51 protein-coding genes, 2 tRNA genes and 2 pseudogenes (1 of these 55 only partly in view) are annotated in these 57,671 nt (G+C 35.8%); 26 read left to right on the top strand and 29 right to left on the bottom strand.

Annotated elements, in window-relative coordinates:
- Positions 1-89: pseudogene (locus ACFIM6_RS05230) on the top strand (XRE family transcriptional regulator) (it extends 279 nt beyond the left edge of the window).
- 100 nt (positions 90-189) lie between these two features.
- On the opposite strand, the gene ACFIM6_RS05225 reads toward ACFIM6_RS05230, so the two are convergent.
- From ACFIM6_RS05225 to ACFIM6_RS05210, 4 genes are all read right to left on the bottom strand, one after another.
- A tRNA-Thr gene (locus ACFIM6_RS05225) sits at positions 190-265 on the bottom strand.
- Between the two features lie 195 nt (positions 266-460).
- Positions 461-1,819 (bottom strand): acetyl-CoA carboxylase biotin carboxylase subunit, encoded by a 1,359-nt coding sequence (accC, locus tag ACFIM6_RS05220; RefSeq protein ID WP_375611949.1) that lies wholly within the window; start codon positions 1,817-1,819, stop codon positions 461-463.
- Between the two features lie 14 nt (positions 1,820-1,833).
- Positions 1,834-2,331 (bottom strand): acetyl-CoA carboxylase biotin carboxyl carrier protein, encoded by a 498-nt coding sequence (accB, locus tag ACFIM6_RS05215; protein WP_375611948.1) that lies wholly within the window; start codon positions 2,329-2,331, stop codon positions 1,834-1,836.
- Positions 2,332-2,591: 260 nt separating this feature from the next.
- Positions 2,592-3,464, bottom strand: a complete 873-nt coding sequence (locus tag ACFIM6_RS05210) for a DsbA family protein (RefSeq protein WP_375611947.1) — start codon at positions 3,462-3,464, stop codon at positions 2,592-2,594.
- 345 nt (positions 3,465-3,809) lie between these two features.
- Between ACFIM6_RS05210 and glpD the strand changes: the two genes are divergently transcribed.
- From glpD to cobT, 3 genes are all read left to right on the top strand, one after another.
- Complete coding sequence (gene glpD / locus ACFIM6_RS05205) at positions 3,810-5,339, top strand: glycerol-3-phosphate dehydrogenase (RefSeq protein WP_375611946.1); 1,530 nt, start codon at positions 3,810-3,812, stop codon at positions 5,337-5,339.
- Positions 5,340-6,038: 699 nt separating this feature from the next.
- On the top strand, positions 6,039-7,019 hold the full coding sequence (gene dusA, locus ACFIM6_RS05200; protein WP_375611945.1) for a tRNA dihydrouridine(20/20a) synthase DusA: 981 nt from the start codon (positions 6,039-6,041) through the stop codon (positions 7,017-7,019).
- 392 nt (positions 7,020-7,411) lie between these two features.
- A complete protein-coding gene (cobT, locus tag ACFIM6_RS05195) occupies positions 7,412-8,410 on the top strand; it encodes a nicotinate-nucleotide--dimethylbenzimidazole phosphoribosyltransferase (protein ID WP_375611944.1) in 999 nt (332 codons plus the stop codon).
- 35 nt (positions 8,411-8,445) lie between these two features.
- On the opposite strand, the gene ACFIM6_RS05190 is transcribed toward cobT, so the two are convergent.
- The 7 genes from ACFIM6_RS05190 to topA all read right to left on the bottom strand — a co-directional run bounded on the left by ACFIM6_RS05190 (position 8,446) and on the right by topA (position 17,083).
- The gene (locus ACFIM6_RS05190) at positions 8,446-8,937 is read right to left on the bottom strand and encodes an Lrp/AsnC family transcriptional regulator (RefSeq protein ID WP_375608344.1); all 492 of its coding nucleotides are present in this window, start codon (positions 8,935-8,937) and stop codon (positions 8,446-8,448) included.
- Between the two features lie 21 nt (positions 8,938-8,958).
- Positions 8,959-9,588 (bottom strand): uracil-DNA glycosylase family protein, encoded by a 630-nt coding sequence (locus ACFIM6_RS05185; protein ID WP_375611943.1) that lies wholly within the window; start codon positions 9,586-9,588, stop codon positions 8,959-8,961.
- A 27-nt stretch (positions 9,589-9,615) separates the two neighbouring features.
- Positions 9,616-10,179 carry a thermonuclease family protein gene (locus ACFIM6_RS05180; protein ID WP_375611942.1) on the bottom strand — a complete coding sequence of 188 codons (564 nt, stop codon included), beginning with the start codon at positions 10,177-10,179 and terminating at the stop codon, positions 9,616-9,618.
- 331 nt (positions 10,180-10,510) lie between these two features.
- Positions 10,511-10,678 (bottom strand): 50S ribosomal protein L33, encoded by a 168-nt coding sequence (gene rpmG, locus ACFIM6_RS05175; RefSeq protein WP_004864083.1) that lies wholly within the window; start codon positions 10,676-10,678, stop codon positions 10,511-10,513.
- A 102-nt stretch (positions 10,679-10,780) separates the two neighbouring features.
- Entirely contained in the window at positions 10,781-11,953 is a 1,173-nt protein-coding gene (locus tag ACFIM6_RS05170) for an MFS transporter (RefSeq protein WP_375611941.1), read from the bottom strand.
- A gap of 276 nt (positions 11,954-12,229) precedes the next feature.
- Positions 12,230-14,506 carry a ribonuclease R gene (gene rnr / locus ACFIM6_RS05165; protein ID WP_375611940.1) on the bottom strand — a complete coding sequence of 759 codons (2,277 nt, stop codon included), beginning with the start codon at positions 14,504-14,506 and terminating at the stop codon, positions 12,230-12,232.
- A gap of 3 nt (positions 14,507-14,509) precedes the next feature.
- The gene (gene topA, locus ACFIM6_RS05160; RefSeq protein ID WP_375611939.1) at positions 14,510-17,083 is read right to left on the bottom strand and encodes a type I DNA topoisomerase; all 2,574 of its coding nucleotides are present in this window, start codon (positions 17,081-17,083) and stop codon (positions 14,510-14,512) included.
- A 263-nt stretch (positions 17,084-17,346) separates the two neighbouring features.
- Between topA and ACFIM6_RS05155 the strand changes: the two genes are divergently transcribed.
- Positions 17,347-17,553 carry a hypothetical protein gene (locus ACFIM6_RS05155; RefSeq protein ID WP_005773510.1) on the top strand — a complete coding sequence of 69 codons (207 nt, stop codon included), beginning with the start codon at positions 17,347-17,349 and terminating at the stop codon, positions 17,551-17,553.
- On the opposite strand, the gene dprA is transcribed toward ACFIM6_RS05155, so the two are convergent.
- Genes dprA through ACFIM6_RS05135 form a run of 4 tightly spaced genes read right to left on the bottom strand, consistent with a single transcriptional unit; the run spans position 17,483 to position 21,579 of the window.
- Complete coding sequence (dprA, locus tag ACFIM6_RS05150) at positions 17,483-18,715, bottom strand: DNA-processing protein DprA (RefSeq protein ID WP_375611938.1); 1,233 nt, start codon at positions 18,713-18,715, stop codon at positions 17,483-17,485. The genes ACFIM6_RS05155 and dprA overlap by 71 nt on opposite strands.
- The gene (plsY, locus tag ACFIM6_RS05145; protein WP_375611937.1) at positions 18,672-19,304 is read right to left on the bottom strand and encodes a glycerol-3-phosphate 1-O-acyltransferase PlsY; all 633 of its coding nucleotides are present in this window, start codon (positions 19,302-19,304) and stop codon (positions 18,672-18,674) included. The genes dprA and plsY overlap by 44 nt, the downstream gene beginning before the upstream one ends.
- Positions 19,305-19,315: 11 nt before the next feature.
- Entirely contained in the window at positions 19,316-20,617 is a 1,302-nt protein-coding gene (locus tag ACFIM6_RS05140; protein ID WP_375611936.1) for a dihydroorotase, read from the bottom strand.
- Positions 20,614-21,579, bottom strand: a complete 966-nt coding sequence (locus ACFIM6_RS05135) for an aspartate carbamoyltransferase catalytic subunit (protein ID WP_375611935.1) — start codon at positions 21,577-21,579, stop codon at positions 20,614-20,616. The genes ACFIM6_RS05140 and ACFIM6_RS05135 overlap by 4 nt, the downstream gene beginning before the upstream one ends.
- Before the next feature lie 125 nt (positions 21,580-21,704).
- On the opposite strand from ACFIM6_RS05135, the gene ACFIM6_RS05130 reads away from it, so the two are divergent.
- Positions 21,705-23,324 (top strand): acyl-CoA dehydrogenase family protein, encoded by a 1,620-nt coding sequence (locus tag ACFIM6_RS05130; RefSeq protein WP_375611933.1) that lies wholly within the window; start codon positions 21,705-21,707, stop codon positions 23,322-23,324.
- On the opposite strand, the gene ruvX is transcribed toward ACFIM6_RS05130, so the two are convergent.
- Positions 23,309-23,788: a Holliday junction resolvase RuvX gene (gene ruvX / locus ACFIM6_RS05125; RefSeq protein ID WP_375611932.1), complete on the bottom strand. Its 480-nt coding sequence runs from the start codon at positions 23,786-23,788 to the stop codon at positions 23,309-23,311. The genes ACFIM6_RS05130 and ruvX overlap by 16 nt on opposite strands.
- Positions 23,789-23,935: 147 nt before the next feature.
- On the opposite strand from ruvX, the gene gatC reads away from it, so the two are divergent.
- The gene (gene gatC, locus ACFIM6_RS05120; RefSeq protein WP_273791024.1) at positions 23,936-24,223 is read left to right on the top strand and encodes an Asp-tRNA(Asn)/Glu-tRNA(Gln) amidotransferase subunit GatC; all 288 of its coding nucleotides are present in this window, start codon (positions 23,936-23,938) and stop codon (positions 24,221-24,223) included.
- 31 nt (positions 24,224-24,254) lie between these two features.
- Positions 24,255-25,739, top strand: coding sequence for an Asp-tRNA(Asn)/Glu-tRNA(Gln) amidotransferase subunit GatA (gatA, locus tag ACFIM6_RS05115; protein ID WP_375611931.1), 1,485 nt, complete (start codon positions 24,255-24,257; stop codon positions 25,737-25,739).
- Positions 25,740-25,834: 95 nt separating this feature from the next.
- Here gatA and ACFIM6_RS05110 read toward each other — a convergent pair whose 3' ends face one another.
- The 5 genes from ACFIM6_RS05110 to ACFIM6_RS05090 form a co-directional block, all read right to left on the bottom strand.
- Positions 25,835-26,545, bottom strand: a complete 711-nt coding sequence (locus ACFIM6_RS05110) for an ABC transporter ATP-binding protein (protein WP_273791026.1) — start codon at positions 26,543-26,545, stop codon at positions 25,835-25,837.
- Positions 26,532-27,314, bottom strand: a complete 783-nt coding sequence (locus ACFIM6_RS05105) for an ABC transporter ATP-binding protein (RefSeq protein WP_375611930.1) — start codon at positions 27,312-27,314, stop codon at positions 26,532-26,534. Before ACFIM6_RS05105 ends, ACFIM6_RS05110 begins: the two co-directional genes overlap by 14 nt.
- A complete protein-coding gene (locus ACFIM6_RS05100) occupies positions 27,311-28,369 on the bottom strand; it encodes a branched-chain amino acid ABC transporter permease (RefSeq protein WP_375611929.1) in 1,059 nt (352 codons plus the stop codon). The genes ACFIM6_RS05105 and ACFIM6_RS05100 overlap by 4 nt, the downstream gene beginning before the upstream one ends.
- Positions 28,369-29,445: a branched-chain amino acid ABC transporter permease gene (locus tag ACFIM6_RS05095; RefSeq protein ID WP_375611928.1), complete on the bottom strand. Its 1,077-nt coding sequence runs from the start codon at positions 29,443-29,445 to the stop codon at positions 28,369-28,371. Before ACFIM6_RS05095 ends, ACFIM6_RS05100 begins: the two co-directional genes overlap by 1 nt.
- 114 nt (positions 29,446-29,559) lie before the next feature.
- Positions 29,560-30,693, bottom strand: a complete 1,134-nt coding sequence (locus tag ACFIM6_RS05090) for an ABC transporter substrate-binding protein (RefSeq protein WP_273791030.1) — start codon at positions 30,691-30,693, stop codon at positions 29,560-29,562.
- Positions 30,694-31,016: 323 nt separating this feature from the next.
- Between ACFIM6_RS05090 and ACFIM6_RS05085 the strand changes: the two genes are divergently transcribed.
- The 4 genes from ACFIM6_RS05085 (at position 31,017) to ACFIM6_RS05070 (ending at position 33,959) form a co-directional block, all read left to right on the top strand.
- Positions 31,017-31,592, top strand: a complete 576-nt coding sequence (locus ACFIM6_RS05085; protein ID WP_273791031.1) for a cold-shock protein — start codon at positions 31,017-31,019, stop codon at positions 31,590-31,592.
- A 251-nt stretch (positions 31,593-31,843) separates the two neighbouring features.
- Positions 31,844-32,356: a DUF192 domain-containing protein gene (locus ACFIM6_RS05080; RefSeq protein ID WP_375611927.1), complete on the top strand. Its 513-nt coding sequence runs from the start codon at positions 31,844-31,846 to the stop codon at positions 32,354-32,356.
- Entirely contained in the window at positions 32,353-33,126 is a 774-nt protein-coding gene (locus ACFIM6_RS05075) for an alpha/beta fold hydrolase (protein WP_375611926.1), read from the top strand. Before ACFIM6_RS05080 ends, ACFIM6_RS05075 begins: the two co-directional genes overlap by 4 nt.
- Positions 33,127-33,746: 620 nt before the next feature.
- On the top strand, positions 33,747-33,959 hold the full coding sequence (locus ACFIM6_RS05070; protein WP_375611925.1) for a DUF3126 family protein: 213 nt from the start codon (positions 33,747-33,749) through the stop codon (positions 33,957-33,959).
- A gap of 44 nt (positions 33,960-34,003) precedes the next feature.
- Here ACFIM6_RS05070 and radC read toward each other — a convergent pair whose 3' ends face one another.
- Genes radC through sfsA form a run of 3 tightly spaced genes read right to left on the bottom strand, consistent with a single transcriptional unit; the run spans position 34,004 to position 36,355 of the window.
- On the bottom strand, positions 34,004-34,798 hold the full coding sequence (gene radC / locus ACFIM6_RS05065; protein ID WP_375611924.1) for a DNA repair protein RadC: 795 nt from the start codon (positions 34,796-34,798) through the stop codon (positions 34,004-34,006).
- Between the two features lie 17 nt (positions 34,799-34,815).
- Complete coding sequence (map, locus tag ACFIM6_RS05060; protein WP_375611923.1) at positions 34,816-35,646, bottom strand: type I methionyl aminopeptidase; 831 nt, start codon at positions 35,644-35,646, stop codon at positions 34,816-34,818.
- The gene (sfsA, locus tag ACFIM6_RS05055; RefSeq protein ID WP_375611922.1) at positions 35,639-36,355 is read right to left on the bottom strand and encodes a DNA/RNA nuclease SfsA; all 717 of its coding nucleotides are present in this window, start codon (positions 36,353-36,355) and stop codon (positions 35,639-35,641) included. Before sfsA ends, map begins: the two co-directional genes overlap by 8 nt.
- Positions 36,356-36,657: 302 nt before the next feature.
- Here sfsA and ACFIM6_RS05050 point away from each other — a divergent pair.
- The 4 genes and pseudogenes from ACFIM6_RS05050 to ttcA all read left to right on the top strand — a co-directional run bounded on the left by ACFIM6_RS05050 (position 36,658) and on the right by ttcA (position 40,245).
- Positions 36,658-37,495, top strand: a pseudogene (locus ACFIM6_RS05050) (RNA methyltransferase).
- Positions 37,488-38,315, top strand: coding sequence for a glutamate racemase (murI, locus tag ACFIM6_RS05045; protein ID WP_375611921.1), 828 nt, complete (start codon positions 37,488-37,490; stop codon positions 38,313-38,315). The pseudogene ACFIM6_RS05050 and the gene murI overlap by 8 nt, the downstream one beginning before the upstream one ends.
- Before the next feature lie 170 nt (positions 38,316-38,485).
- Positions 38,486-39,103, top strand: a complete 618-nt coding sequence (rpsD, locus tag ACFIM6_RS05040) for a 30S ribosomal protein S4 (RefSeq protein ID WP_273722651.1) — start codon at positions 38,486-38,488, stop codon at positions 39,101-39,103.
- A gap of 266 nt (positions 39,104-39,369) precedes the next feature.
- Positions 39,370-40,245 carry a tRNA 2-thiocytidine(32) synthetase TtcA gene (gene ttcA, locus ACFIM6_RS05035; RefSeq protein ID WP_375611920.1) on the top strand — a complete coding sequence of 292 codons (876 nt, stop codon included), beginning with the start codon at positions 39,370-39,372 and terminating at the stop codon, positions 40,243-40,245.
- A 525-nt stretch (positions 40,246-40,770) separates the two neighbouring features.
- On the opposite strand, the gene rimO is transcribed toward ttcA, so the two are convergent.
- On the bottom strand, positions 40,771-42,084 hold the full coding sequence (gene rimO, locus ACFIM6_RS05030) for a 30S ribosomal protein S12 methylthiotransferase RimO (protein WP_375611919.1): 1,314 nt from the start codon (positions 42,082-42,084) through the stop codon (positions 40,771-40,773).
- 461 nt (positions 42,085-42,545) lie between these two features.
- Entirely contained in the window at positions 42,546-43,250 is a 705-nt protein-coding gene (lexA, locus tag ACFIM6_RS05025; protein ID WP_375611918.1) for a transcriptional repressor LexA, read from the bottom strand.
- Between the two features lie 1,195 nt (positions 43,251-44,445).
- Here lexA and ACFIM6_RS05020 point away from each other — a divergent pair.
- From ACFIM6_RS05020 to ACFIM6_RS04980, 9 genes are all read left to right on the top strand, one after another.
- A tRNA-Lys gene (locus tag ACFIM6_RS05020) sits at positions 44,446-44,521 on the top strand.
- A gap of 551 nt (positions 44,522-45,072) precedes the next feature.
- Positions 45,073-45,972: a septal ring lytic transglycosylase RlpA family protein gene (locus tag ACFIM6_RS05015; RefSeq protein ID WP_375610370.1), complete on the top strand. Its 900-nt coding sequence runs from the start codon at positions 45,073-45,075 to the stop codon at positions 45,970-45,972.
- A gap of 1,089 nt (positions 45,973-47,061) precedes the next feature.
- Positions 47,062-48,225 (top strand): D-alanyl-D-alanine carboxypeptidase family protein, encoded by a 1,164-nt coding sequence (locus tag ACFIM6_RS05010; protein WP_375611917.1) that lies wholly within the window; start codon positions 47,062-47,064, stop codon positions 48,223-48,225.
- Between the two features lie 28 nt (positions 48,226-48,253).
- Positions 48,254-48,898: a dTMP kinase gene (gene tmk, locus ACFIM6_RS05005; RefSeq protein WP_375611916.1), complete on the top strand. Its 645-nt coding sequence runs from the start codon at positions 48,254-48,256 to the stop codon at positions 48,896-48,898.
- The gene (locus ACFIM6_RS05000; RefSeq protein ID WP_375611915.1) at positions 48,895-49,938 is read left to right on the top strand and encodes a DNA polymerase III subunit delta'; all 1,044 of its coding nucleotides are present in this window, start codon (positions 48,895-48,897) and stop codon (positions 49,936-49,938) included. The genes tmk and ACFIM6_RS05000 overlap by 4 nt, the downstream gene beginning before the upstream one ends.
- 76 nt (positions 49,939-50,014) lie before the next feature.
- Positions 50,015-51,574 (top strand): methionine--tRNA ligase, encoded by a 1,560-nt coding sequence (gene metG, locus ACFIM6_RS04995; protein ID WP_375611914.1) that lies wholly within the window; start codon positions 50,015-50,017, stop codon positions 51,572-51,574.
- A complete protein-coding gene (locus tag ACFIM6_RS04990; RefSeq protein WP_375611913.1) occupies positions 51,564-52,337 on the top strand; it encodes a TatD family hydrolase in 774 nt (257 codons plus the stop codon). Before metG ends, ACFIM6_RS04990 begins: the two co-directional genes overlap by 11 nt.
- Positions 52,338-52,347: 10 nt before the next feature.
- The gene (locus tag ACFIM6_RS04985; protein ID WP_375611912.1) at positions 52,348-53,157 is read left to right on the top strand and encodes an MBL fold metallo-hydrolase; all 810 of its coding nucleotides are present in this window, start codon (positions 52,348-52,350) and stop codon (positions 53,155-53,157) included.
- Positions 53,158-53,265: 108 nt separating this feature from the next.
- Positions 53,266-53,625, top strand: coding sequence for a hypothetical protein (locus ACFIM6_RS04980; protein WP_273791051.1), 360 nt, complete (start codon positions 53,266-53,268; stop codon positions 53,623-53,625).
- 310 nt (positions 53,626-53,935) lie between these two features.
- Here ACFIM6_RS04980 and ACFIM6_RS04975 read toward each other — a convergent pair whose 3' ends face one another.
- The 3 genes from ACFIM6_RS04975 to pcsA are packed head-to-tail and all read right to left on the bottom strand — an operon-like array spanning position 53,936 to position 56,232.
- Positions 53,936-54,349 (bottom strand): DUF6163 family protein, encoded by a 414-nt coding sequence (locus ACFIM6_RS04975; protein WP_375611911.1) that lies wholly within the window; start codon positions 54,347-54,349, stop codon positions 53,936-53,938.
- Positions 54,346-55,392, bottom strand: a complete 1,047-nt coding sequence (locus ACFIM6_RS04970) for an enoyl-CoA hydratase/isomerase family protein (RefSeq protein ID WP_375611910.1) — start codon at positions 55,390-55,392, stop codon at positions 54,346-54,348. The genes ACFIM6_RS04975 and ACFIM6_RS04970 overlap by 4 nt, the downstream gene beginning before the upstream one ends.
- 21 nt (positions 55,393-55,413) lie before the next feature.
- A complete protein-coding gene (gene pcsA, locus ACFIM6_RS04965; RefSeq protein WP_375611909.1) occupies positions 55,414-56,232 on the bottom strand; it encodes a phosphatidylcholine synthase in 819 nt (272 codons plus the stop codon).
- 185 nt (positions 56,233-56,417) lie between these two features.
- On the opposite strand from pcsA, the gene ACFIM6_RS04960 reads away from it, so the two are divergent.
- Positions 56,418-57,644: a UbiH/UbiF family hydroxylase gene (locus tag ACFIM6_RS04960; protein ID WP_375611908.1), complete on the top strand. Its 1,227-nt coding sequence runs from the start codon at positions 56,418-56,420 to the stop codon at positions 57,642-57,644.
- Positions 57,645-57,671 lie beyond the last annotated feature (27 nt).

Below are 57,671 nucleotides of genomic sequence, written 5' to 3'. Positions count from 1 at the left end.
TTAGAAATTTAGAGAATTTTTCACAACAAACCTTAGCAGAATTAAAAGACCTTCTTGAGAAAGTTTGCAAAAAAAGAGGCGTCCTATAGAGATAGGTTAAAAAATCCTATTCCCTAACTTTTATTTACGCGTCCCTCACTGTAAAAAATATATGGAAAATCAATAAATCATTTTGGATAAAAAAGAGCATGGTGCCCCCAGAGAGACTCGAACTCCCGACCCCCTGATTACAAATCAGGTGCTCTACCAACTGAGCTATAAGGGCGTAACCATGTAGGAGTTAGCACAAACTAACAAAAAGGAAAACAGAAAATTATTAAATTTTATGTATATTAAAAGAAAACTATATAAAAAATAACCAATTTATTTCCTTTTTCCACTTTTTACAGCAAGGTTGGAACTATCCTTATGTTGATATCTTATAGAATCTTTTATAAGAATGCACCGTTTTGCTATCGAATTACGAATCTGAAGACTTTGATTGATGAGCAAGGTAATTTTCTAGCCAGTGAATATTATAATTACCATCAGCAACATCTTGATTATTAATAAGATCGCGAAAAAGAGGCAGTGTAGTTTTTATCCCATCGACGACAAATTCATCTAAAGCACGCCGTAAACGCATCATACATTCTAAACGGGTACGTCCATGAACAATCAGCTTTCCAATCATGCTATCATAGTAAGGAGGAATGCGATAACCTGAATAAGCGCCTGAATCAACACGAATCCCTAAACCTCCAGGTGTATGAAAATGTGTAATGGTTCCAGGTGATGGCGTAAAGTTAATAGGATCTTCTGCATTAATACGGCATTCAATGGCATGACCAGAAAAACAGACTTCATCTTGTGTCACTGAAAGTTTACAGCCTGATGCAATATGGATTTGTTCGTGGACTAAATCTATACCTGTAATTGCTTCAGTTACAGGATGCTCGACTTGTAAACGTGTATTCATTTCAATAAAATAAAATTCGCCATTTTCATAAAGAAATTCAATAGTACCAGCTCCACGATATCCAAGTTGGGCACAAGCATTTGCAACAATATTTCCAATTTTTTTCCGTTCAGTTTCATTAAGTGCAGGTGACGTAGCTTCTTCCCATACTTTTTGATGCCGTCGTTGAAGTGAACAATCGCGTTCTCCTAAATGAATAGCATTTCCCGCACCATCACCTATGACTTGAATTTCAATATGACGGGGTTTTTCTAAATATTTTTCTATGTAAACAGCATTATCACCAAAAGCAGCTTTCGCTTCTGAACGCGTTGTTTTGAGAGCTATAGAAAATTCTTGTTCAGAATGAACGACTTTCATACCACGTCCGCCACCACCGGCAGAAGCTTTTATAATAACTGGATAACCAATTTCACGAGCAGTGCGTAAAGCATCTGATTCTTCAGTGACTGCTCCATCTGAACCTGGAACTACAGGAATACCAAGTTTTTTGGCGGTTTTCTTTGCTTCGATTTTATCGCCCATGATGCGGATATGAGTAGCTGTTGGACCGATGAATGTAATATCATGGGCTTCTAGAACATCTGCAAATTTTGCATTTTCAGAAAGAAAGCCATAACCTGGATGAACAGCATCCGCTCCTGTAATTTCACAAGCAGCAATAATTTGCTGAATACTCAAATAAGAATCACGAGCGGGAGGAGGGCCAATACAAACACTTTCGTCAGCAAGACGAACATGCATTGCATCTGCATCAGCGGTAGAGTGAACAGCCACGGTTTTTATGCCAAGTTCTTTACATGCACGTAAAACGCGAAGAGCAATTTCTCCTCGATTAGCAATGAGGATTTTTCGAATCATGTTTGCCCCTCGCTTTATTCAACAATAATAAGTGGTTCACCAAATTCAACAGGTTGACCATCTTTGACAAGAACAGTGGTTACCGTACCGGAGCGCGGTGATGAAATTTGATTCATTGTTTTCATGGCTTCAATAATAAGTAATGTCTCCCCTTCAGAAACATTTTGTCCTACTTCTACAAAAGGTTGTGCGCCTGGTGAGGGTGCAAGATAAGCTGTTCCAACCATTGGAGAGGTTATTGTGTTTTTTGATTTATCTTCTTGGATAAATTGTATAGGAGATTCAGCTGTTGGAACTGGAGAAGATGTTACAGAAAAAGTAGGAGTAGAAACAGGGGCATAGATTGCTTGCTCAGAAGAAGTTAAGGTATTTTGGCGTGAGACACAAATACGAAGCTCCCCTTGTTCAACTTCAATGTTCGTTAAATTTGTATCATTCAAAATTTCAGCAAGATCACGAATAATTTTCGTATCAATTGCGGTTTTTGCCGAATCCATTTTTTTTGTTGCCATTTTATTTCTAACTCCTTGATCAATGAAGATCGTCATTATCTCATTTTATGACCGAATCTCATTTTATGACCGAATATCTCTAGATTAGGGATGACATCTTTTGAGGCTTTAAAGATTTTTATTTCCTTTAAATCATTATACTTTGCAATTTAAAACTTGTATCTGCTTTACGTAAAATTGCACTTATAAGCCTGTTATCAAAAAAGAGAAAGCATAAAATTACCTCATTTACAGTATTCTTCCTAAAACGGATCAGGTATTCACTGTGTATTATCTATCGCTTGTTTTAGAATATCTTGTCTGGCTGCGCCGATGAATATTTTATTACCAATGATGTAAGAAGGTGTTCCCGTAATATGAAGTGCAGAGGCAATTTGAATGTTTTCTTTAAAAGCGTTTTGCAGAGTGGGATCTTTTATTGCATTATGTAGTTTTTTTTCATCTGCTCCTAATGAAACAGCTATTTTTATAGCTTTAGCTTCATTTGCACGCCCTTGATGCATTAAAAGCTTTTTATGAAACTGAGGATATTTTTCTGGAAATTGTTTTCGAAATGCATAGGCAACGGTATGAGCCGCCATAGAATCAGATCCCAAAATCGGTAAATCCTTGATAATAACCCGTAGATCTGGATATTCTTTTATCAAGCTTTCTATATCTGAATAGGCACTTTTACAAAATCTGCAATTGTAATCAAAAAAATCAACAAGTATTTTTTTACCATTTGGATTCCCCAAAACAGCGTCATGAGGAGAGTGAAAAATTTCCTTTTCTAATGAATGAATGACAGAAGTTTGTTTTTGGTTTTCGTATTCATTCTGTTTTTCCAGCTTATCTTGAAGAATAAGCTGCATTTCAATCATAATTTCTGGATGAGTAAGAAGATACTCTCTGACGATTTGTTGAATATGATGAGAATCAGTATGTGGTATCATTTTTTCTTTAAGCTTAGATAAAAAGCTAGAATCTTCCAAAAGTTGTGATTTAAGCTTTTCTAAGCTTAAATCATTTGCTGTTTTTGAGTGTGATGTTGCGTTTGATAAAGAAGGTAAAAAGATTAAAATACTCGACATAACTATGACTAAAATTTTTGAAAAAAGTATTATTTTCGAGTTTTGAGAGTGATAATTCATTTGTATACCTTCACATTTTTTAGGGTGTCATTGAGTGAACTATATGAAAAGCGCTATCTATGTGCAATGAAGCATTTAGTTATAGTGTATCTTTAAGAATGAGAAAAAACATCAATTTTTCTCTAAAAAGATTTCATATGATAAACCTTGTCTTGGTAAGGATTATGTTTTGTAAAAGATAAAAAAAATCTCTTTAATTTGTCAAATGTTGTTTTGATGTATAAGGGTATCAAAAGCTTTTTGTGCATGTTTATTTTAGGAAAAAGTACGTTGATAATACAATGAAGAACACTTGTATTATTTTTTCCTGTTGATTTATTGAGTACTGAGAAACAAAATAAAATAATGAAAAGTGAAATTATGAAAACCACAACACATTATGAGCTGTTTATCATTGGAGGAGGGATAAACGGCTGTGGATTGGCAAGAGATGCAGCAGGACGCGGATTTAAAGTGGGATTGGCTGAAATGAACGATCTTGCATCTGGGACCTCAAGTGCGTCAACAAAGCTTATTCATGGTGGGCTTCGTTATCTTGAACACTATGAGTTCAAACTTGTTCGTGAAGCATTGAAAGAACGCGAGATCATTTTACGTATGGCTCCACATATTGTGCGTCCTTTGCGTTTTCTCCTTCCTTATCATAAAGAATTGCGCCCTGCTTGGATGTTGCGTTTTGGACTTTTTATTTATGATTATTTAGGGAATTGGAATCAGAAATTGTGGCGCAGTAAAACGATTAATTTTTCAAAAAAATTTTGCTCTACACTGAAGAAAGAATATCAGAGAGGTTTTGAATATTCTGATGCAAGAGTAGATGATGCGCGTTTAGTTATTGGCAATGCTCGTGATGCAGAAAAGTGGGGAGCTGATATAAAAGTACGAACAGAAGTTCTCTCTTTAAAAAAAGAAGACAATAAATGGCGTATCTTTCTTCAAGACAAGTTAAGTAGCAAAGAATATAGTGTCACAGCTTCTTATGTCGCGAATATGACAGGTCCTTGGATTGATCATGTTTTAGCAAGCATATTAGATTGTAAAGAACATTCACCAGTACGGCTTGTTAGAGGTTCTCATATTTTGGTTCCCAAGCTTTATACTCATGATCGTGCTTATATTTTTCAAAATGGTGATGGGCGTATTATATTTGCTATTCCGTATCAAGAAGATTTTACCTTACTTGGAACAACAGATTGTAATTATCAAGGAGATCCGGCTGACGTTCATATTACTGATACAGAAATTGATTATATTTGTGCAGCAGCCAGTGAATATTTCATACAACCAGTGTTGCCTGAAACGATTGTCTGGTCTTACTCGGGAGTTCGTCCACTCTATGATGATGGAGCTTCAAAAGAACAAGAAATTACGCGCGATTATGTTTTAAAAGAAATGGGAACAGGAACGACACCAAAGATACTTAATCTTTATGGTGGAAAGATTACAACTTATCGTAAGTTGGCTGAAGATGCGATGAAATTTGTTGAAAAAGAGCTTGGTAAAAAGGGAGCATCATGGACGGCTAAGGCAGTACTTCCAGGGGGTGATTTTCCCTATAACAAATTAGATACAATCGAAAATAGGATTGCTCTTTTAATGCCAGATTTAGATGCTTTTACACATCGCAGGCTTGCACGCTCCTACGGTACGGAAGCATTGGTGATCTTTGCACATGGTAAGGCAAATAAAGGAAAAAATTTTGGACATGGGCTTTATGAAGTAGAAGTAAAATGGTTGATGGAAAAAGAATGGGCTAAAGTATGTGAAGATGTGTTATGGCGTCGTTCAAAACTGGGGCTCCTATTTAATGAACAAGAGGTTGATACTCTTTCTTCCTATATGCAAAGCCAACAAGAGATTGAACAACGTTTATGATCATTTCATTTTACAGATTGTATCTGCAATATTGTAAAATATTTTCCTTCGAGAGATACTGATATTATTATAGATATTAAAAAGGCAATGGTTGTCTATACCCTGATTTTAGTTTTTTTTTGCAAGAATCACGAAATGGCAAAATTAGATAGAATATTTAAGATGAAATTTGTCTATCTTATAAAGTGAAATCTAAGAATATTACCAAAAAGAACTCATTGATAAAAAATAATTTATAATTAGATTCCTGTGAAATAAGGGTTTTTCCTTCTTTAGGAGAAGATAAAGCTACTTTCTGTATCGTTTATTTGCACAATGAGTTAAAAAAATCTAAAGAAAATTAAATCGATCATGAAAAATTCTATAATGTGTTAGTTTAGCATTTATTATCTTAAATGCTGTACTAAATCATGTAAGGGAAGAGGCTTGAAGAGCGTAAGAAGAACTTATAAATGAGTTTTTTATATTATAGTAAAAATCTTCTTTTTTCATGTTTATATACCTGAACACTAATCTATGAGAAATGCGATATTGTGTTGTGGCATGATTGATTGTAGTAAACCTTGATATCAATTGAAAATAATGAGCTGTTATTATACTCATGATAGTATAAGAGAATAAAATTTTCCGTAAACTAAAAGTAAGTATTTTTTTTTATGTATAAAGAGAGAGCTATAGGGACATGAGAGTAATACCCTCATGATATTTTACAATCTTCCATCGCCTATAAAATTTGCAGTAGCACCAATGTTGGACTGGACAGACCGACATTGCAGATTTTTTTATCGTCTTTTAACGAAAAAAGCTCTCCTTTATACGGAAATGATGGTAGCAGATGCTGTCATTCATGGTGTTCGCGAACAATTGTTGGCTTTTAGCGACAAAGAACGTCCAGTTGCATTACAATTAGGGGGGGCAGATCCGAAAAAGTTAGCAGAAGCTGCACGAATTGCTGAGGATTTTGGCTACAACGAAATAAATCTCAATGTTGGTTGTCCATCAAATCGTGTTCAAGCAGGTGTCTTTGGAGCTTGTTTGATGCTACATCCAGACATTGTGGCAAATGCCGTAGAAGCAATGAAACGAGAGGTTACTATACCTGTAACTGTCAAATGTCGGATTGGAGTGGACGAACAAGATGAAGAATTAGCATTAGATCTTTTGGCTAATCAAGTTTGGAATGCTGGATGTGATGCGCTCTGGATACATGCACGCAAGGCATGGCTACAAGGATTGAGTCCGAAAGAAAATCGCAATATTCCGCCCCTTAATTATGAAAGGGTTTACAAATTAAAACGTCAATATCCTCATAAATTCATTGGGATAAATGGTGGAATTAAATCGATTGATGAGATCAAAGAACACTTAACTTTCTGTGATGCTGTCATGGTTGGTCGCCAAGTTTATCATGATCCAACTTTGTTAAAACATATTGATTTTGAACTCTATGGTGAGTCGCAGAATAGTCTAAGTGAGAGTGATCTTATTGAGCTTATGTGTGATTATGCAGCTCGACATATTGCATCGGGGGGGCGGCTTTCTCATGTGACACGTCACATGATTGGTTTATTTCATGGGCGGGGTGGGGCACGTCGATGGCGGCAAATACTATCAAATGATGCGACAAAACCAAACGCAGATATATGTACTTTAAAAGAAGCTTTTTATGCTCTCATTTAATAACAGTCAGACAATTAACATATATTAAAGTTGAGATCCTTTGCGTTTTGATTTCTTTGCGATAATTTTGATCCTTTTAATTTTATAAGTTTTTGAAAGTTTATAACTTTTATTATGAATAAGAATGTTAGAATTTATATATTAAACGGCATGCTGATTATACCTATTAAATAAAAAATAACTTAAGGGTATCACTGTAAAGGTAGTCATAAGATATTAATAACATTTTGAATCTTGCACGTTTGTTATTGGGGTAGAAAATAGAATGTAGAAATTATTGCTTTCATAGTATTTAACATTTTTAAAGCACTGTTAAAAAAACAATAAATTATTCATATCCTGTATATATGACGTGATTTTCATAAACATTGTAGATTTTAAAAGGTATCCTTATGATCGCTAGTCCATTTGATGATTTTCGTGCTTTACTTACAAATTTACCTGTTGCTGATGAGTTTTCTATAATTTTGGCAAAAAAACGGCAAAAAAACTTAACAAAAGAGCAAGGAACATTGGGAAAACTAGGAGATCTTGCTGTTTGGTATGCGGGGTGGAGAGGTACAGAAAAACCTATAGTAACGCGACCTTTGGTTGCTATTTTTTCTGGAAACCATGGTATTGTAGAGGAGAATATTACACCATTTCCACAATCTATGACACAAAAAATGGTACAAAATTTTGCATCTGGCGGTGCTGCTATCAACCAAATTTGTATCGCTTATGATCTGGGATTAAAAATTTTTGATTTAGCATTGGAATATCCAACAATGAATATTACCAAGGATGCTGCAATGGACGAGAGAAGTGCAGCTGCTACAATGGCATTTGGAATGGAATCCATTGCGGGTGGAACAGATCTTTTATGTATTGGTGAAATGGGAATTGGAAACACAACAATAGCTTCAGCTTTATGTTTAGCATTGTTTGGTGGAGACGTTGAAGAGTGGACAGGATATGATATGGAATCGGAGGGTGATTTTTATCAGCGTAAAATAGCAGCGGTTAAGGCAGCAGTTTCCTTGCATAAGGAGCATTTAAATGATCCTTTTGAGATAATGCGTCGCTTAGGAGGACGTGAAATTGCTGCTATGGTTGGTGCTATTTTAGCGGCAAGAATGGAAAAGATACCCGTTATTTTAGATGGTTTTGTGGCAACAGCAGCAGCAGCGATCCTTTATAAAATACATCCAAAAGCTCTTGATCATACCCTTGTTGGACATGTTTCTTCTGAGACAGCTCATCGTAAACTTTTAAAAAAAATTGGCAAAGAACCACTTCTAGATTTGGGGATGCGTCTTGGTGAAGGGACAGGAGCAGCTATGGCAGCTGGTATTGTCAAAGCTGCTGTTTTAACACATGCACAAATGGTGTTTTTTAACAAGAAAGTTTGAATGCCTAAAAGATCATAAGACGGATATAAAAAATCTTAAGAGCTTTGTTCATGCGTCTTGTCGTGTAATTTAATATAATTAAGTGGAAGTTCTGTTGTATATTTAATCTGTTCCATTGCGAAAGAAGAAGAGACATCACGGATGTCAATTTTAGAAATTAATTTTTTATAAAAAAGATCATAAGCTTCAATGTTGGGCACAACAACACGCAATAAATAGTCAATATCTCCACTCATTCGATAAAATTCAATGACTTCACGGAATTCTTGCACAATTTTTGAAAAACGCTTAAACCATTCATGACTATGTGTATTTGTGCGAATAGACACAAAAACAGTGACGTGTGCGTTTACTTTTTCTGGAGAAAGAACAGCAACACGACGCTGAATGACGCCATCTTCTTCAAGTTTTTGAATTCTACGCCAGCAAGGAGTGGTCGAAAGTCCCACTTTTTTAGCAATATCAGCAACAGAAAGTGTCGCATTTTCTTGCAAAAGATGTAAAATTTTTCGGTCAAGACGATCCATATTTTTTCTCAATATTTTAATTTATAAAAATTTACGCACTAAACAACGCAGATATACAATAAGCTCATCGTTAAACCATGGTTTTTTCTGTAACCAAGAAGTATTTCGCCATGACGGATGAGGCAAAGGCATAACATTATAGCCTCGAGGTTGAGGAATGGAAAGAATATTTCTCCAATCACCAACAGTTGCAGAAACGGTTTTATGTTTTAATTCTGTAATGTGCCACTTTTGCGCATAACGACCAATGGCAAGAACAAGCTTTATTTGAGGCATTGCCTGAAATATCTTTTCATGCCATATTTCTCGACATTCACGTCTTGGTGGTAAATCAGCTTTATTTTTATCATAACCTGGAAAACAAAATCCCATAGGAACAATAGCAAAGAGAGATTTATTATAAAATTCTTCTTTCGTGACACCTAGCCAATTACGCAATTTTTCGCCAGAGCGATCATTAAAAGGGATAGAAGTTTCATGGACACGCAACCCTGGTGCTTGGCCTGCAATTGCAATCGAAGCAGTATCGGATAAATAAACGACAGGGTTTGGTTCATGAGGAAGAGGAGGAAAATAATGGGGTTGTTGGACGCAAACACGACAGGAATAGATCTCTTTTTCAAGTTTGATAATTGGGCTACATTGTTTCATTAGTAAATAAAATTAAAAAATATTTTTTTATTCTGTGCGAGGATTTGCTTTGCGCCATTCTTTTGGTCGTTGAAAACTTGATGCCCATATTCCTTTCTTTTTCTTTCTAGCTTCTTGCTCTTCTTTGGGGTATTCATAATAATTTACAGCCCAACCATTATGTACAAGTGTTGCGTTGATATTGCTAACTTGTTTTGTTTTACATGTTGCAAGAATACGGCGATATTTATCTGTTTTTTGCCAGTGACATGTAACAGTTTGATTTTTTAATAGTTTTTCTAAATATTTCTTTGCCTCAAGCCCACAAGGGTAGCGTGCTTCTTTTTTTCCACAAAATTGGTGGAGTTCAGGAGCATCAATTCCAGCTAGTCGAATCTTAATTGAAGAAATCATAATGGTATCGCCATCAATGATTAATGCATTTCCTTCAACAGTGTTTTGAGAAGAAAATTTTTCTTTTTGAGGCAACAGCTGAGTTTTCTTAAAATAAGTTGACATAATGATAAGAATGCTAGCAGCGACAAAAATACTGAAACCGATAACTTTTAGATTAAAGCTTCTTAGATTAAAATGAGAAAAAGATTTTTTCATGAAATAAAGAAACTGCTAACATTATTATAACTCTATTTTAGTATTGTTTATAATTGACCCGAGAAACTTTATTCATATGACGAAACAGTGTTTCGTTTTAATGACAAAATTTTCATTAGATATCACAATAATCAAATACTCATACAGAATATATGTAAGCAACTTAAATAATAAATCAACTTATCCAAATCCGTACAAAACATACAAAGTTTAAAGTAAACTTTTTAAACTTAAGGAAATAAAAAAACATCCCTCAAAAAATAACTTTGAAGAGCAATACTCCCACATTTCTTTTGGAGTATAAAATCTATCAATTTAATAATAATTTTATTTATTTAATTTTTGTTTCCTTAAATTCAACGTGCTTTTTTACAACTGGATCATATTTACGCTTGCTCATTTTATCTGTCATTGTACGGCTGTTTTTCTTTGTTACATAGAAAAAACCAGTATCTGCAGTTGATAAAAGCTTGATCTTAATGGTTGCTGCTTTAGCCATAATGTAAATACCCTATTTATACTGAAAAAATATTATTGCTGTCAAAACTTATTTCCGACATCATCAGATTTTCCGGCAACACTACGGATGTTCTCAAAAAAGTCAAGAGCTGATTAATTTTCTCATAAGTTGGACAAACACCAAAATGACATATAAACCGAAAAAAACAGCCATGGCTATTGAAAAACCAAAGGATTTAAAGATATCCATGGATTTTCCGATAAAGGTCGGTCCGATGAGCATACCAATTCCATAACAAAAAATAAAAGCAGAATTAGCAGCAGCAAGTTCTTGCCCCTTGAGACGGGCTCCTAAATGTGCAAGACTAATTGTATAAAGGCTCGCTGATACACCACCCAGAAAAAACAAATCAAGCATCAGAATCCATGGATATTGAAGAATCCATGGTACTATAAAAGTTCCTATAAAACCTAGAATAGCGCAACTCATCAGCGGGTAGCGTCGATCTTTGGCGTAGTCGCTTATAATGCTGATAGGAATTAAGAGGAAAATATTCCCAAGTGCAAGGGTTGCCATAAAATGTGCTGCTTCATTCTCATTATAACCAATGGATAAACTAAAGGGTATTATAAGAGTTAATACGCCCATTTGAATGGCCCCGTAAACAAGGACCGCCATCATTGCACTTGGAACGTGAAAAAGATAACGAAAAAATGGCATATATTGATTTTTTTGAAATTCTGGACTTAATTTCCAAGCGGTAAGAATTGGTATAGTAGCAAGTATAATAAGGCTATATCCAACAGCAAAAGGAATAAATCCTTGTGTTCCCACTTTTGCTAGCAGCGTTAGACCTATTATAAACCCTAATCCTAAGACAATAGCATAAATAGAAAGGATCAAACCGCGTTTTTTTGGGGGAGCATAACTGTTGATCCAAAACTCTGACAGGATAAACATAACTGTCATGCTGAAATGTAATATAAACTTTAAAATAAACCAAATCCATATGGGATCAAAAAAATAGAATCCTAAAAAACTTAAAGATTCTATCGCCATCATAAGCAATATTGTTTGAGCGATTCCTAAGCATAAGGCAATTCGAGACGTAAAAATAGCTGCAATAATTGTGGCGATTCCACCAACTGTTCCACTATAGCCGATTGTACTGTTGGAAAGTCCTTTCTCTGCCATAAGAAGAGAGACAAGTTGTGTTCCCATTGCCAATGCTGTTCCAACAGTGCCAATGGTTGCAATAGCGGCAATAATTGCACGCAAAGAATTATTTTGAGAGTCAAAAGGTTTTTTTTTCATGAGAATGGCTTAAGGTACTCTTGTTTATTTAAACAATGAAAAGATGAGCTGAAATGAAAGGGAGCCAAAACTATCCTTTGCAGTTTCTCTCATTTCCTAAGTATAAAAAACTGCAAGATTTTTATATGGTTATTATAGACTTAACAATAAAATTTACCCTCTTGTATACTAAAGAAAGAAGATTGTACATATAAAATAATATAAATATTATATAATATAAGCCATTTCTTAAATTGAATTTATTATTCATATTATATTTAATGGAGGGCAAGAAGATTAATTTTTTCTTTTCCCATAAAAAGTATACTTTTGTTTTTTTAATTTGTTTTTATGGTAGGATGTCGGTGAAAATTTTATTGGACGAGGTTTTGTTAACAGTTCAAAGCATAAAGCGCCAGCAAAAGGTTGTACCGTTATAAGTTTTACTTCTACAACATCACTGAGCTGATAGCCTTTATGGCTACGCTGTCCTACAAGAACATGTTGTGCTTCATCAAAATGATAATAATCATTTTTAAGTGTAGAAATATGGACAAAACCATCTGTATTGAGTTTATCAAGTGAGATAAAAAGACCTGCTTTTGTAACTCCGGAAATGCGACCTGTAAAAATACGACCGATTTTATTCATTAAATAGTGAGCAACAAGCCGATCAATCGTTTCTCTTTCAGCCATCATTGCACGGCGTTCGTATAAAGAAACTTGCGTAGCAATTTCTGCAAGATTTTGTTCTTGTGTATCTGTTAATTGATCATTTCCTAATTTGAGAGCTTTAATGAGTGCTCGATGAATAATGAGATCAGCATAACGACGGATTGGTGATGTAAAATGTGTATAGTTCTGCAAATTTAAACCAAAATGGCCACTATTTTTAGGGTTGTACTCTGCTTGTGATTGTGAACGCAAAATAACTTGATTGACTAGTTCTTGTTGTTGAGTATGAGCGACCTTTTCTAAAATTCTATTAAGGCGCGCTGAGGTAAGTTCGCTTCCGCGGGAGAGTGGTATCCCCAAACTTTGAAGAAAGCTCCGAAGTATTTCTTGCTTAGCAAGAGAAGGTTTTTCATGAATACGATAAATGAGCGGCTGGTGATGTTGTTTTAATGTTTCAGAAGCTGCAATATTAGCTTGTATCATAAACTCTTCAATTAAACGATGCGCTTCTAGTTGTGGTTCACTCACAACATCTTTTATGCATCCATTTTGATCAAGAATAATCTTTTTTTCTGCAATTTCTAATTCTAGTGGTTGGCGACGATTTCGCGCAGCTTTAAGGCATGCATAGGCTTCCCATAAGGGGTGCAAAATGCTCTCAAAAAGAGGGGTTATTTTTTCATTTATATTACCTTCAATTGCCAATTGTACTTCTTGATAAGAAAGTTTGGCTCTTACACGAATCATAGTACGATGAAAACTATGTTTTCGTTTATTACCGTTTGCATCAAAAATCATACGAACGGCTAAAGCTGGTCTTTCTTTTCCTTCACGCAGAGAACATAAATCATGAGAAAGGCGTTCAGGTAACATTGGCACAACGGTATCGGGAAAATAAACAGAATTTCCACGTTTCAATGCTTCTTTATCTAAAGCACTTCCTGTTTTGATATAATAAGAAACATCTGCAATGGCTACAATAATAATCCAACCATCATTATTTGCTGGATCCTTATCCTTGGTTGCATAAACTGCATCATCATGGTCTTTTGCATCTGGTGGATCAATTGTAATAAAGGGTAATTGTCGCCAATCTTCACGATTATCCATATTGGCAGCTTTGATATGTTTGGCTTGCTCAAGAACACTTTCAGGAAAAATATAAGGAATTCCTTTCGAAAGAAGCGCTATCATTGAGAGTGTTTTCTCACTCTTAATGTGCCCTAAAACATTCTTTATTTTTGCGCTCTTTAATCCGTAACCAGTATTTTTTTTTATTTCGACTTCAACGAGATCACCAATTTGAATCTTCATTTCTGGAGACATTTCAACAATGAGTTCATTGGTTTTGCGGTCTATAGGATCAAGGCGCCATTGATTATTTTCCAATTTTCGTACAATAGCAAATGCGCTTTTGGGAGATACATCAATTTTACGAATAATTCGTCCCGTATAAGGATGGCTTGAGCTTTCAGAATTTTTATTTCGAAAAACTTTTACAAGAATATGATCTCCAACACCAATATTACTTCCTGTTATGTGATGAAAAGAGTGTATTTCAATATTGGGCTTTGGAGAATCTTCCCATTCAAGAGGTTGTGCAATAAAACTTCCATCTTTATCACGTCCGCTAATTTTTACTAAAGAAACAGGGGGTAATTTTCCTTTGTTTATTGCTCTTTTGTGGTGTTTAGATATGAGATTTTGATCCTTTAACTCACGTAACATATCTCTAAGCCAGATACGAGAATCGCCTTTTAAGTTAAAAGCTTTAGCGATTTCTCGTTTACTTGAGTGGTTAGGATTCTCAATTATAAAGGAAAGGATTGCTTCCTTATTGGGAAAAGTTTTCCCCTTGAATGAAGAGAGATATTTTATGTTTTTTTCACCTTTAGCCAAAATTTATGTCTCTTTTATTTTTGCTTTTGTTTTAGAAGAAGCTCTTTTTGAAGTTGTTTTTTTACTCGATGCTTTAGCCGATATAAGTTCTAGTGCCTCTGGAAGTGTTACACTAATGGGATCTTTATCTTTTGGCAATGTTGCATTAATTTTACCCCAATTGACATAAGGACCATAACGCCCGTTGCGCACGGTAATGGTTCCTCCTTCGGGATGCTCTCCTAATGTTGCCAATGCTTCAGGTGTTGTTCTGCTTTGCCTGGTTTTGTTTTCTTGTTGTTCTGCTAATACTGTAACAGCGCGATTGATACCAATATCAAAAACTTCATCTGCATGAAGAAGGCGCGCAGATTTTCCATTATGGCTAAGATAGGGACCATATCGTCCAATCGTAGCCGTGATTGTTTTTCCGGTTTCAGGATGAATGCCAATTTCACGGGGAAGGGATAGTAAAGCCAAGGCTTTATCAAGGGTTACATTTTCTGCCTGCCATTCTTTTGGTAATCCTGCACGCTTAACTTCTTTGCTTTCACCAAGTTGAATATAGGGACCAAACCGGCCATTACGAAGAGAGATCTCTTTTCCTGTTTCAGGGTCAATACCAAGTATAACAGGTTCATCATTGCGTACAGCTTCATTCTCTTCTCCAGTATCTGTACCAAGTTGGTGTGTGTATTTACATTCGGGATAATTGGAACAGCCAACAAAAGCACCATAACGCCCAAGTTTTAATGATAATTGACCATTTTTACAAAGAGGACAGGAACGCACATCACTTCCATCTTCGCGTTCAGGAAAAGCGAGAGGTGCTAATGTTACATTTAAAGCATCAAGAACATTGGTTATACGGAGTTCTTGGATATTGCTAATAGATGCATTAAATCCATCCCAAAAATCTCGCAATACGTCTTTCCAAGAAAGTTTGCCATCAGAGATAAGATCCAGCTTTTCTTCAAGATCTGCTGTGAAACCATATTCTACATAGCGATTAAAAAAATTTTCAAGAAAGGCTGTAACAATACGTCCCTTGGCATCGGGAATAAGCTTTCGTTTATCAATGACAATATATCCACGGTCACACAATGTCGCTAATGTGGATGCATAAGTTGAAGGACGACCAATTCCTAACTCCTCAAGCTTTTTAATTAATGAAGCTTCAGAATAACGAGAAGGGGGCTCTGTGGTATGTTGTACAGATTCAACTTTTTCTTTTGTAAGTGCTTCACCAGTGTTTATTTGTGGTAAACGTGTTGTTTCATTTTCTTCATTATTTTCTTCGTCTCGTTGATCCGTGTAGACGGAAATAAAGCCATCAAAACGAACAACAGATCCTGTTGCCCGTAGATTTGCACGCTCTTCTCCTTGCTGTGCTTCAATTTCAACGGTTGTACGTTCAATGTCAGCAGAGCGCATTTGGCTGGCAATGGCACGCTTCCATATCAGATCATAGAGCTTTGCTTGATCGCTATCGAGAAAATTACGGACTTGACTAGGATTGCGTTGAAAATCTGTTGGGCGGATCGCTTCATGTGCTTCCTGTGCATTTTTTGCCTTTGTTGAATAAAAACGTGGCTTTTCAGGAATATAGTCTTTTCCGAAAGTTTCATGAATAACTTTTCGTGCTGAATCAATAGCCTCTGGTGCTATCTGCACACCATCGGTACGCATATAAGTAATAAGCCCTGCCGTTTCACCATTAATTTCAATGCCTTCATAAAGCTTTTGGGCAATTTGCATAGTGCGAGAAGCTGAAAAACCTAGTTTTGAAGAAGCTGCTTGTTGTAGTGTAGAGGTCGTAAATGGAGGAAAAGGATTTCTCTTTGTAGGTTTTGCTTCAACACTGAGTGTATGATATTGAGCTTTCTCCAGCATAAAGCGAATTTGGTCTGCTTGTTCTTGAGATTGAATATCAAGCTTGCCTATTTTTCTTTGATTAAACATTGTCAATCTTGCTTGGAAACTATCATTTCGGATGGTTTTTAACTGTGTTGTAATGGACCAATAATCTTCTTTGATAAAATGTTCTATTTCTGATTCACGATCACAAATAATACGCAAAGCAACCGATTGAACGCGTCCTGCTGAACGCGCACCAGGGAGTTTACGCCATAAAACAGGTGAAAGTGTAAAACCAACGAGATAATCGAGAGCACGACGTGCAAGATAAGCATCGACAAGGGATGTATCAATATCACGTGGATTATTCATAGCATCAAGCACAGACTTTTTGGTGATGGCATTGAAGACAACTCTTTTAATAGGTTTATCTTTTAAAACTTTTTTTTGACGGAGAACATCCAGAATATGCCATGAAATAGCTTCCCCTTCACGATCAGGGTCTGTTGCTAATATAAGGCTATCGGCTTCTTTAACGGCTTTTGCTATTTCATTTAAACGTTTAGCGGCAGCAGAATCTATATCCCATTTCATAGAAAAATCTTGATCCGGTAAAACAGAACCATCTTTTGCAGGCAAATCACGAACATGTCCAAATGATGCGACAACTTTGTATTGAGATCCAAGATATTTATTAATTGTTTTTGCTTTTGCTGGAGATTCAACGATAACGATATTCATAATTTTACCCAAATATTGAAATAAAAATTTTTTTATAAACGCCTTTTACGCGAATAGCTAATGCCAATTGCTTAAGAGCACATAAAAAATATTAGCCATATAAAAAACATGAATATTGTACAACTTATGATTGTCATTATTAGAGTACACCCTATATAGAATTACACGATTTATTTTCCACTGTTATTACAAAAACATACGGCGAAATACTAAGATAACGTCTATTGAGAGGTAGGAGGGAAAATGCTCAAGGATAGAGGATTATGTTTATAAATCATTTAAAAGTTATCCAATATATTACAGACATGTCAAAGCAAATGAATCAGATGGCGCGTCAGGCGCACAGTCCGCTTTTAGCATTGCTTTTGGATATGGTTGCCAAAGAAGGGCAAAGCATTATTAATAGTGCTGAGGCTCTTGGGGAAGATCAAGATTCGACAATGACACACAACCACCAGAGTGTCGAATAAGCTTTCCAGCAAGGTCGAGTTCTACCAACAAGAGGTAGAGAGCTGGGAGTGAAACACCTGAGTGGATACTGAGTGTGTCTAAATCGATTGGCGTTGTTGAAAGAGCGGAGAGAACTGCTGCACGTGCTGCATCATCATCTGCTAAAGAGGGATCACTGTTTTTTTCATCTGCTAAATTAAAATTCTCCTTTTCAAGTTGTAAAGAGGATGGTTCCTCAAAAAAATTGAGTTGCGAATTTGGAAGCGGTGAAATTAATGGCGTAAGTGTTTCTATAATGTCAGAAGGATGTGTGGTGAGTAGAGCACCGTCTTTGATAAGATTGTTTGTACCAACAGATCTTGGATCAAGTGGAGAACCGGGAATGGCAAAAATTAACCGTCCCATTTCAGCTGCTTGACGTGCGGTAATTAAGGACCCTGAGCGCAGGGCTGCCTCTACAACCAAGAGACCAAGTGATAGAGCTGCAATAATACGGTTTCTTCTTGGAAAATCGATAGCACGCGGCTTCCAAGAAATGGGCATTTCGCTGATGATGGCTCCACCGTTGGCGATAATATCTTCGTGCAACTTTTTATTTTCAGGAGGATAGATATGATCAATTCCTCCAGCCATGACTGCAACAGTTCCTGTTTTTAAACTTGCTTGATGCGCAACGCTATCAATTCCACGAGCGAGCCCAGAAATTGTTACAAAGTCTGCTTCTCCGAGAAAACGCGCAAATTGAGCCGTAAGCTTTTTCCCAGCAGCTGAAGCATTTCGAGAACCTATAATTCCAATAGAAGTTTTTTGAAAAATTGAAATATTACCTTTGATAGCAATAAGCGGCGGAGGGGCTTCTGTAACCTTAAGAAAAGCTGGATAGTCTGGTTCGCCCATACCGATGAACCGAATATCTAATCTTTCAGCTTCTTGCATTTCTTTTTCTGCATCTTCTAAGCTTGCTATTTTAATAGATACAGAACCACCCCCTTTTCTACTAAGCTCTGGCAGTGCTGCCAGAGCATTTTCTGCTGTTTTATAATGATCAATGAGATTGCGAAAACTAACAGCTCCAATATTTTCACTGCGCAATAACCGTAACCAGCTTAGACGTTGATGATCAGTAAGCAGGATTCCTTTATTTATCTCCGTGTTGCGTACCAATCTTACTTTCTTCCCCAATTAATAATCTACCGATATTTGCAGAATGTTTTATAAACACAAATACGCTCATCACAATCAGCATACAATAGAAATAAGAAGCGGAAAAATAAAAAACAAATATCGGTGTGATCGTAACAGCAATAAGCGCAGATAATGAAGAATAACGCATGAGGAGAAAAATCGCACTCCATACAATAATAAAAATAATTGCTGCAGGCCAATAGATTCCTAAGCAGACTCCTAGATAGGTAGCAACACCTTTGCCACCTTTAAATTTAAGCCATACGGGGAAAAGATGTCCTAAGAAAACAAAAAAGCCTGCTAGAGAAACAAGGATACTATTGTCTAGCGGATCACTAAAAAACTTTATAACGAAAACAACGATAGTTCCTTTCAACATATCACAAAGAAGTGTTAGAGCAGCAAGCTTTTTATTTCCTGTTCGTAAAACATTTGTTGCTCCAATATTGCCGGAACCGATTGTTCTTATATCACCAATTTTGAACAATTTCGTAAAAAGAAGCCCAAATGGAATCGAGCCAATGAGATAAGATACGAGGAAAATAAACCATGGAGTGGACTGAAAAAATATTTCTGCTTCATTCATTAAGAATCTCATTAAGTTTGTTGATCAAGTTTAAAAACGTTTTTCCCTTTCACAAAAGTCTGGATCACGCGTCCTTGAAAACGTGCATTCTCAAAAGGGGTATTTTTTGAACGTGAATAGAGCTTCTCTTTCGAAACAACCCATGGTTCTTCAAGATCAACCACAATAAGGTCTGCATGAGCCCCTTTTTTGAGTGTTCCTGCATTGAGTCCAAAGAGCTTTGCAGGCGCCGTTGACAAAAGTTCCGTTATCCGTAGAAGAGATAGGCTCTCATTATGATAAAGACGTAAGGCTGCGCTCAATAAGGTCTCCATACCAATAGCGCCAATTGCCGCGTCATTAAATGGTAAATGTTTTGTGTCGATACTCTGAGGATCATGAGAAGAGACAATAACATCTATAATCCCATCCTTTATTGCTTCAATCATTGCTACACGGTCTTCTTCTGTACGCAATGGGGGCATTAAGCGAAAAGAAGTGCGATATTGTCCAATGTCATTTTCATTGAAAGATAAATGATTAATAGATACACCCGCTGAAATTTTCTCACTGCGTTTTTTACCTAAACGAAGTGCATCAGCAGAGAGTGCTGTCGATATTTGAGCGGCATGATAGCGTGTTTGCGTTAATGCTGCTAAACGTAGATCTCTTTCAAGTGGGATAACTTCTGCTTCGCGAGGGATGCCAGAAAGACCAAGCCAACTGGCAAGCAGTCCTTCATTCATCACACCTTGCCCTGTAAGATCTTTATCTTGCGTTTCATGCATCAATGGAACATCAAAATCGCGTGCATAAGTCATTGCACGCCGCATAACAGATGAATTTTGAAGTGTTTTTTTTCCTTCACTAAAGGCAACGGCTCCAGCATCTTTGAGCAAACCAAATTCGGTTATTTCTTGTCCGTTGAAACCTTGTGTGATTGAAGCAACGGGATAAATATTGACCAATGACATTTCCTGTGCTGTATGCGTAATAAATTTAACGAGTGCTACATTATCAATAACTGGATGCGTGTTTGGCATCATAAGAAAGGAAGTAATACCACCTGCTGCGGCCGCGTAACTTGCTGATGTAATTGTTTCACAATGTTCATTCCCTAATTCTTCAACAAAAACGCGCGCATCAACAAGTCCAGGGAGAATTGCTTTGTTTTGTGCGTTAATAACTTCTGCTTCTTCAGGGAATCCCTGATTCAGAGCTTCTTTTCCAGCGGCTATAATTCGTCCATTTTCAACAATAACTGTACCAATTTCATCGATTGCGCGCGAAGGATCAATAATACGAGCATTTTGAAAAACAATTGGTTTTATCATTTTTTTTCTCCACTGATCTTTGCGCGTGAATCTAATAAAGCCTCCATGACAGCCATACGCACTGCAATTCCCATTTCTATTTGTGTATGAATCATACTTTGTGGTCCATCTGCTATGTCGGATGCAATCTCTACACCACGGTTTAATGGGCCAGGATGCAGAATAATAGAATCATTTTTGGCATAGGCTAAATTTTCTTTATGTAAGCCAAAATAATGGAAATATTCACGCGTAGAGGGAATAAAAGAGCCTGTCATCCGTTCATGCTGTAAGCGCAACATCATGATAACGTCAGCATTTTTAAGACCTTCTTTCATCGTGTTAAAAACCTCAACACTCATATGAGCGATTTCTGCGGGTAAGAGTGTTGAGGGAGCAACAGCACGAACACGAGCACCCAAAGCATTGAGACACAGGATATTGGAACGGGCAACACGTGAGTGTAAGATATCTCCGCAAATCGCAACAGTTAATCCTTCAATACGACCTTTTGCCCTTTTAATGGTTAGAGCATCTAATAAAGCTTGGGTTGGATGTTCATGAGCACCATCACCTGCATTAATAACACAACAATCAACTTTTTGCGCTAATAAAGCTGCCGCTCCTGCACTGTTATGGCGAAAAACCAGTATATCTGGCTTCATCGCATTGAGAGTTGTAGCAGTATCAAGTAATGTTTCTCCCTTTTTTACAGATGAGTTGCCGATCGCAAGACTCATCACGTGTGCACCTAGCCTTTTACCCGCTAATTCAAAAGAAGATTGTGTTCGCGTAGAGGCTTCAAAAAAGAGATTAATTTGAGTCCGTCCATGCAAAGTAGATTTTATTTTATCAATTTTGTTAGAAAGGATAATATTTGCTTCTGCACGATCAAGCAATGTATTAAGATCTTGTACACTCAGATCTTTAATAGCTAAAAGATGTTGATGAGGGAAAAGTGGGAAAAAATTATCTTGCATCATAGCATTCTTCTTTATCTCTCTCTAAACAGGTTAAACAAGCATTTGTTTGAATATGATAAATGTTTCTTAACTCTAAAAAGACAAATAGTCTATGATATGAATGATTTGAATGTAGGAATATACCTATGAGTGCTGTATCTGCGCAAAATACTCGTCGAAAAAATACATTTCTTAGCGATACGCTTATGTTTCGTATTGCTTCTACTTTGCCTAAGTTTTTGTTAGCAAGTTTTGAAGAAATAGGGGATTTTGCCGCGAGTCGAGAAGCATGGAAACTTTCTTGCTTAGCGAATCATTATAAGCCTTTACTACGCTATAATGATGAATGGGGGCAACCAACAGAAAGATTAGAGATCCATTCTTCCTATCAAGCTCTTCAACAATATTCTAGACAAGCAGGTTTGGTTACCTCGCTTTGGGAAAATACGAGCTCAGAAAATGGAGTACGCTATCAAGCGCGTGCGATTCGTTTAGCTTTATCTGCTGGTTTAGAAACAGGACATTTGAATGAAGTTATCATAACGAGTGCAGCTATTGCCGTTTTAATTAGTGATATTGAGCTCTTCAAAAAATGGCAAAATGTACTTTTATCACGCCAATATGATTCCTCATCAAAACCTATTCATCATAAAAAGGCTGCTTCTCTAACTTGTGCATTTGACGATATTGAAAAATACGCTTTCAATTTTCCAAGTGTTAAGAAAATTTCTTTCGATGAAAGTATGGAACGTGATCTATATCGTTTAAATGTTGTAAAAACCAACGTTATTAATCCTACCGCTGACGGATATCTTGTTAGTGCAGATTTAGATGGTCATTTAAGTTGTTTTTTTATTCCACGCATACAAGAAAATGGCGCATTAAATGGATCTATATCGATTCGTCATTTAATTCAGCGTTCTGGAGAACTTTTAACACCAGAGGGGGTTGTCGACTTCCAAGGCAGTTATGGCTGGCTTTTGGGAAATGCTGGAGAAGGGCTTAAAGTTATTAAAGATATCGAGACGATGATGCGTTTCGATCAATCTGTCATATCGGCAGGTGTTTTACGAGCGGCTCTTCAATTTGGTATGGATTTTTTCCGGAAAAAAATCCCCAATCAGCCTTTACCTCCACTGACAGAACGTATTTTTGCAGATATTGCATTAGATATAGCTGCCTCACAAGCATTGGTTTTGCGTTTAGCGAGAGCATTTGACAATGCAGCAAATGACCGTTCTGAAGCAGCTTTTGCCCGCATTATGACACCTATTATTGCTTATCATGTAAGTCAATTGGTTGTGCCTATTATTGGTGAAATTATCGCACAACTTGGTATTGAAAGTTTTATAGAGAATAATCCATTATCACAAATGTTGCATAATGGGCCTGCGCGAATTGTGAGAAATAGTTCTGCTAATCAATTGGTAAAGGATGCCATTCTTATTGCTGAAAAAGCACCGGGATTGTTTCAGAAATTGTTGGAAAAAATTGCTCTTGATATTGGACCAGCAGGACCCCGAGCAATTGAAATTATTAAGTCAGCAGATGATATGGCATCAGCAAATGAAGGTGCAGGAAGATTTTTTGTTGAACAAGTAGCTTATGCAGCAGCAGCAGCAGCATTACGTTCTACAGACATAGAACATGTTGCGAATGCCTATATGGAAAGCCGCCTTGGGGGACAATGGAGATCTTCTTACGGGATGCTCATTGCACGATATAATGCAGGGCATTTGCTCAATGTTCTCTATCCTTCCATATGATGAAAGTTTTGAATTCTATTGAGAGCACCTTGCAATATAAAAGCGGCGGCGGCCGAATCAATACGGCTTGCTCTTTTAGCGCGCGATACATTCATTTCTAAAAGAGACCGTTCCGCAGCAATTGTTGATAAACGTTCGTCCCAAAAAACAAATGGAATTTTTGTATAAGCTTTCATATTACTCACAAAAGCTCTGGTTGCTTGAACACGAGAGCCACTGCTTCCATTCATGTTAAGAGGTAAGCCAATGATAATAACGCCTACATTTTCACGGTCAAAAATTTTAATAAGTGTGTAAGCATCTTCTGTAAATTTTTTTCGCTGTAGTACAGGACGCGGATTTGAGACAGTCAGCCCCATATCAGAAATCGCAATTCCGATCGTTTTTGTCCCTAAATCTAAGCCTGCTATTGTTTGTCTAGGCAAAAGATGTTTTATAACTTCATCTATATTAATAACAGTCATAAAGGTATAATACGTTTTTTAATGTTTCAGATCTATAGTTATATTCTTTATTCATGTTATCTAATATTCTTGCACTTACAAGTGCAGCCTTGTATAGCCAGAATAAAGATCAATAAATAAACAAAAAAGCAGAAAGGCGTAAAGAGTATGTCTGTTGATCAAGAGACAGTCAAGCGGATAGCACATTTAGCAAGGATTGCCCTCCACGATGATGAGATAGAACCTGTGACAAAAAAATTCAATGCTATTTTAGGTTTTGTAGAACAATTGAATGAAGTTGATGTCAGTGGAATTGAGCCATTAACATCTGTGATGCCGATGACTCTACGAATGCGTGAAGATAGTGTTACAGATGGTGATAAAGCAGCAGATATTGTAGCCAATGCCCCTGTTACAGAAGAAAATTTTTTTCTTGTCTCAAAAATTGTTGAGTAACTTTTTATATTTTTGAAATTTGAGAACCAATATGACTGATTTAACAACTCTCACAATTGCGCAAGCTCGTGATGCTCTAACAAAGAAAAATCTCAAAGCAACAGAATTAACGGAAGCTTATTTACAAGCAATAGAGTTGGCGAATCCAACTTTGAATGCTTATGTAACAATAACAGCAGAACAGGCAATGAAAATGGCTGCTGAATCAGACAGTCGCTTAGCGAAAGGGCAGGGAGGGCTTTTAGAAGGAATTCCCTTGGGGATTAAAGATCTTTTTGCAACCTATGGTGTTCATACTCAAGCCTGTTCAAATATCCTTGATGGTTTTAAACCGCACTATGAATCAACTGTCACGGCTAATTTATGGCAAGATGGTGCTGTGATGTTAGGAAAACTTAATATGGATGAGTTTGCTATGGGCTCATCCAACGAAACATCATATTATGGTCCCGTTATTAGTCCATGGAGAAAAAAAGGCTCAAATGAAAAACTCGTACCCGGTGGTTCTTCGGGAGGATCCGCAGCCGCTGTTGCTGCACAAATTTGTGCTGGTGCAACTGCAACCGATACAGGTGGCTCAATACGTCAACCAGCAGCTTTTACTGGAACTGTGGGAATAAAGCCAACTTATGGACGTTGTTCGCGATGGGGCGTTGTCGCGTTTGCTTCATCTCTTGATCAAGCTGGACCTGTTGCTAGAGATGTTCGTGATTGTGCTATCTTACTCAGATCAATGGCCTCTTTTGATGAAAAAGATTCTACTTCCGTCAATTTACCAGTTCCTGATTATGAAAGTTATCTTGGTCAATCAATCAAAGGAATGAAAATCGGTATTCCAAAAGAATATCATGTGGATGGAATGTCTCCAGAAATTATTGAGCTTTGGCAAAAAGGAATAAATTGGTTAAAAGAAGCAGGTGCTGAGATTAAAGATATTTCTTTGCCCCATACAAAATATGCTCTACCTTCTTATTACATTATAGCTCCTGCAGAAGCCTCTTCTAATTTAGCGCGTTATGATGGTGTGCGTTTTGGTTTGCGCATGCCTGGGAAAGACATCATTGAGATGTATGAAAATACGCGTTCTGTTGGTTTTGGTGATGAAGTCAAACGGCGCATTCTGGTTGGGACTTATGTTCTTTCATCAGGTTATTATGATGCCTGTTATTTAAGAGCTCAAAAAGTAAGAACACTCGTAAAACGTGATTTTGATCAATGTTTTGCTTCAGGCATTGATGCTATTTTGACACCAGCAACACCAACATCTGCTTTTGGTATTGCTGATGAAAAAATAAAAAATGATGCTGTAGCAATGTATCTTAATGATATTTTTACTGTACCAGTTAATATGGCTGGATTACCAGGAATTTCTGTTCCTGCTGGTCTGTCATCAAATGGTTTACCTCTAGGATTGCAATTGATTGGTAAACCTTTTTCTGAAGAAGTCATTTTTCAGATAGCGCACATTATTGAACAAGAAGCAGGAATATTCAGTGCAGAAAAATGGTGGATGTAATAGTCAAAATTCACAAAGGAGCATTTCTCATCCTTAATGAGAAATGCTCTTTTAAATGGTGGAGGGAATGAGCTCTATTTCCTTAATTCGTAGTCTTACCCACCAAGATAGGCTTCTTTAACACGCGAATCAGAGAGCATAGTTTTTCCTTCACCGTGAAATAAAATATGTCCTACCTCTAAAATATAAGCATAGTCAGCTATGGAAAGTGCAGCAAATGCATTTTGTTCAATAAGAAGAACAGTTTTCCCCATATCATTAATTTTTCGAATAATCGAAAAAATTTCTCGAACGAGAAGTGGTGCTAACCCCAACGAGGGTTCATCTAATATGACCATATCAGGATTGCTCATGAGTGCACGGCCCACAGCAACCATCTGTTGTTCACCACCTGACATTGTTCCTCCCAACTGTTTTGCTCTTTCACGTAGGCGCGGAAAAAGGTCAAATATCCATTCAATATCACGGGAAATTCCCTGCTTATCGTGACGAATATAAGCGCCTAGATGAAGATTCTCTAAAACAGTGAGATGGGGCATGATACGTCGTCCTTCAGGGCTTAAAGCAATCCCTAATCGCAAAATCTCTTCTGGTGATTTTTTAATAATAGATTTGCCATTATAGGTAATTTCTCCATAAACAGAGCGATTAAGCCCTGTAATAGAACGTACAATACTGCTTTTTCCTGCACCATTGGCTCCAATTAAAGTGACAATACTGCCCCGCTTTATGGACATAGAAAGATTTTGGACAGCTTTAATGGCGCCATAATGAACGTAAAGATTTTTTATTTTAAGAATATCCATAAACATCTCCGCCAAGATAAGCTTCAATAACTTTAGGGTTATTACGAATTTCATCTGGTGTACCACTGGCAATGCAACAGCCATATTCCATAACCAAAATATGTTGGCAAAGCCCCATAACCACTTTCATATCGTGCTCAATAAGAAGAATTGTAAGATCAAAGTCTTTTTGCACTTTTGCTATGAATTTTCTAAGATCTTCACTTTCTTGTGGATTCATGCCAGCAACAGGTTCATCAAGAAGAAGCAATTTGGGCTTTGTGGCTAACGCACGTGCAATTTCTAGACGTCGTTGCACACCATAAGGTAAAGCTGTTGCCGATTGATTGGCAAGATGATCAAGTTGTAGCTGTTCAAGGAGCTCCAAGGAATTTTTATAAACTTCCTTCTTTTCTTTTATTGCTTTTGAAAAAAAGAGAGCTGAAGAAAACCAAGGATATTTTTGTCGAACATGCGCTCCTACCATAACATTCTGCAAAACCGTTAACCCTGAGAAAAGACGAATATTTTGAAATGTTCTGGCAATATGGCTTCTACAGATAATATAAGGAGACGCTCCAGAAATTTTTTTCTCATCAAAAAGAATGATGCCGCTTGTAGGAGCATAAAATCCAGAAATCATATTGAAAACTGTTGTTTTTCCAGCACCATTGGGACCAATTAATCCAGTAATACTTCCTCGTTTAATTGCCATATTAACATTATTTACAGCAACTAATCCGCCAAAACGCATTACAATATTATTGAGTGAAAGGATATTGTCGTTCATAGCTTTCCCTCAGTATTAGAAAGCTTTTTGCGTGTCAAAAAGCTATAAATTCCATTCCATGAAAATTCTCGTTGTCCCATTAACCCTTTTCTCCAAAACAAGATAATTACCAGCAATAAAAGAGAAAAAACAACCATACGAAGCCCTGGGGTTTCTGGAATATGTATAAAACCTAAGTCAAATGGACTTTCAATGATACGAAGCCATTCAAGCATGACTGTAATAATAATGCTGCCAATAATGCTCCCTGTAATTGAACCGAGACCACCAGCAACAACAATCATTAAAATATTAAAAGTCAGAAGAAAATTAAACATTTTTGGATCAATGGTTGAAATAAGAGCCGCCATTAATGCGCCACCTATACCTGCAAAAAATGCTCCAACAGTAAAGGAAAAACTACGGTAGAAAAAAGCATTAATTCCCATAGTTTTCGCAGCTATTTCATCATCACGGATAGCACGTAATACGTTACCAGTATTGCTTTGCAGTAAGAGGACAATAAAGAGAACTGTAAATGCTAGCCAACCATAGTTCCACCATAATGTTGCATTTTGAGGTATTCCTTTGATTCCCAAAGAGCCATTTGTGAGCGATGTTGCGTTCGTAATGACAATGCGAATAATTTCCGCAAAACCTAATGTTGCAATTCCAAGATAATCGCCACCAAGACGCAATATTGGTAAAGCAATTAATAAACCTACAACAGCAGCACACAAACCACTTACGACAACAGCGATAAAAAAAGGTAACTGCAAATGATATAATGGTTCAGCAATAGGATCAAGAATCCACATCATTTCTTTTTGTTCAGGGGAAAGAAGTAAAATTGCGCAAACATAAGCACCAATAGCCATAAATCCAGCATGTCCAAGAGAAAACATACCTGTGAAACCGTAAATCAAATTAAGCGAAATTGCCAATATCGCATTAATAGCAATCAGATTGATGATACGAAGCGTATAGTCATTAAAATGGCTATCAGCATAAAATAAAAAACCTATGAGAACTAAAACACTTATACACGATAAAACAGTTGTCGCTGACTTTGCCATTAGATTTTCTCCTGATTTCTTTTACCCATTAATCCTGTGGGCAATATCAATAGAATCAGAATCAATAAAATGAAAGCGAAGGCATCTCGATATCCAGATAGCGCGGGGAAAAATGCGATAATCATAATTTCAATAAACCCTAATAACAATCCTCCCAACATTGCTCCTGGTATCGAACCAATACCTCCGATAACAGCAGCAATAAATGCTTTGAGACCAGGAAGAACACCCATATAAGGCTGAATTTGAGGATAACGTAAAGACCACATAATGCCTGCTATGGCGGCAAGAGCTGAGCCTATTCCAAATGTAAACGCAATAACTTTATTGACAGACACACCCATCAAACGTGTTGTTTCAATATCATGGGAGATTGCGCGCATAGCAAGACCCGGTTTTGTTTTATGGATAATCCATAATAGTAATAAAATAAGAATTAATGACACAAAGGGAACGATCAGAGACATGGGAGCAATTCTGATGATACCATCTGCTCCTGATCCTAGATGCCATAAAAATGGTGTTACAAGAAAGTCTGGCTGTTGTACACCTTTCGGAACACCACTAAAGAGTACAGTAGCAAGATTTTCAATAAAAAAAGAAACACCAATTGCACCGATAAGTGCCGAAATACGCGGAGCATGGCGTAGAGGTTTATAAGCAAATTGATCAACAGCAACACCCACAGCACTTGTAATAAAAATGGAAAAACAAAGAGCTAAAACCCAAATCGGTGTAAAGTCTTGCGGGGAAATTTTAAAATAATAAACAAATCCTAGCGCAAGAATTAAAAAAGCAGCAATCCAATAAATTGGAGGACGCCTTTTAAAGCCTATAAAGACCGAATAATAAACAAGAGCAGCAAGGAACAAAAGAAGAAAAGCTGCCCAAGCAGGCATAAAGCCAATTGTGGAAAAGAAAACAAAATATGCTCCCAGCATAAAGATATCACCGTGAGCAAAATTAATGAGTCTCAGTATACCGTAGACCATGGTGTAGCCAATAGCAATAAGCCCATAAAGAGATCCCAATGCCAGTGCATTAAAAAAGTACTGGATGAACATTTCAGTGCTCATCTCTCATCCTTCCACATTTGTTAATTTACATAGGACAATAAGAAATTTCTAAGTTTTTGGTTGAGAAAAAGATCCTCAACCAATTCTTGCATTTTAATAAGCACAACTTTTTAATTAAAAAGCAGGTTTAACTTCTTCTAAATAAACACGTTTTCCATCCTGTATTTTAATGATACCAATAGGAATTTTAGGATTATGATTTTCATCCATTGACATATCCCCAAAGGGGGTAGGAAAATCTTTTAATTGGCTAAGTGCGATAGTAATTTTTTCACGATCAGTGCTACCAGCATTTTCAATAGCCTTCATGAACATCATATAACTCGTGTATCCCAAAACAGAATTGATATTTGGCTCTTTGTCTGGGTAAGCTTTTTTCCATTCTTTTGTGAATTCTTGCGCAGCTACTGACATATTTGGCATATCCTCACTATAGGGAAGTGTCGTATGTAAGAAACCTTCTGCAGCTTTTCCTGCAATCGTAATGGTTTCTGGATTATCCATAGCATCTCCACCCATAATTTGAAATTTAGCCCCTAATTCTCGTGCTTGTTTCATGATGATAGCACCTTCAGAAAAGTAAGATGGAATGAATAAGATATCAGGTTTCTGGGCGATAATTTGCGTGAGAACAGCTGAAAAGTCCTGATCTCCAGAATTATAATTTAAATTTGAGATAACTTCACCACCTAATTTTTTGAAAGCACGCGTAAAATAACTTGCAAGACCAATAGCATAATCGCTTGAAATATCTTTAAGGATAGCAGCCTTTTTTGCGTGTAAAGTTTGGCTTACATAAGTTGCGATTCCTACTCCTTGATAGGAATCAATAAAGCAAGCACGAAAGTAATATTTTTTACCCTGTGTAACAAGGGGACTTGTTGAGGACGTTGCAATGGTTGGAGTCTTTGCCTTTTCAGATATTTCACCACCTGCTAACGAGAGCGAAGAACCATAGCTACCAATGATTCCACTCACTTTTTCACTTGCTGTTAAACGCATAACAGCATTAGCCGCTTCTACTTTATCAGACTTATTATCAATAATAACAAGTTCTACTTTACGTCCTAAAATTTCTGGAACTTTTTTATGGGCTAATTCTATACCTCTAATTTCAAGCTGACCTCCAAATGCATTTTGACCACTTAATGGAAGATAAACACCAATCTTAATAGGTTCACTCGCATAAACATTTGCTGTAAATGCCATAAATGCTGCGATTATCGTAAGGATTTTCTTCAATTGCATTGCGCATTTTCCTTAATTGAATTGTCGTTTTTTCACCTTATATTGAACTTCTTCATCATGCAAGTTACACATTAATCAAAATATCATTATGTAAAAAAACTTTTATATGATCTCTTTTGTAGGGCACTTCTTGTAAGGTATGTAAAGTGTACAATCAAATAGTTTTATAAATATTCACGTTGATATTCTCTGACATTAACATAGAAGATACGACAATGTGGGGAAATCTTATCTTGGGGCTTGCGTGTTGATACAAGAGCAATGTTTACTTAAACCTAGAGAATCAATATCGTACAATTTATAAGCTACAGGATCACGTTATTATGACGAGTAAGGATGCATTAAAGGATTGTTCCCCATCTGAGGATAGTATAGGTGCTTGTGGGGAGATTATCGAAATCAGTGGTGTCATTAAGTGGTTTGATGGTAGTAAGGGGTATGGATTTATTGTACCTGATTTACCTCATTTTCCAGATATATTATTGCATGTTACGGTAATGCGAAGGGATGGTTTTCAAACAGCTTTAGAGGGAGCTAAAGTCATTTGTGCTGTGGAAAAAACTGAACGAGGGTTAAAGTGCGTTCAGGTGAAATCCATAGATTGTTCTTCAGCAATTCATCCATCAGAAGTTCCTGCCCGTACCCATGTTGTTGTTACTCCAGAAAGTGGACTAGAACGAGCAATTGTTAAATGGTTTAATCGTGACAAAGGATACGGTTTTCTTAGCCGAGGGCAAGGAACAGAAGATATTTTTATTCATATGGAAACATTGCGCCGTTTTGGTTTAGCAGAGCTTCGTTCCGGCCAAGTTGTTCTTGTACGTTTTGGTAAAGGAGAAAAAGGTTTAATGACAGCAGAGATTTATCCGGACATAGGCATTCCTTTAGCTACGCATTGAATTTCACGAGTGAAATCAGTGTGTTTTCTATATTTTTAAAGATGGTTATTCCGTAAATTGCTATAGAGGTAGATTTTTAAAGAAAATATGGCTCTCGTTAATCCATAAACCAAATGAAGAAAATTTCGCATATTACGTTGAAAAAACTAGAAAATAACAAGGAAGCAATCCTCCTTTTTTTTTGACTTTTAAACTCTGGTACTTTTTATTTTAGAAACAAAATTTAAAATTTTTCTGTGGTGGAGACAAGAATGTTAAAGCCTTTTAAAAAGGGGTATATTGTTTTATTGGTGATGCTTTTTATGTTAGATATGCCTGTTGTTGTAGCAAAGGAGCCCATAGAGATTCCTGTGCATCCGATTCCTTTAGAAATACATACAAAGCAAGGTCCGGTTTTTTATAAGGTAGAGATTGCTTTTACGCCATCTCAAGCAGCAGCTGGTTTAATGTATCGAACTGATTTTCCACGCGATCGTGCAATGCTTTTTAAGCAGCTAAAAAGTTCTCGATCCGGAGATGAGCAGAAAATTTTTATGTGGATGGCAAATACGCCTTTACCTTTAGATATGATTTTCTTAAACTCTGAGGGAATTATTGTATCGATTATTGAAAATACTTCGCCACTTTCAACAAATACCATTTCATCAGAAGTTCCTGCAGCTTTTGCACTTGAAATTAACGCTGGTGAAGTTTCTAAAAAAAAGATCCAAAAAGGACAACGTGTTATTCATCCTGTACTTTGTGGAAAGTGCAATAAAAAATGACCGCTGAAGATATTCGTTTTTTTGAATATAATGGTTTGCGATTTGCTTATCGAGAAGAAGGGCAGGGCGCGCCTATTTTGTTGATCCATGGTTTTGGATCTTCTGCACGGGTGAATTGGTATGCAACGGGTTGGTTTCGTATTCTCACTGAAGCAGGATATCGTGTTATTGCTCTTGATAATCGCGGTCACGGAGATTCAGTTAAAAGTTATGATCCTATCTTTTATACACCTCAAGCTATGGCTGGCGACGCAGTAAAGTTACTGCAGCATTTAGAGTTATCTAAAGCCCATGTTATGGGATATTCTATGGGGGCTCGTATTAGTGCTTTCATGGCTCTTTTGCATCCAACATATGTACACAGTGTTATTTTTGGTGGTTTAGGTATTGGTATGGTGACGGGAGCAGGAAATTGGGAGCCTGTTGCTGAGGCCCTTTTAGCAGAAGATATTTCCACTATTACCAATACGCGCGGTTTAATGTTCCGTAAATTTGCAGATCAAACGAAAAGCGATAGGCGTGCTCTTGCTGCTTGTATCATTACATCAAAACAGGAGTTAACGGCGTCTGAAGTTTACAAAATCAAACAACCAGCACTTGTTGCCGTTGGTTCATTAGATGAAATTGGCGGTGATGCAGAGCCATTGGCAGCCTTGTTGCCTTGTGGTGAAGCTTTATCAATTCCTGATCGAGATCATATGCTTGCTGTAGGCGATAAAGTTTATAAAAAAGGCGTTATCGATTTTCTTTCTCGTTATCCTATAAAATAAGAACTCTTCATAGCTTTTAGAATTTACAGAAATACCCAATATTTTTATTTCGTATAAATTGAAAAAAGCTTATTAAAAAATCTTTCTGTTGTGACGTAAGTTTTTATAAAAAATGAAAAGAAAAATAAACTCTTATTAGCTTATTTTGTATATTTTTCAGAGACGTAATTCTTCTAAGATTAGATAATTATACTTTAAAGGTTATTAAAAAGAATTATTTTCGAATGATGTAATAAATATTTTTTGCTAAAAAATGTAGTTTTAAATAAAAAATATTTTTATTTATATTTTTTATAAAATAAACAAAATTATAAATTATTGATCAATTTATTCTTACGAATATGCATTTTAAATACAGATGCTAAAATTGGAGATAAAGTAAAATTATTAAAAATATACAGTTTTTTTTTTGCCATTTTTTAATCTATACGGGTATATTTAATAATGATAGACTCCTTTTGTAAACGTTCTTTATGAATGTATAAAGAACGTTGTGAATATATGTAATATTAAGTAAATATTCAGATTATGCTTTTTTACTGACTTTACAGAATCATAAGAGTGTCTTATTTGCACGACACGCAATTATTTTAATCGTTTCAAAAAAACAGGAGAGCATAGTGAATGCTGATGAAATAAAAAAACTTGATAATTATTTTAGAAATATATTCCAAAACTCAGCATTGCAAGTCAGAGCACGTCCTAAAAAGAGTGATTCTTGTGAGGTTTATATGGGAGATGAGTTTTTAGGCATTATCTATCGAGATGAAGATGAAGATGAGCTCTCCTATAATTTCTCAATGGCTATATTAGATATTGATTTAGAAAATTGATTCGTTATTCATAGTTGAATGAAGTCTTTTTTATCCCATAAGATTTATATAAGTTTTAACGCTTTAAAACTCGTATGGTTATTTCGTGCAATAATAAGATGGTCATGGATAATAATGCCTAATGCATTTGCTGCATCTTTTAATCTATATGTCATTGTTATATCTGCATTAGAGGGGGTGGAATCGCCAGAAGGGTGATTGTGGACTAAGATAAGTCCTGATGCGGATAACTCTAAAGCTCGAGAAATAACTTCACGAGGATAAACAGGGGTATGATCAATGGTTCCAGTTTGTTGCACCTCATCAGCAAGTAAGCCGTTTTTCTTATCAAGAAACAAAATACGAAACTGTTCACGTGTTTCGTGAGCCATAACAGCTTTACAATACGCTAACACTTTATCCCATGATGAAAAAATATCGCGCTTAAACAATTGCGCACGAGCAAGACGTCCAGCAACATCTGAAATAATTTTTAAATCAACTGCAGTGGCGGGACCACATCCTGGAATTTCTTGAAGTCGGTGAATATCCGCTCCCAACACATCAGCTAATGAACCAAAACGCGCTATCAAATTTTTAGCTATGGGTTTTGTGTTTGCACGGGGTATTGTGCGAAAAAGCAATAATTCAAGATATTCATAATCTTCAATTGCATTTCCTTTTGACTTTAAATAGCGCTTCCGAAGACGTTCACGATGGCCTTGATAATGTTTATGAAGCTGTGCGTTTTTCTGAGGCTCTTCACTTTTTCTTTCTGATACTGGGGTGAGTGGAGAACTCGATGTTAATGCAAAGTGATTACTTTGAGTATCTTCCTTTTGTTTTAATTTTTTAGCCATAACATCTCTACATTGCGTTAGGTATGGGAATTTGGAATATAAAAAATATTTTTAGGAGATTGTGTAAATATTTCATACCCTTCATTTGTAACACCAATTGTATGTTCATATTGTGCTGTCAGAGAGCGGTCACGGGTAACAGCAGTCCAACCGTCAGATAAAATCTTAACTTGTGGTTTACCAAGGTTAATCATAGGCTCAATTGTAAACATCATACCTTGTTTTAATTCAACTCCTTCTCCAGGATTTCCATAATGGAGAATATTGGGAGCATCATGAAAAAGCTGGCCGATACCATGTCCGCAAAAATCTCTCACAATTGAACAGCGTTCAGATTCTGCATACTGTTGAATGGCTGCCCCAATATCACCTGTCGTTGCTCCAGGCTTAACGACAGCGATTCCTTGCATAAGACTTTCATAGGTTATTTTTAGCAAGCGTTCTGCGGCACGCCTAATTTTTCCAACAGGATACATTCGGCTTGAATCCCCATGCCAACCATCAAGGATAAAGGTTACATCAACATTTACAATATCACCTTCTTGCAAAGGTCTTTTATTGGGAATGCCATGGCAGACAACGTGATTGATAGATGTACAGCATGAATGGCTGTATCCATGATAATTTAGATCAGCAGGAAGTGCTCCTCGCTTAGCTCCAAAAATAAATACAAAATCATCTATTTCTTGCGTAGTAACGCCCGGCTTAATAATATCTGTAAGCGCATCAAGGCATTCTGCAGCAATACGACCAACTTCACGCATTTTAGCAAAAGCATAATCATCGAAAATGCGGATTTTTCCATTAAATTTTAAAGGGATTTTATTATATTCGATATACTCAGTCATTGTTTCTTCTATTTTCTATTTTTACTCTCTGAATCGGAAAAATGCCTTCTACACTTACATGACACTTTACAGCATAACATTCTACTCCTGATTTTAATGCTAAATCAAACTTACGTCCATAGAGTGGATCAAGATCATGACAAATTGTAAAAGCTGAGCAATCTTCTCGTTGAATAATATAAAGCATAGCAGCTCGTTTTCCTTGTTGTACAACTCCTATGAGCTCATCAAGGTGACGTGCACCACGTTTTGTTTCGCTATCAGGAAATTCTGCTAATCCTTTCTGACGAATAAAATGAACATTTTTGACTTCTAGGTAACAATCAGGAAGAATGTCATCACGTAAAAGAAAGTCAATTCGTGATTGTGTCCCATAGCGTTGTTCTTTTAAAATTGTTTTATATCCATTTAATTCTGGTAGTAATCCGTTTTGAATTGCTTCTAACGCAAGTTTATTGGGTAAAGAAGTATTAATACCAACCAAAGTATTATCGGCTTCAATAATTTCTAATTGATAGGCATATTTTCGTTTGATGTTGTTATGATAAGAAAGCCAAATATTGGTGTTGAAAGCTGTTAATCCAAGCATTGATCCTGTATTAGGTACAGACACGGTGAGGACATGCTGATCATCTTGTTGAACATCCGCAAGGAAACGTTTATAACGACGGATAAGCTTTGCAGGAAAAAGTTTGGGAATAAAGTGCATATCCCTTTTTTAGGATTTATGATTTCATAATTCAACTGAGATTATGATTTATAGGGGCTGTTCCCTATTAAAAAAGATAAAATTGATGTAAAAAACGCTACGATATCTTATATAAATTGTTATAAATTCCATCGTTCACTTTAATGGCTTTTAAAATTTATTATTAGGTTTAGAAACTATTATCTTTGAATGAAAAGATAGATTATCTATAAGTTATTATTAAACAGCATTAGAGTATTGTGAAAAAGGTTTCGTAAAAATAGTGGAGAGGGAGATAGTTTAAGTGAAACTAGGTAAGATTGATGGCAGGAACGAATAAGAATCGTGAAAATTTAACAAATGGTCCCATTATTATTTTAGTTGAACCGCAGCTTCCTGAAAACATTGGTATGGTCGCAAGGGCAATGGCAAATTTTGGGCTTTCTAAGCTTCGATTAGTCAATCCTCGAGAAATGTTTCCAAATGAAAAAGCTAGAGCTGCTGCAAGTAAAGCTGATCATGTCATTAACAACGCTGTGATTTTTAACACATTGCGTGATTCAATTGCAGATTTACACTATGTTTTTGCCACAACAGCACGTGAAAGATGTGGATTTAAAACTGTAAAAAGTGCTGTCGAAGCAGCAAGCGTATTACGTCAGCGTGAAAGTATCGGACATAAGACCGGGATTGTCTTTGGAAGAGAGAGATGGGGACTAGAAAATGATGAAATCAGCCTTGTTGATGAAATTATTACTTTTCCAGTTAATCCTGCTTTTGCGTCACTTAATATTGCGCAAGCGGTTCTTTTAATGTCTTACGAATGGATGAAAACTGGTTTAGAGAATGTCAGCGATACGGCATTTCGTGCCGCGGAGATGGAACCTGCAAATAAAATAATATTCCATGGTTTTTTATCTCAATTAGAAGAGGCTTTGAATATCCGTGGGTATTTTAGACCCCCAGAACGCAAAGAAGTGATGCTTGCAAATTTGCGCTCTGTTTTTACGCGCGCTAACTTTAGTGAACCTGAGGTTCGTTTATTGCGAGGCATTATATCTTCTTTGGATCATTTTTCGCCACAATATCCACGGGGGAGTAGAGCACCGGAAGAGCGTGATCGTAAAAAAATTAAAAATAAGTGTGAAAACTAATGGATGAACGACCTGTTCTTTTTTTTGATAGCGGTATTGGTGGTTTAACAGTGTTCAGGGAAGCGCGTATTCTTATCCCCGACATGCAATTTATCTATGTTGCTGATGATGCAGGATTTCCTTATGGAAATTGGAAAGAAAATATTTTGAAAGAGCGTATTTTGAAGATTTTTACAAATCTTTTAACACGTTACAATCCAGCTTTATGTGTGATTGCTTGCAACACTGTTTCTACACTGATGATAGCAGATTTACGACAGAATTTTCCTCATGTCCCTTTTGTAGGAACGGTTCCTGCAATTAAATCAGCTGCTGAACAAACAAAATCTGGTTTTATTTCCGTATTAGCGACTCCTGGAACAGTTAAACGTGCTTATACAAATGAATTAATTAACTCTTTTGCTGGACAGTGTCATGTTCAGCTTGTGGGAAGTAAAAAGCTGGCTGGACTTGCTGAAGATTATTTACGGGGAAAATCTATCGATTCAGAAGAGTTAAGAAAAGAAATCTTGCCATGTTTTGTGGAAAAAAATGGACAATATACGGATGTTATTGTTTTAGCCTGCACACATTATCCTTTTTTGATTAATTTCTTTCGTGAACATGCTTTATGGTCCGTTGAGTGGATTGATCCGGCGAAAGCGATCGCCAAACATATCAGATCTTTATTACCATTGTCGGGAAAGATACACCATCAATATATAAAGAAATATCAAGATTTTGCGTTGTTGACATCAAAAAATATCACTTCTTTAACGGAGAATTTGTTTAAAGGATTTGGCTTAAAACTCATGAAAGGAGTTGACTTTGGGTTACGAGACCAATAATGATGATCTAGCTATTTTTTCAAGAAAATAGCATTAATTGACGTGTCCCGTGGATAACTTTGCATATTGATATGTTAAGGTATTCTGTCAGTCTTTAGTATTTAAAGGCAGAGGAGGGCGCGTTTCCTTGGGGTCTTAAGATCTCGTGTTTTATTTTATAAGGAAATGCGATGAGTAAACGCGAAACAACAAAGTATAAAATTGACCGTCGTATGGGAGAAAATATTTGGGGGCGTCCAAAATCTCCTGTCAATCGTCGTGATTATGGTCCAGGTCAGCATGGACAGCGTCGTAAAGGAAAACTTTCTGACTATGGGGTGCAGTTGCGCGCTAAACAGAAATTGAAAGGGTTTTATGGAGATATTTCAGAAAAACAATTTCATAAAACCTATGAAGAAGCTGCTCGTCGACGGGGCGATACTGGCGAAAATCTTATCGGTCTGTTAGAATCACGTTTGGATGCTGTTGTTTATCGTGCAAAATTCGTACCTACGATTTTTGCTTCTCGCCAATTTATCAATCACGGTCATGTTAATGTCAATGGGCGGCGCACAAACATTCAATCTTATCGTTGTAAACCAGGTGATGTTATTGAGGTTCGGGAAAAATCAAAACAACTTGTTTTAGTTTTAGAATCTGTACAATTGGCAGAACGTGATGTCCCCGATTATATTGAAGCAGATCATAAACAGATGAAAGCAACCTTTACACGTATTCCTGCTTTTGCAGATGTTCCTTATGCTGTGCAAATGGAACCTAATTTGGTTGTTGAATTTTATTCTCGATAATTTTTTTATGAGAAAAATTATTTCTCTCTTCATATGGTTATAACTTAAAATATTGTGTTTTTTATAATCTTTGGAGTTAACAAGTATTTTTTGTGAATGGTTCTATATTAAGTTTATTGCTATGTTTTATAGCGATAAACTTATATAGTTCCATTTCTTTTTTATGTATCTAATTTTTATAAATTCAAAAAACATAACTGTAAGTTTACTTTATATTTGTTTCTGTCTTTGCAAAACGAGCTATTACTTGTGCAGGATATGGTATTATGAATGATGTTTCAGTTGAATATCAGACAATAGAGGAAAACAAAGAGAGAGATGATCTTTTGGAAAGAGAAGGAGATGATTGTCATCCAATATTTCGGGTTGCTCCTTCAAGCGTAGAATTTAATAAATTGCGCAAACGGCTTTTGCGTCATATGCGGCAGGCTTTGGATGATTTTTCTATGCTCTCTACGGGGAAAAAATGGCTTGTCGCTTTATCGGGCGGAAAAGACTCTTATGGTTTATTAGCGCTTCTTTTAGACTTAAAGTGGCGAGGTCTTTTATCCGTTGAAATTCTAGCCTGTAATCTTGATCAAGGGCAACCAGGATTTCCTAAGCATATTCTTCCAGACTTTTTAAGTTCTTATAAAATTCCATATCGTATTGAATATCAGGATACTTATTCCATTGTTACAGATAAATTAGCAGAGTCGCAGACATATTGTTCACTTTGTTCTCGATTGCGACGTGGTAATCTCTATCGTATTGCACGTGAAGAGGGATGTTCTGCATTAGTTTTAGGTCATCATCGTGATGATGTTTTAGAAACATTTTTTATGAATTTGTTTCACGGTGGCCGATTAGCTGCCATGCCTGGAAAACTTAAAAATGATGAAGGAGATCTTTTTGTATTACGTCCTCTTGTTTATGCTGCTGAGGAAGATATGGAAAAATTTTCTCAAGAAATGCAATTTCCAATTATTCCTTGTAATCTTTGCGGTAGTCAAGATGGATTACAACGTAATGCAATGAAAGAAATGCTGAAAAATATAGAAAGACAAATGCCAGGACGTAAAGATACGATGATTCGCGCTTTAACAAATGTACGCCCAAGTCATTTGCTTGATAAGAAATTCTTTGATTTTAAAACGTGTTAATAAAAATTAGATATTTTAAAAATAAGTTTAAAGAGTTTAAGATAAGAGACTTATTTATAATGATAATTTATTTTTTTCATTTAAATATCGTCAGATTGTTTTGTTTCAAATTCTCTTATATTGCTTCCATAAAAAATATCCGTTTGCATATCACAAAGGAAATTCTTGTGTGCATAAAACACTCTTGAAAAAAGTTTCCTTTCACTAACCAATGACTGTCGCAATATCAAAAATAGGAAAATAGTACGATTGTCGATTTGCTCTTTTGTTAATTAAAAATGGTGTACCTTGTGGATTTTATTTTATTCTGTTGCGCCGCCGTCACCGTCATTTAAGGCATTAAATTAAGAGAATATATAACTGCTTGGTATTTTGGGAGTGTATAGCAAACACTCAGAGTAAGGATTGCTCGTAAATTCTCATGAAGTGAGTTACATGATCGGTTCTTGTTATGAAAAATCGCTTTTTTATAAACCAATGCTGATAGAAATCTTCATCATTGAGGACAGGGAAGGAGTTAAATTTTTAAACTGCTATACCATAAAGGTCATAGGCATCCGATTGTTCGATTTTAACGGTGACAAATTCACCAACACGCAGTGGGCGTCGTGATGATATATGGACAACACCATCTATTTCTGGAGCATCGTACTGACTACGTCCTTTGGCAACTTTTCCTTGACTTTCATCGATAAGCACTCGGAGTCTTTTTCCAATTTTTTTCTTTAAAAGATGTGTAGAAATTTGTTGTTGTTTTGCCATAAAACGATGCCAGCGGTTTTCTTTCACCTCTTCAGGAATATTTTCTAATCCCAAATCATTTGCGGCAGCTCCTTTTACTTCTTCATATTTAAAGCACCCCGCGCGTTCAATTTTTGCTTCTTCTAGCCATTCTAGAAGTATATTAAAATCTTCATTCGTTTCACCAGGAAAACCAACGATAAATGTTGATCGCAAAGTAAGATCTGGACATATTTTCCGCCATTTTTCAATTTTACGGTTTGTTTTTTCCATAAGTGCGGGACGCTTCATGTGACGCAAAACAGTTGGTGATGCATGCTGAAAAGGTATATCCAGATAAGGAAGAATTTTTTTTGCAGCCATAAGTTCGATAACTTCATCAACATGGGGATAAGGATAAACGTAATGCATACGTACCCAAATACCCATATCGCCTAGTTCGCGACAAAGATCAAAGAATTTAGTTTTGATTGTACGATCTTTCCAAGAATTTTCGAGATATTTAAGATCAACACCATAAGCACTCGTATCCTGTGAAATAACCAAAAGTTCTTTTACACCCGCTTGCACGAGTTTTTCAGCTTCACGAAGAACATCGCTGATGGGACGTGAAGTGAGATCACCACGCAAAGTAGGGATGATACAAAAACTACACCGATTAGAGCATCCTTCAGAAATCTTTAAGTAGGCGTAATGGCGAGGTGTTAAACGAATACCTTGGGGAGGAACTAAATCAAGAAAAGGATCATGAACAGGAGGAATTGCTGTATGAACAGCTTCTATAACGCTTTCATAAGCTTGCGGTTTTGTAATAGCCAATACATTAGGATATGTTTGGCGAATAGCATCAGGATCAGCACCAAGACACCCTGTTACAATAACTTTTCCATTTTTTTTAAGAGCTTCATCAATATTGGCTAATGATTCTCTCCTTGCCGAGTCAAGAAAACCACAGGTATTCACAATAACGACATCAGCTCCTTGATGTTGACGTGAAATCTCATACCCTTCAGAGCGAAGGCGTGTAATAATTCGCTCAGAATCTACGAGTGCTTTTGGGCATCCGAGGGAGACAAAACTAATACGAGGTGCTACCATGATGATCCTACAATTACTATGAATGATTGAGTTACGCTTTTATTAATTTAAAAATAATGTTCTTTATTTTTATACCTATGCAATACAATCTGTTACAAAGTTATTTGATTTTTTTCTACAAAATTTTATGTGTTTTTATGCATGCATACAATTTTGTCTTATTATATCGTAAAATTCCGTTATTGAGGATGATGATATAAGACAGCTTCCTTCAAAGCATTTAAGTTCTTTTCAAAGTACGTGGTGAATATTTTAAAACTTACTTGTCAAGCCTTGCATTAAGTGAAGAACATGGAGGGAAGGGAAAGTGAAACCTGCTCGATAAGGATCTGGATTGTTTATAAACCGAATTGGGGGCATCCTTTGGCTGTGGAGAAGAAGTCAATTGCGTGTGGCACAATAAAAAAAATACTCAACAGCTTCTTATTGCGATATCTATCGCGTACTATAAGGTTTATTTTTTAATATTTGCGAATAAGTCCGGTAAGTTTTCCTTGTATTTCTATACGCTCGGATTCGTATGTCCGTACTTCATAATGAGGATTTGCGGCTTCTAATGCAATAGAAGCTCCTTTGCGTCGATAACGTTTTAATGTGGCTTCTTTTTTATCAATAAACGCAACAATAATTTCACCAGTTATTGCTGTATTTTGACGTTTTACAATGATCGTATCTTTATCAAAGATACCAGCCTCCATCATAGAATCATCTTTAACTTCTAATGCGTAGTGCTCACCTGTATTAACCATATCGAGTGGAAGAGAAAGGCTGTTTATTTGTTGCAGTATAGCAGAGGCGGGTACGCTTGCAGAAATACGTCCCATAATAGGAATGGTGATATTTTTTTTTTCTTCTTCATCAAAGGGACTCAAGCTTTTTGATATTTCCCTTTTATTTCTTTCTATTATACTGGGAGAAATTTTACGTGCTAAAGAAAGGTTAAATGTTATTTTCTCAGGAAGTCGAATCACCTCCACAGCACGAGCACGATTGGGCAAACGACGTATAAAACCTCTTTGTTCTAAGGCTATAATGAGCTTATGAATACCAGACTTTGAAGAAAGTTCTAATGCATTTTTCATTTCTTCAAAAGAAGGAGGAACACCAGTTTCTTTTATATGGTTATGAATAAATAAGAGTAGCTCATACTGTTTACATGTTAGCATTCAACATTCCAATCAAAATAATAAAAATTAGTAAAGTAAAAATACATGTATATATAACACTTTTACAATTTTTTATCGCCAAATCAAAATTATTTTATTTGTTTTTGATCTTATCGTTTAATAAATCAATATGTTTATTTATAGATATATTTAAATTATTATTTATATACTGTATATATACATTAATATTAAATAATGTATAAATATACTTTATAGTTCTGACTGAATTATCCAACACTAAATTTTGTGACTAGTATTATCCTTTTCTTCTAAAAATATATCTACGTATTTTATAATTTTTGATATAAAAAAGTTAACTAGAAGGCATTCTATATATTCAAAACACTTAAAATAATTTTGCATACTGCATATTATTTCTGCTTTTTTATTCTTAGTAAAATTATCTACAGCTCTAATAGTGAGCATAATTTATAGTCATTCGGGATATTTTCAATGAGACTAAATTTTTGCTTCATATCTACTTGATTCTATAGGATAAATTGGCTTTCGTTATATATTCATTATACATGAATAAAAATCATACTCTCAAAGCCATTGTTGCTCATTGTTCCATTTTCAAGTCTAACGTGTCAACCGCTATATACTATTTCCATGAACCCTAATGTTGCGATAATTTTTGGTTATTGAAAGGAAGCATAAAAGGTATTTTCATTTCTTTTTTATAGTTTTATTCTCTCGCTTATATCGGTCAAGAAAATGCTTTTTATTGTTTCAATATAAAAAAGATTTGAAATGAGAAAAACTTACAGTATTTGAGAATTTTCACTCAAGTAAAAAGTAATAAATTATTATAAATCAATATATTATCTTATAAAGCTGTATTCATATTTGAAAATTAAACACTAAAATATAAAGATATAAAAATAATATTATAATAAAAGGTATTTTTTCTTCTCTACCCATTATGCTCAACAACCCATGTGAGGGGAAGGGGGTATTGCTCATAATTTTAACGCTTCGAATCTATGCAATATTTTGCAGTGAAATTTTTCCTTTATTGAAACTTCAAAAAGAAGATTTAAAGAGTACTTATACAATGATGAAGTAAAGGGGCGAAAACGGAAAATTATTGATAACTGAAGAAAATAATAATATTTTTTCCAAAAGGTGTTGACCAAATGGAAAGTCAACCGTATGTTCCCTTCACTTTCTGCAAACTAGATAGCTTGTGTGAGAGCGCGTAGCTCAGCTGGTAGAGCAACTGACTTTTAATCAGTAGGTCCAGGGTTCGAATCCCTGCGCGCTCACCAAATTTAAGTAATATCAATAGGCTATAAAAAATTTAAGAATCTTTTTTGTTTTGATTCTTTTTGAAGTTTTTATCGATTCTATAGTCTGTCATTTTCTATCAGCTGTTTTTGGAATAGAGCGGTGCTATGCTGTCTCTTGTCCAACAAAAAAGAGCTTTAAGATTACGATAGGGTTGTACCTGCGTTGGCAGCACATGCGGTTTCTAATTTTCTCAATCCATAGGTGGTTTTTAATACCCACTGCATTACATGATTCGCAAAACAGTTGCTAAAATCACCACTTATTCACACTTAATATTATGAAATGAATTTTCTATAAGATGTTGATTTGTTTAAATTTTAATCTTTTTAACATCTACTATAGTACATTTATTTCTTATGAAAACCATAAAAAGGTTAACAATACGTTAATTTCTTGATAGAAGGGGCCAATTCAAGAGTGGTATATGCGCGAGGGGAATCATTTAAAAACGTAAATTCTTCCGTTGCGTACAAAAAGCGTGACGTGGTTTTTACAAGTAGTACTTAACAGAAATAAGTGGACTGAATAGATGCCTTCAAATAGAAAAAAGAAAATTACTTTTATGATTAAACCAACACTTCAATTGTTTTCTATGATCGTCATTTCTCAGTCACTGGTATCTTGTTGCGCAAGCCAAACTATGAATTTTTCAATAAAAGATTCCTATCATAATAAACCAATTAACGTAAACACTTCTGTACTACCTCAACAAGTATCTAATAAGAAGAATCAATCGGAAGAAAAAAAGCGTGGACGAGCGATTGTTGGTAAACCTTATCAAATAAAAGGAAAGTGGTATTATCCTCAAAGTGATCCAACTTATAAACGTGTTGGCGAAGCATCATGGTATGGTTCAGATTTTCATGGACGTTTAACTGCCAACGGTGAAATTTATGACATGAATCTTTTGACTGCTGCTCATCCTACAATGCCTTTACCTAGCTATGCTCGTGTTACTAATTTGAAAAATGGGTCTTCAATCGTTGTTAGAGTGAATGATCGCGGACCTTTTATGAAAGACAGAATCATTGATTTATCAAGGCAAGCTGCGGCAATATTGGGGTATGTAGATAGGGGGGTCGCAGATGTTAAAGTAGAATATATTGCTGAAGCACCTGTTGGCTATTATGATGCTGCATATTTAATGTCCTCTTATACTCCTGGAAATGCTGCCCCATATTCATTAGCGTCGGAAAATGTTGCGAAAAAAAGAGAAACTGTTTTGTTAAAAGAGCAGCGCAATACAAGGAACAAAAAAGAATTAGCTAAAGCAGCTGCTGTTGAACAAGAACAACGTAATAAAACTGTTGCAGTTAAATTGCCAGAAATTGGTCCTATCATGGTTGATAAGCCGATACCATTCGATCAAGTTGCTTCTATAAATAAGCTAAACAAAAAAACAAAGGTTAATTGGCTACAACTGTTTTAAGAAAAAATGCATTGATTTTTTATCTATATAATTTTCTAGTAAAAAAGGTAAGAAATTACGGATTTAGTGTAGGATTTTTATCTTAAAGCGCTTTGTCCTTTTCAAAAAGCGTGGTTGGGTTCTATTATTATAAATTCAGTACGGCCTTTCCACTCCATTGCTGGTCTATTCGTCGTTTTATGATATTGCTTGCTTAATAAAGCGTGTACTTTTCTTGCTGTAATAGCTTTTGCTAGACGAAGGTAAATTATTGTGTCAGTCTGTTTGTGTAATCTCTAAAACAACTTGTACTCTCGATTTGAGAGGAATAAAAAGCTTAACAAGTAAAAAAATATTTTCTTTTGATTCGGCCTTGCATCTTTCTAAAGTATCTACGGTAATATCTTATGAAAAGATTATGCATTATCTCATGCTTTTGTTTATCATGTTCTTTAATGGAGTAAGTTCCCTCACGAAAAACAGAGCGTCTCAAACAAAATACACTTACATTGCCAATTCATGGACTTATTTAAAAGAGACATACTTTAACACGCTACAAGCCTATTTTGCGACAGCGCCTGTGAATGGTATAACTGTTAACGCCTTTAGACATCAGCATCTTTACTCTTATGAAGATATAAATCGACACCATCATACACTTTGCAAGCCCCCAATGTTTTGTGCGATAATTCTTAACACTTGAGAGGTTTATAAGAAGTATTTTTACTCTCTTTTTTAATAATTTTTATCCATATACGAACCCTACTTATGACCCGTAAGTAAGCGATTTTTAATGAATTCAATATGAGAAGAGGGGATGAGAGAATCTTACAGTATTTTGAGTTAGCTTCAATTTTAAAATGATAATTTATCATAACAAATCAAAATACTATCAATAAAAATAGGAAAAAATCTTTTGTCTCTCATACATTTAAAATGTTAAATTGAACCTACATGGAAGATAAAAAACGTGTCATATTATTTTTTCTAAAGCTAAATGAAAATAAAATCTTTTTATGAGTTGTAAATAATTCCTCAATTTTCAGAAATCAAAAAGTTTTTTCCTATATAAGATTCTTTATGTTGATCTTTGGGATGGGAGGAGCAGCTATGTATACAGCATTAAGGATCTTATTGATATTATGGGGAGTATTGGCATTTGATACGTGGGGGAGAGCACAAGATTTTCAAACTTCCGCATCACAACTGTTATTACTCGATGATGATACAGAGACAATACTTTATGAAAAACAAAGTGATATTCCTTTTTTCCCTGCTTCATTAGTAAAATTGATGACAGCAGAAGTTGTATTTCATCAATTAAAAAAAGGATTATTAAAAAGTACGCAGAAATTCAAGGTCAGTGAAAATGCTTGGCGCAAAGGTGGAGCACCTTCCGGTACAACCACTATGTTTGCAAAGATAAAGACAGAAATCAGTGTTTCTGATCTTTTACGTGGTTTAATTATTGTGAATGGAAATGATGCTGCTATTATTCTTGCTGAAGGAATATCAGGACATGAAGATCATTTTGTAAAACTGATGAATCAGCGCGCAAAAATAATCGGATTATCTCAGAGTCATTTTGTTAATGCTACAGGGCTACCCGAAGAGGGACAATTTGTAACTGTGCGTGATATGATTATATTAGCACGTCATATTGTTCAGGAATATCCGGATTATTATGCACTTTATTGTGAGCCTCATTTTACATGGAATAATATTTTTCAACGTAATAAAAACCCTCTTATTTCTAAGGAAATTGGTGTAGAAGGATTTGGTTTTGGCTACAGTGAAAAAGAAGGTTTTTCAATGGTTGCCACCATTTCTAAAAATCATCGACGTCTTTTTTTAGCAATCAATGGTTTGCAAGATGGTAAAAAATATACAAAAGAAATAGAACGCATTCTTCAATGGGGGATGACGGCATTTGATCTCAAAACAATTTTCACAAAAGAAGAAACGGTTGGTCGTGCTTCTGTTTACGGTGGTAAGAAAAATTTTGTTCCACTCATTGTTAAAACACCAATAAGTTTTATGCTTTCGAATGAAAAAAAAGTAAATGTTAAAGCAAAAATTAAATATCATGGTCCATTGAAAGCTCCCATCGTTTCTGGGAAATCAGTTGGCGTTATTCAAATTTTAGAAGATAAAAAGGTTCTTCTGGAAAAACCAGTTTTTGCCGGAATGAATGTTCAGGAAGGAAGTTTCTTTGCAAAAGTAAAAAATGCATTCTATGAAATAACAATTGGATGGTTACGAAAATATTTATAGTTACGCGCTAATAAGGTTAAGATCATACGTGTCAGGTTATTTTATTACATTCGAAGGAGGGGACGGGGTAGGGAAAACGGTGCAGATTTCTTTACTTGCTGAGTCTCTCTCACACCAAGGTTATGATGTTGTCACAACACGAGAACCAGGAGGAACACCAGGAGCAGAAGCAATCCGGCATATTTTGTTGTCGGGGCAGGCGCGACAGTATGGACCGTTGATTGAAGCTGTTTTGTTTACAGCTGCACGTGTCGACCATGTTACTGAGGTTATCGCACCTTCTTTGCAAAAAGGTAAAATCGTTTTATGTGACCGCTTTATTGATTCTACACGCGTTTATCAAGGACTCAATGATAGCGTCAGTTCTTCTCTTCTTTCTGTTTTAGAGTGTATTGCGCTCAATGGTATTTTGCCTCATTTAACATTTTTATTAGATATGCCTGCAATGTGTGGTATGAAGCGTGCAAATTTGCGAAGAAAAAAAACAGAAGAAATTGATTATTTTGAAAAAGATCAGTTGGAAATTCAAGAACAAAGGCGTCAGGCTTTTCTTCAATTGGCCAAACAGGAACCCCATAGATTTCGAGTTATTGATGCCACTGGCTCAGTGGAAGCCATTGCTCATCAAATAAAAAATATTTGTCATCAGGTATTGTTGGATCAGCTTTCATGAGTAATGTAAATACCTTACGCCAATATGATGATATTGATACAATTTTATCACCATCCCAGAACAATGTTATCTTTGGTCATGAGGATGTGCGTCATTTTTTGACACAAATGCTTAAAGAAGAGCGTTTACATCATGCATTATTATTTGAAGGAGAATATGGGATTGGAAAGGCTACATTAGCCTTTCATCTTGCTTGGAACATTTTAAGTTTTCAACAGAGTGCTTTCTTGAAACCCGATCCTTATTCTACCCCATGGCGCCAAATTACACAAGGAAGTCACCCTGGTCTTTTGTATATTTCACGTCGATTTGATGTGAAAACGCAAAAGTTTAAAACAGGAATACTCGTTGATGATATCCGTGATATTATGCATTTTTTAAGCCGAACATCACAAGAAAATGGATGGCGTATAGTTATTGTTGATTCTGCAGATGATATGAATAGAAATGCAGCAAATGCAATTCTTAAAATACTTGAAGAACCACCTACAAAAACGTTATTTGTTATTATCGCGCATTCTTCTGGCAAATTGCTTCCAACAATCCATTCACGGTGTCAAAAAATCTCTTTTCGTCCCTTGAATAACGATGAAATGAAAAAAGTTATTACACATATTTTCGCCAATCAGGATTTACCTGATGAGAAAACAATTGAAATGATTATTGAAAAATCTAAAGGAAGTCCTCGAAAAGCTGCTTTACTTGTTTGCCATGGCGGTTTTGAAATTATTAAAACAATTGATGCTCTCCTAGAGAAACCTGTTTGTAACGCAATGATTGTACATACTCTTGCACAAACATTTTCATCTGTTTCTTCTACATTCCAATTTCAACAATTTTGTGATGAAATTCTTAATAAAATTCAAAAAAAAGCTATCATGCTCGTTGAAAAGGGAGACTTATTTCTCTCAAAAAAATATGCGGAAAAATGGCGGGAGATTCATCAAGAAATAGAGGAAATACAACTGTTTAATCTCGATAAAAAGCAGTTTGTTATTAACTTGCTTTTTAAAGTTCATAAGATCATTCATGAGGATTAGTTTTTCCGTGACAATGCGATAAACAAACGTTATGTCATAATATCTTTTATTTATAGCGTTTTACAACGAGTATGACATGCGTGACACATATTACATAACAACTCCCATTTTTTATCCTAATGGTGCTCCACATATTGGACATGCTTATAGTGCAATTGCAAGCGATGTTTTAGCCCGCTTTCAACGGTTAAACGGAAAAAATGTATTTTTTCTTTCTGGTACAGATGAGCATGGTCTCAAGATGCAACAAACCGCAGCTGCATTAGGCATGACACCTCAGCAGCTTGCAGATCGTAATAGTGCGGTGTTTCAAAAAATGCTTGCAGTATTAAATTGTTCTAACGATGATTTTATCCGTACGACAGAAGAACGCCATTATCAAGCTTGTCAAGAAATTTGGAAAAAGATGGAAGCAAATGGCGATATTTATCTCGGTCGTTATACGGGGTGGTATTCGGTTCGCCAAGAAGCCTATTATGAAGAAAAAGATACGGAAGTTGGACCAGACAACATCCGTCGTGAGAAGGAATTAGGCTCTCCAGTTGAATGGAATGAAGAAGAAAGTTATTTTTTTAAACTTTCTCATTATGAAAAGGCTCTTCTTGAATATTATGAAAAACATCCTGATTTTATTGCTCCATTTGAGCGGCGTAATGAAATTATAAGTTTTATCAAATCAGGTTTAAAAGATATCTCTATTTCACGCGCAAGTTTTAACTGGGGAATTGCTGTTCCTGAGAATCCAAAGCACGTGATGTATGTCTGGGTTGATGCGCTTACAAATTATCTATCAGCAATAGGTTTTTTCAATGAAAATTCAAAAAAACGTGATTTTTGGCCTGCAAATACGCATATTATTGGTAAGGATATTATTCGTTTTCATGCAGTCTATTGGCCGGCATTTTTAATGTCTGCTGGAATTGAATTGCCTAAAAATATTTTTGCCCATGGTTTTTTACTTAATCGTGGTGCAAAAATGTCAAAATCTATTGGAAATGTCGTTGATCCTTTTGAAATGGTTGATCATTATGGTCTTGATCAGGTCCGTTATTTCCTTCTCCGTGAAGTGCCATTCGGACAAGATGGTAGTTATAGTCATGAAAGCCTTGTGAACCGTATTAATGCTGATCTTGCTAACGATCTTGGTAATTTAGCACAGCGCTGTTTGTCTATGATTGCCAAAAATTGTAATGCACAAGTCCCGAAACCAGCTTTATTTTTAGCTCAAGATAAACAGCTTTTAGAACAATCTCTTCAAGTACTTGAAACTGTACACCAAGCTATGTCTTCTTATAGTATGCATTTAGCACTTTCAGCTATTTTTTCAATTGTAGCAGATGCCAATCGCTATTTTGCCAACGAACAACCTTGGAGTTTACGTAAAAACGATCGAGAACGATTTTCTACAGTTCTTTATATAACTGTAGAAATCTTGCGGAGAATAGGAATTATGCTTTTGCCTTTCATACCCCAATCAGCAACGAAACTTCTTGATAGCCTTGCGGTTGCTGAAGATGATCGGTTATTGTATCATATAAGTCATTCAAAAATTCAAGAAGGGCTTGATCTTCCACCACCAGAACCAATTTTTCCTCGTTATATCTTGAAGAAAGAAGACACTCATCATGTTGATTGATACACATTGTCATCTTGATTTTGAAGATTTTTCACAAGATTTGGATAATGTTATCCAACGGGCTTTAGATGCTGACGTTAAACGTATGATAACAATTTCAACCCATGTTTATAAGTTAGATAAACTGTTAGCCATTGCGCAAAGCTATGATCAAGTCTTTTGTTCCGTTGGAACACACCCCAATCACGCGCATGAAGAACAAAATATTACAGCGGAAGAGCTTATACAGCTCTCGAATCATCCTAAAATTGTTGCGTTTGGGGAAGGGGGCCTTGATTATCATTATGATTACTCTACACCAGAAGAGCAAAAGAAAGTTTTTCAAGAACATATCATTGCTTCTCGAGAAACACAGATTCCTCTTGTTATACATTCACGCAATGCCGATATCGATATGGAGAAAATATTACGTGAACAAATAAAAGAAGGAGCTTTTCCCTTTATCCTTCATTGTTATTCGTCTGGAATGCAACTTGCTCGTGCTGGAATTGAACTTGGTGGTTATATTTCTTTTTCGGGTATTCTTACTTTTAAAAACGCACTTGAAATCCGTGAAATAGCAAAAATTGTGCCCCATGAGCATTTGTTAGTGGAAACAGATGCTCCATTTTTAGCACCTAGTCCCCATCGAGGCAAAACAAATGAACCATCTTTTGTATGTTATACAGCAGCTGTTTTGGCTGAAACAATTGGCTTAAGCATTGAAGAAACAGCTCAAATAACAACGCGTAATGCTTTTCGTTTATTTAGCAAAATGAAATAAGGCAAAAGATATGTGTGATCAATACCGATTTACAATATTAGGTTGTGGTCCTTCTCCAGGAGTGCCAAGACCTAATGGTGATTGGGGAACATGTGATCCGAATAACCCTAAAAATAAACGCTACAGAAGTTCTTTATTAGTTGAACGTATTAAACCTTCAGGAGGCAAAACAACGATCGTTATTGATACAGGTCCAGATTTTCGCTCACAAATGATCGATGCGCGTGTAAGCCATCTTGATGCTGCTCTTTACACGCATTCTCATGCAGACCATATCCACGGTATTGATGATTTACGCAGCTATGCACTTGCACAAAAATGTTTAATAGATATCTATGCCGACAGATTTACACTAGAGCATCTCAAAAGTGCTTTCGGATATTGTTTTCAAACTCCAAAAGATTCATCTTATTCTCCCATTTTAAAAGAGCATCTTATCAATGAAGATAGCCAATTTATTATTCAGGGGCAGGGCGGAGAAATAAGCGTCAATACACATTTACAACACCACGGAAACATTCATTCCTTAGGTTTTCGGATTGGGAACGTTGCCTATTGTACGGATGTTAGTGAATTTCCTGAAAAAACTTTATCCAAATTAATGGATTTGGATGTTCTCATCATTGAAGCTCTTCAATTTAAATCCCATCCGAGTCATTTTTCTGTTGATCAAGCATTACAGTGGATAGAATATTTAAAGCCAAAACAAGCAATACTCACACATATGGACAGATCGCTGGATTACAATAAGGTTATAAATTACGTTCCATCCTATGTAAAACCTGCATATCAAGGTCTTACTTTTGAAACAGATGCATAAGCTTATTATGCGCAATATTTAAGTTAAATAAAATACTTTTAAATTTATCCTTTATTTTATTTCATTTTTGACATATTTAGTGTTTTTTATGTCAAAAATGAGGCTTTTATGTATAAGAATTTTAAGCGGGGTGTATGTATTGTGGTTTTAGCGGTTTCCTTAACAGCATGTGGGGGGCGTTTAGAAAAAAATATTGCAACGACAACATTACATGACGGATCAATGAGTTGTGCCGATATTCAACGGGAGTTTTTTGCTAATAAACGTCAGATTAATGATACAATTGCAGAGCGTTCTAAAGCAAGAAATAAGAACGTGGCTTTAGCAGCAGCAAGTGTTGTATTTGTACCTGCTTTGTTTTTTATGGATACTAAATCCAGTGAAAGTAATGAAATTTCGGCTTTAAATAATCGTAATGCTGTTTTAAGCGATCTTGCACGTATGAAACGTTGTAAAATAGTACAGTAATTTTTCTTATTTTATTATAGGTAATTTCGTTATCACTATTTTTGGTCTTTAAGGAATATACCTTAAAGACCAAAGTTTATTTTAAAAGTAAATTGTATGATATAAATATTATGATGATGTTTTAAAGTAGGGTTTTCTTTTTGGATAAAGGATTTATCTTCTGCATCATATTATCGCATAATATATATTATGGAACTTTATGGAAAAGTATAGCTAGCATCAGCGTTTTGAGGAACGAAGCTTTAAAATGAGCTACTTAAGTTAGCTAAGATCGAAAATCGAGCCTGTTATTCTGGCTCGAAAATTTCAATCACAATGTTTTTTTATTTTTTACTCTTTTAAAAAAAATAATTACAATTTGTAGTACTATAAAAGCTAAAAACAATATTCCATGAAATAATGGTACAAATGGCTGATAAATAAAATCGGAATAATATATTGTTATTGCTTCAATCAATGCTGCAATACACCACACAATGATACCCCATAGTGAATACATCCAAAGTCCAACTAAGGCAATAGGATAGAGAATAGCCAATATAGCTGATGCAAATTGCCACTGCCAAGGCATAAGATCAAAACGCCATAGAATACCTGGAAAAACACCAACAAGACGTATCCAATAACAAATACCTAGAACTAAGCAAATAAGTGCCAAAAACCGTAAGTAACAGTTATAGATTAAATTGATTTTTGAAATCTGTTTGTGAGAATTATTTTTCACAATAATAACTCTTGTTCAACAGGTTGGAAGTAAGAATCTACCATTTCATCTGTCACATTTGAAAGTTTATCTGGTTGCCATTGAGGTCTTTTATCCTTATCGATTAACATAGCACGTATACCTTCATAAAAATCATGTGAATGAATCATATGATACGCTATGCGGTTTTCAATTTTCATACAATCTTCCAACGTTTGAGATGAATTTTGTTTCATTTGTTTCCAGATAACTTTTAAACTTGTCGGAGAACGTGACTGCAAAATATCATAACATTCTTTAGCAAATAAAACATCTTCATTGCTTTTTTTATGTAGCAACTCAAGACATTCTTCTAAGGTATGTGCACTAAAACAAGTGTTAATAATACAACGTATTTCATGACTTGTTTCATAGTCTTTTGTAATTGCTCGCTCGTTTAAAGCTAAAGTAGGATCTCCTTGCTCAATAACAGCTTTTCTAATCATATCGAATTCAGTTTCAGCAACGGCGTGTGTTGCTAATCCTAAATTTAAGCAATCTCCCCACTTTATACGTGCGCCCGTTAATGCAAGATAGATACCAAAATGATTGGGAAGAGATGGTAAGAAAAAACTTGCACCTACATCTGGGAAAAATCCAATCGCACCTTCTGGCATAGCAAAAACTGTATTTTCTGTAACAATTCGATGCGAGCCATAGAGAGAAATACCTACCCCTCCTCCCATCCAAATACCGTTTAAGAAAGAAATGTAGGGCTTTGAAAAATGTTTGATATAAGCATTTAAACTATATTCATTTCTAAAGTATTGACAAGCAGCAGCACTTTTCCCCATATGATAGATTTCTACAACATCTCCACCAGCACAAAAAGCACGCCCTTCCCCTTCAATTAAGACACAAGAAACATTATCATCTGTTTCCCATGTTCTGAGAGCTTTTTTTAAAGCTGAAACCATTCGTTGATTAAGAGCGTTTAATGCTGAAGGACGTGTGAGCTTTATAATACCAGCACGCCCTTCTTTCGTAAAAGAAATATCATCATCTGCTCCAAAATTAATTCGCATCTCACACCCTTCTTAAAACAATTATTTCATTGTTTTTTTTATACTTTTTGCCCCAAGTTTAGGAAATATTTGCATGATTGCGCCAATACAATATGTATAAATTCCTGTTACCGAAATTCCTATTTTAACCCAATAGGGAGCCTCTAGTTGATAAAAGAAGGCAGAAATACCAAAAAAACACCATAAGAGAAAAATGGGAAAATTAATTCTACGTAAACGAAGTACTCTTACTGGATGAATAAAATAAATTGGCAAAAAAGATATAATCGCCGATAGAACAATAATGATAAAAGTAATCCACTCTCCTGGTCTGACGACAAAAAGCGTAAAAATCATCATATTCCAAACAACAGGAAATCCTTTAAAAAAGTTTTCTTTGGTTTTCATACTAGTATCTGCATAATAAATAGCAGATGAAATAACAATAATTGCACTCAATGAAAATGATAACCCTACCCCCATGAAACCACTTTGATAGAGTGCAAAGGCAGGAATTAAGACATAAGTCACGTAATCAATAATATTATCTAACAGCTCTCCAGACCATGTTGGAAGAACGTACTTAACATCAAGTTTGCGTGCAATTGGTCCATCTATACCATCAACGAGAAGAGCAAGCCCAAGCCAACAGAACATAGCTGTCCATTCTTTTTGAGAGGCTGATATAAGAGAAAGAAACGCTAAAAATGATCCCGAAGCTGTTAGTAAATGAACGGAAAAGGCCTTTGCTTGTGGCATTGTTACTTTTTTATGGCGTAATAATTTAGCATTTGTTTTGATTTTCTTTGTTAATTTACGTTTCAAGGTTTTCTTATCCTCGTTTTTAAAGTCTTCAACCATCTATCAATACGCCATTTTTTAACGATGATATAACTCAGCATTTAAAAAAATCATAAAAAGGTTACTTTTTTATATCGCATTATTTATTACATACTATAATAATAGAAGAGCTTCATATAATAAAAAGAGAGAGATCATTTGGAAATGTTAAAATATTTTCTCAATGAATAAAGGTTCAAATCGTTGTGATATTTGAAAAGGAAGAGCATAAAGATATTGCTGTTATTGGTGCAGGTCCTGTCGGAATGTTAGCCGCGCTGAGTCTTGCACAGAAGGGACTTTCTGTTTTTCTTGTTGGGCCCCCTGCTCATACAGATGAGTTACGGACAACGGCTCTTATGATGCCTGCAATACGCATGCTTCAAAAACTCAATATTTGGGATAATCTTCAAAAACATGCAGCTGCTTTATCGTCCATGAGAATTATAGATATAACTTCTAGAATTGTGCATGCTCCTACGGTGCATTTTTCTTCTACTGAAATTGGCGAAAAAGCTTTTGGCTATAATATACCTAATGTAAAATTGAACAGTGCTTTAGTCGACGCTGTTACACATACGCCCAATATTACAAGATTTGTTTCTGCAGCCAAATCTGTTCATCACACAAAAAACCATGTATGCATTACTCTTGCTGATCATAGAATTATTCAAGCACCACTTGTTGTTGCAGCTGATGGACGTCACTCTCTTACACGTGCCGCAGCAGGGATAAGTGTCAAACAGTGGAATTATCCCCAAAAAGCACTTGTTCTCAACTTTTCTCATGAGTTTTCTCATCAAAATACATCAACTGAATTTCATACAGAACACGGTCCATTTACACAGGTTCCACTACCAGGACGAAGATCTAGTCTTGTATGGGTTGTTCATCCTTCTCGCGCTGAGGAATTATTAAATATAGAACCAAAAACAATTGCAAAAATGATCGAAAACCAAATGCAATCAATGCTTGGAAAGCTAAGCTTAGAAACATCAATTCAAGTATGGCCGCTTTTCGGACTTCTTTCTCATCATTTTGCTGCTAATCGAACAATTTTAGTGGGTGAAGCCGCTCATGTTTTTCCCCCTATTGGAGCACAGGGATTGAATTTAGGATTCCGTGATGTCCAAACTTTAATTGATATTTTACCCAATAAAATATCCAATTCTAACTCTGAAATGATTGTTGCACATTATAACAAATGCCGCAAACCAGATATATTAATCCGAAGTGGAGCTGTTCATACACTGAACTCTGCTCTACTTTCTCATATGTTGCCTGTTCATATCATACGAAGCATTGGGCTTGGTTTGTTGCATAGTTTCCCACCATTACGTAATTTATTTATGCGCGAAGGAATGTATCCCGGTTATGGATTTAAGGAAATTATGCAAATATTTCCAACAAAATCATCAAAACAGCTCTACTAAGCAATAATGGATAATAACGTAAAATAA

It is taken from the genome of Bartonella sp. AA9NXGY (assembly GCF_042196845.1).
Lineage (GTDB): Bacteria > Pseudomonadota > Alphaproteobacteria > Rhizobiales > Rhizobiaceae > Bartonella.
This window is presented reverse-complemented; position numbering and strand designations above follow the sequence as displayed.

Coding starts and splice junctions, on each gene's coding strand:
- ACFIM6_RS04985 (WP_375611912.1), top strand. CDS start 52,348: ATGTGTGATCAATACCGATTTACAATATTAGGTTGTGGTCCTTCTCCA.
- ACFIM6_RS05095 (WP_375611928.1), bottom strand. CDS start 29,445: ATGAGCACTGAAATGTTCATCCAGTACTTTTTTAATGCACTGGCATTG.
- ACFIM6_RS05075 (WP_375611926.1), top strand. CDS start 32,353: ATGACCGCTGAAGATATTCGTTTTTTTGAATATAATGGTTTGCGATTT.
- metG (WP_375611914.1), top strand. CDS start 50,015: ATGCGTGACACATATTACATAACAACTCCCATTTTTTATCCTAATGGT.
- ACFIM6_RS05185 (WP_375611943.1), bottom strand. CDS start 9,588: ATGAAACAATGTAGCCCAATTATCAAACTTGAAAAAGAGATCTATTCC.
- ACFIM6_RS05130 (WP_375611933.1), top strand. CDS start 21,705: ATGAGTGCTGTATCTGCGCAAAATACTCGTCGAAAAAATACATTTCTT.
- rimO (WP_375611919.1), bottom strand. CDS start 42,084: ATGGTAGCACCTCGTATTAGTTTTGTCTCCCTCGGATGCCCAAAAGCA.
- ACFIM6_RS05090 (WP_273791030.1), bottom strand. CDS start 30,693: ATGCAATTGAAGAAAATCCTTACGATAATCGCAGCATTTATGGCATTT.
- ACFIM6_RS05170 (WP_375611941.1), bottom strand. CDS start 11,953: ATGAAAAAAAAACCTTTTGACTCTCAAAATAATTCTTTGCGTGCAATT.
- ACFIM6_RS05100 (WP_375611929.1), bottom strand. CDS start 28,369: ATGGCAAAGTCAGCGACAACTGTTTTATCGTGTATAAGTGTTTTAGTT.
- ttcA (WP_375611920.1), top strand. CDS start 39,370: ATGAATGATGTTTCAGTTGAATATCAGACAATAGAGGAAAACAAAGAG.
- ACFIM6_RS05000 (WP_375611915.1), top strand. CDS start 48,895: ATGAGTAATGTAAATACCTTACGCCAATATGATGATATTGATACAATT.
- pcsA (WP_375611909.1), bottom strand. CDS start 56,232: ATGGTTGAAGACTTTAAAAACGAGGATAAGAAAACCTTGAAACGTAAA.
- ACFIM6_RS05110 (WP_273791026.1), bottom strand. CDS start 26,545: ATGGATATTCTTAAAATAAAAAATCTTTACGTTCATTATGGCGCCATT.
- map (WP_375611923.1), bottom strand. CDS start 35,646: ATGACTGAGTATATCGAATATAATAAAATCCCTTTAAAATTTAATGGA.
- ACFIM6_RS05155 (WP_005773510.1), top strand. CDS start 17,347: ATGTTTATAAATCATTTAAAAGTTATCCAATATATTACAGACATGTCA.
- ACFIM6_RS04990 (WP_375611913.1), top strand. CDS start 51,564: ATGTTGATTGATACACATTGTCATCTTGATTTTGAAGATTTTTCACAA.
- ACFIM6_RS05015 (WP_375610370.1), top strand. CDS start 45,073: ATGCCTTCAAATAGAAAAAAGAAAATTACTTTTATGATTAAACCAACA.
- ACFIM6_RS05135 (WP_375611935.1), bottom strand. CDS start 21,579: ATGATGCAAGATAATTTTTTCCCACTTTTCCCTCATCAACATCTTTTA.
- ACFIM6_RS05140 (WP_375611936.1), bottom strand. CDS start 20,617: ATGATAAAACCAATTGTTTTTCAAAATGCTCGTATTATTGATCCTTCG.
- ACFIM6_RS05085 (WP_273791031.1), top strand. CDS start 31,017: ATGACGAGTAAGGATGCATTAAAGGATTGTTCCCCATCTGAGGATAGT.
- gatC (WP_273791024.1), top strand. CDS start 23,936: ATGTCTGTTGATCAAGAGACAGTCAAGCGGATAGCACATTTAGCAAGG.
- ACFIM6_RS05105 (WP_375611930.1), bottom strand. CDS start 27,314: ATGAACGACAATATCCTTTCACTCAATAATATTGTAATGCGTTTTGGC.
- ACFIM6_RS05210 (WP_375611947.1), bottom strand. CDS start 3,464: ATGAATTATCACTCTCAAAACTCGAAAATAATACTTTTTTCAAAAATT.
- murI (WP_375611921.1), top strand. CDS start 37,488: ATGGATGAACGACCTGTTCTTTTTTTTGATAGCGGTATTGGTGGTTTA.
- ACFIM6_RS05180 (WP_375611942.1), bottom strand. CDS start 10,179: ATGAAAAAATCTTTTTCTCATTTTAATCTAAGAAGCTTTAATCTAAAA.
- gatA (WP_375611931.1), top strand. CDS start 24,255: ATGACTGATTTAACAACTCTCACAATTGCGCAAGCTCGTGATGCTCTA.
- rpsD (WP_273722651.1), top strand. CDS start 38,486: ATGAGTAAACGCGAAACAACAAAGTATAAAATTGACCGTCGTATGGGA.
- rpmG (WP_004864083.1), bottom strand. CDS start 10,678: ATGGCTAAAGCAGCAACCATTAAGATCAAGCTTTTATCAACTGCAGAT.
- ACFIM6_RS04970 (WP_375611910.1), bottom strand. CDS start 55,392: ATGCGAATTAATTTTGGAGCAGATGATGATATTTCTTTTACGAAAGAA.
- topA (WP_375611939.1), bottom strand. CDS start 17,083: ATGAATATCGTTATCGTTGAATCTCCAGCAAAAGCAAAAACAATTAAT.
- ACFIM6_RS05080 (WP_375611927.1), top strand. CDS start 31,844: ATGTTAAAGCCTTTTAAAAAGGGGTATATTGTTTTATTGGTGATGCTT.
- dusA (WP_375611945.1), top strand. CDS start 6,039: ATGATATTTTACAATCTTCCATCGCCTATAAAATTTGCAGTAGCACCA.
- radC (WP_375611924.1), bottom strand. CDS start 34,798: ATGGCTAAAAAATTAAAACAAAAGGAAGATACTCAAAGTAATCACTTT.
- ruvX (WP_375611932.1), bottom strand. CDS start 23,788: ATGACTGTTATTAATATAGATGAAGTTATAAAACATCTTTTGCCTAGA.
- ACFIM6_RS05010 (WP_375611917.1), top strand. CDS start 47,062: ATGTATACAGCATTAAGGATCTTATTGATATTATGGGGAGTATTGGCA.
- sfsA (WP_375611922.1), bottom strand. CDS start 36,355: ATGCACTTTATTCCCAAACTTTTTCCTGCAAAGCTTATCCGTCGTTAT.
- lexA (WP_375611918.1), bottom strand. CDS start 43,250: ATGCTAACATGTAAACAGTATGAGCTACTCTTATTTATTCATAACCAT.
- cobT (WP_375611944.1), top strand. CDS start 7,412: ATGATCGCTAGTCCATTTGATGATTTTCGTGCTTTACTTACAAATTTA.
- ACFIM6_RS05190 (WP_375608344.1), bottom strand. CDS start 8,937: ATGGATCGTCTTGACCGAAAAATTTTACATCTTTTGCAAGAAAATGCG.
- accC (WP_375611949.1), bottom strand. CDS start 1,819: ATGATTCGAAAAATCCTCATTGCTAATCGAGGAGAAATTGCTCTTCGC.
- plsY (WP_375611937.1), bottom strand. CDS start 19,304: ATGAATGAAGCAGAAATATTTTTTCAGTCCACTCCATGGTTTATTTTC.
- accB (WP_375611948.1), bottom strand. CDS start 2,331: ATGGCAACAAAAAAAATGGATTCGGCAAAAACCGCAATTGATACGAAA.
- glpD (WP_375611946.1), top strand. CDS start 3,810: ATGAAAAGTGAAATTATGAAAACCACAACACATTATGAGCTGTTTATC.
- ACFIM6_RS04980 (WP_273791051.1), top strand. CDS start 53,266: ATGTATAAGAATTTTAAGCGGGGTGTATGTATTGTGGTTTTAGCGGTT.